This is a genomic window from Nonomuraea sp. NPDC049758 (assembly GCF_040674635.1).
Classification (GTDB): domain Bacteria; phylum Actinomycetota; class Actinomycetes; order Streptosporangiales; family Streptosporangiaceae; genus Nonomuraea.
The window spans coordinates 223,777-281,447 of sequence record NZ_JBFAMZ010000005.1 but is presented as its reverse complement, the minus strand read 5'-3'; the positions used below and the strand labels follow the sequence as shown (position 1 = coordinate 281,447).

The following is a 57,671-nucleotide window of genomic DNA, read 5'->3' as shown; positions in this document are numbered from 1 at the left end:
AACAAACGCCCCTCTTGTACCGGTGGCAACACTACTTCGTCATAGTTTGACGAGTGAAATCGAGCGTCAGGTCTCGCGGGTCAGAATCATGACCGGGCAGGTCGCGGCCTGGACGATCTTGATGGACGTGTCGCCCAGGAAGACCCGGCGCAGCGGCCCGGCGTCGCTGGAGGCGCACACGAGCAGCTCTCCCGGCAGCCACGTGGTCGTGCCGAGCGCCTGTGCCACGTTCCGGCCCTCCAGGAGCTCCACCTCGACCTGAAGCCTGCGCCGCTGCCCCCGCGCCGCCGCGCGCAGGTCCGCGGCGGCCTGGTCGCGCAGCCGTACGAGCATGTCCTCCTCGACCTGGACGCGGCGGCCGGTCCTGACCACCAGGGTGACCAGCCGCAGCGGGATGTCCAGGGTGACCGCGGCCTTGGCCGCGCCCCGGACGGCGGCGTCGGCGCCGGGCCCGCGGCGGTAGGCGACGGTGATGCGCTCGAACGCGGCCGGCGGGTCGTCGCCGTAGCCGCGCGGGGCCAGCAGCACGGGCACCGGCGAGGAGTGCAGGAGCTGGTCGGCGGTGCTGCCGACGGTGATGCGGGACCGGGTGCCGCCGGGCGCCGAGCCGATGACCACGACGTCGGCGCCGCGCCTGCGGGCCACCTCCACCAGGCCGCGCCCGCTGCCCTTGTTGGTGTGGCGCACGTACTCGGCCTGGTCGCCGGCCAGCTCGCGGGCCCGCGCCAGCGCGGTCTCGGCCTGCTCGCGCAGGTAGGAGCGCCAGGCGCCCTCGTCGGCGCGGGCGGGGCCCGGCGTGGTCGTCACGGGCGGCTGGACGGTCGCGACCGTCAGGCTGCCCCCGGTCTGCCGGGTCAGCACGACGGCCAGCGCGAGCCCGTCCCCGCCGCGCGGCTCGGCGATGTACCCGGCCAGCACCTTGTCGAACTTCATGTCACCGCACCTCGGCATTCAGCCGTGAATGCCCGTAGCCGTACAGGAAATAGCAGATCAGGCCGACCAGCATCCACAGGCCGAAGGCGGCCCAGGTGACGCCGGCCAGCCCGGCCATCACGATGACGCAGAAGACCGCGCCGAGCGCCGGGGTGAGGGGGAAGAGCGGCGTGCGGAAGCTGCGCGGCAGCTCCGGGCTGCGGTAGCGCAGGACCAGCACGCCGACGTTGACGATGAGGAAGGCGAACAGCGTGCCGATGCTGGTGGCCTCGGCGAGCTGGCCGAGCGGCACCAGCCCGGCCAGGACCGAGATGAACAGGGCCACGATCAGCGTGTTGGCGACCGGCACCTGGTGGCGCGGGTTCACCCGCTGGAAGATCCGGGGGATGAGCCCGTCGCGGGACATCGCGAACAGGATGCGGGTCTGGCCGTAGATGACCGTGAGCACGACGCTGGCGATGGCGATCACCGCGCCGAAGGAGACGATCACGCCCGGCCAGGTGGCGCCGGTGGCCTGGTCGACGATCCGCGACAGGCTCGCCTCGGTGCTCTCCGGGTCGAACTCGGTCCACGGCTTGGCCCCGATGGCGGCCACGGCGACCAGGACGTACACGGCGGTGACGATGAGCAGGGACAGCAGGATGGCCAGCGGCAGGTCGCGCTTGGGGTTCCTGGCCTCCTCGCCGGCGGTGGAGGCGGCGTCGAAGCCGATGTAGGAGAAGAACACCTGCGAGGCCGCCGCCGTGATCCCGGCCACCCCGAGTGGCGCGAACGGGGTGAAGTTCGCGGACTGGAACGCCGTGAACGCCACCACGCAGAAGAACACCAGCACCGCGATCTTGATCAGCACGAACACCGCGTTGGCCTTGGCCGACTCCGAGGCCCCGTAGAGCAGCAGCCAGGTGGCCAGGAGCACGATGAGGATCGCGGTGACGTTGACCACGCCGCCGTCCTGGCCGGGGGAGCGGGTGATCGCCTCGGGCAGCGTCCAGCCGAACAGGCTGCGCAGGAACGCGTTGAGGTACTCGCCCCAGCCCACGGCCACGGCGGCGACGGACACGGCGTACTCCAGCATGAGGCACCAGCCGCACACCCAGGCCACCAGCTCGCCCAGCGTCGCGTACGCGTAGGAGTAGGACGACCCGGACACCGGGATCGTCCCGGCCAGCTCGGCGTACGACAGGGCCGAGAACAACGCCGTAATGGCCGCCAGCACGAACGCCAGCACCACCGCCGGCCCCGCCTTGGGCACCGCCTGGCCGAGGATGACGAAGATGCCGGTGCCCAGCGTGGCGCCCACGCTGAACAGCGTCAGCTGCCACAACGTCATCGTGCGCCGCAGCTCGCCGCCCTCGCCCAGCCCGCCCTCGGCCACGATGCGCTCGGTCGGCTTGGTGCGCAGCAGCCGCGCGGCCAGTGTCACGTCGGTCTCCTAGCGGGTCGGTCTCCTAGAGGGTGCTGGTCAACGGCCACATCCCGTTGGGCGTGACAATCGTGCCCGCGGAACCGGCGAGTATGTCCTTCGCCTCGTCCAGCCTGCCGATGGCGGCCATGTCGCCGGTCGTCTCGACGAACCGGCACACCGCCTCGACCTTGGGGCCCATCGACCCGGCCGGGAAGCGCAGGCCGCGCAGCTCGTGCGGGGTGGTGCAGGCGATCTCGCTCTGGCCGGGGGCGCCGAAGTCGCGGTACACCCGCGGGACGTCGGTCAGGATGAGGAAGGCGTCGCACTCCAGCGCCTCGGCCAGCATCGAGGCGGTCAGGTCCTTGTCGATGACGGCCTCGACGCCCGCCAGCCGGCCGCGCGCGTCCCGCACGACCGGGATGCCGCCGCCGCCCGCGCAGACCACCACGACGCCCTCGCGGACCATCTTGCGGATCAGCCGGGTCTCCACGATGCGCTGCGGCGTGGGGGAGGGGACGACGCGGCGCCAGTGGTCGCCGTCGGGCTTGACCGTCCAGCCGTACTCGGCGGCCAGCTTGCGGGCCTCGTCCTCCTCGTAGATCTGGCCGACGAACTTGGTGGGGTCGTCGAAGGCCGGGTCGACGGCGCTGACCAGGGTCTGGGTGACCATGGCGAGCACCTGCCGGCCGGGCAGGGCGTTCTGCAGCGCCTGCTGCATCCAGTAGCCGAGCATGCCCTGCGTCTGCGCGCCGAGCGTGTCGAAGGGATAGGGCCGGCTCAGGTTCGGGTCCGCGGCGCTCTCCAGCGCCAGCATGCCGACCTGGGGGCCGTTCCCGTGGGTGATGACCAGCTCGTGCTCGCCGGCCAGCTGTGCCAGCGTCCTGACGGCGGTGGCGACGTTGTCCCTCTGCACGTCGGCGTCCGGCTTCTGGCCGCGCTTGAGCACCGCGTTGCCGCCGAGTGCGACGATGACCCGCATTCAGTCCCCCAGGGTTGCGACCATGACCGCTTTGATGGTGTGCAGCCGGTTCTCGGCCTCGTCGAAGACGATGGAGCGCGGCGACTCGAAGACCTCGTCGGTCACCTCCAGGGCCTCCAGGCCGGTCCTGGCGTGGATGTCGGCGCCGACGCCGGTCTCCCGGTTGTGGAAGGCGGGCAGGCAGTGCATGAACTTCACGTCCGGATTGCCGGTGGCCCGGACGACGTCGTCGTTCACCTGGTACGGCAGCAGCAGCTCGATCCGCTCGTCCCACACCTCCTTCGGCTCGCCCATCGAGACCCACACGTCGGTGTAGAGGAAGTCGGCGCCCCTGACGCCCTCGGCCACGTCCTCGGTGATGGTGATCCGGGCGCCGGTGGACCTGGCCAGCTCCTCGGCGGGCCGTACCGCGAGGTCCCGGTCGGGCCGCAGCGCGGCCGGGGTGACCAGCCGGATGTCCAGGCCGAGCAGCGCGCCGGTGACCAGCAGCGAATGGCCGGTGTTGTTGCGCGCGTCCCCCAGGTAGGCCAGGGACACCTCGCGCAGCGGCTTGTCGCTGTGCTCCTGGACGGTGAGCATGTCGGCCAGCATCTGCGTGGGGTGCCACTCGTCGGTCAGGCCGTTCCACACCGGCACGCCGGACAGCGCCGCCAGGTCCTCGACGTAGGACTGCTTGCTGCCCCGGTACTCGATGCCGTCGAACATGCGGCCCAGCACCCGGGCGGTGTCCCTGACCGACTCCTTGTGCCCGATGTGCGAGCCGGCCGGGTCGAGGTAGGTGACGTGCGCCCCCTGGTCGTGGGCGGCCACCTCGAACGCGCAGCGGGTGCGGGTGGAGGTCTTCTCGAAGATGAGCGCGATGTTCTTGCCCTTGAGCCGCTGCCGTTCGATCCCGGCGTACTTGGCGGCCTTCAGCTCCGCCGACAGGTGCAGCAGGAAGCCGAACTCCTCCGGCGTGAAGTCCAGTTCCTTGAGGAAACTGCGGTTGCGCAGGTTGAACGCCATGTCGCCCCTTCCCTGTGGCCGTCCGGGTGCCGGCCGGACGTCCGCTAGATGCCGTCGCGCTCCAGCGGGCAGCTCATGCACCGCGGGCCGCCGCGCCCTCTGCCGAGCTCGCTGCCCCGGATGGTGATGACCTCGATGCCGTTGTCGCGCAGGTGGTTGTTCGTGGTGGTGTTGCGCTCGTAGGCGATGACGACGCCGGGCTCGACGGCCAGGCCGTTGCAGCCGTCGTCCCACTGCTCGCGTTCGGCGGCGTACACGTCCTGGTGGGGGGTCAGGACGGTGATGTCGTCCATGTCGAGGGCGCGGGCGATGGCCTTGTGCATGTCCTGGGGCGGGTGGTCGGTGACCCTCAGCTCCTTGGAGGTCTCGCCCGGCTCGATCGTGTACGTCGGCAACATCCCGAGCCCGGCGTACTTGGTGAACACCCCGACGTCGAGCATGGTCATGACCGTGTCGAGATGCATGAACGCGCGCGCCTTCGGCATGTCCAGCGCCACGATCCGGGTCGCGGACCCGGCGGCGAACAGCCGCTGGGCCAGCATCTCGACCGCCTGCGGCTGGGTGCGCTCGCTCATCCCGACCAGCACCGCGCCGCGCCCGATGACCAGCACGTCGCCGCCCTCCAGGGTCGCCGGGGCCATCGCGTGACCGGGCAGCCAGCAGTGGAAGCCGCCCTCGTAGGGCCGGTCGAAGCCGGCGGCGAACATCGGATGGAACCGGTAGACGGCCTCCAGGTTGACCGTCTCGCGCATGCGGGCCTTCTTGCGCATCGCGTTGATCGACACGCCGTCGTAGATCCAGCAGGAGGTGTCGCGGGTGAACAGGTGGTTGGGCAGCGGCGGCAGGACGAAGTCGTCGTCGGCCGTGGTGTGGAAGGCCACCGACTTGGGGTCGCAGCCCATCGCGACCAGCTCGCGCTTGGTGATGCCGCCGGTCAGGTGCATCTGCAGGGTGCCGGCGTCCATGCCGTCGAGGGTGTTGCGGATGTCGTCGATGGCGGTCGGGCCGAGCCAGCGTTCGTCGATGACCGCGTCCAGGATGTGCTTGCGGGCCTCGGGGATGTCGACCACGTCGCGCAGGAGGTCGGCCAGCATGTGGACGACGATGCCGCGCCCGCGCAGCACCCGCTCGAACTCCTCGTGCTCCTCCACCGCGCGCTGCACCCACAGCACGTCGTCGAACAGGAAGGCGTCCTTGTTGCTGGGGGTCAGCCGCTTGAGGGCCAGCTCCGGCTTGTGCAGCAGGACCTGGCGCAGTCGGCCGACCTCTGAATCGACATGAAAGGTCATTTTTCAGATATCCCCTCAGCGCGCCGGACATCACGCGGGCCGTACTCGCCGTGCCTGGCCTTCAGCCAGATGTAGACGGGCACGCCGACCAACAACATCAGCGTCCCGCCGAGCACGGCGGGGGGCCCCGAGCCGTACGCCATCCAGAACGAGAACAGCAGCGCGAGCACCGCGACGGCCAGGTCGCGGGCCAGTCGCCCGCGGTCGATCCGCCGTTCCCGGGTGACCAGCCAGAACAGTTGCGCGGCGGCCGAGAAGAAGTAGGGGATGACCGTGGTGAAGGAGGCCAGCAGCACGATCGTGTCGAAGGCGTTGGCGGAGGCGTAGCCCACCAGCAGCATGAGCGAGGTCAGGACGGTCCCGGCCAGGATGCCCGTCAGGGGCGCGCCGCGCCGGGAGACCACGGAGAAGGCGGGCGGGAACAGGCCGTCCTTGGCGGCGGCCAGCGGCATCTCGGCGACCAGCAGGGTCCACCCGTTGAGCGCGCCGATGCCGGAGACGACGGCGCAGGCCGCCATGAGCAGCCCGCCGCCGGTGCCGCCGAACATGTGGTCCAGCGCCGCGGCGAAGGGCGCGGTGGACCCGACGAGCTCCTCCTGCGGCACGGTGCCCATCACGGCGACCGTGCTCAGGATGTACATGACGGCGCAGGCCAGCACGCCGATGACGCTGGCCCGGCCGATGGTGCGGACGGGGTCCTTGACCCGGTCGGCCGCGATGGCGGCGCTCTCCACGCCCGAGTAGATGAACAGCGTGACCGCCCCGGCCAGGGAGACGGCCGAGACCCAGCCGCCGCCGCTGGCGTTGAACGGCGGGTAGTTGTCCTGGTGCACGAAGAACAGGCCCACGATCGCCACGAACAGCAGCGGGGTGAACTTCAGGATCGTGGTGACCACCTGGAAGGCGGCCGCGTTGCGCACGCCGGCCAGGTTGACCACGGCCGGGATCCACAGCCCGGTCAGGCCGATGAGGATCGCGCCGAGGGTGCTGCCCCAGTTGAGCCCGAACAGCCCATGGGCCAGGTACTGGACGTAGCCCACCCAGGCCACGGCGATGGCCGCGTTGCCGATCCACGCGGTCAGCCAGAACGACCAGGCGATCCAGAACCCGGCGAACTCCCCGAACGCCTCGCGCGCGTAGGCGTAGGGGCCGCCCGCCGCCGGGATGCGCCCGCCCAGGCGGCCGAAGACGATCGCCATCGCGATGGCGCCCGCGGTGACCAGGACCATGGAGACCAGGCTCACCGTGCCGAACGCGGCCAGCGAGGCGGGCAGCAGGAAGATGCCGGTGCCCACGACGTTCCCCATGACCAGCGCGACGGCCGCGCCGAGGCCGAGGCCGCCGGCGGCCGCCGGGCGCCTGCCGCGCGCCGCCGTGGTCACGCCGTCGGAGGGCGGACGTGGTTCCCCCATGCGTGCCCCCCGCGCGAGTCCCCAGGAAGAGCCGCCGCCGAGCGCGTACGGCCCTCGGGGACGTGCCCTACGCGAAGGACGCCGACACGGGAGGTTGCGGGGTTTTACCTGATGACGGCGTGCGGCAGGGGGTCGGGTGAACCCGTCAGCAGCAGCACGACGGCGAACACCGCCAGGCACAGCGCCATCAGCGCCAGCGGCCAGGCCAGCGACGCGGGAGCGCCGTGCCGGGACATGGCCGCGAACAGCTCGGGGTCCTCGTCCCTGACCTGCCGGGCGATGGCCTTGAGCACCGACTGCTCGCGTGCCGACAGCGCCATGTGAAACCTCCCCCGAGAAGACTTAGAGCAGGTTTTATACCTGTATGTCGGTAATTGCCAAATTCGCCGGGCCGGCCGGGGCGAACGGCCGGCCGGGACGCCCGCCACACCCGGACGACAGGGCGGGGCGCTCACGTTGTACCAGGTAGCCCCTGGTACTGTGTGTCCCGACCAACACCCTTTTAAGACCCGTCCCGTGAGGCGGGAAAGGTGGTGAGATCCCTCCATGTCCGATTCCAGGGCCGTGCTCGAAGGCCCGGACATCCACCGGGCGCTGACCCGAATCGCGCACGAGATCCTCGAACGCACCAAGGGCGCCGGTGACGTAGTCCTCCTCGGCATCCCCACCCGCGGCGCCACGCTCGCCCGCCGGCTCGGCGACCGCGTCGAGCAGTTCGAAGGGCTCAAGATCCCCGTCGGCTCGATCGACATCACCATGTACCGCGACGACCTGCGCCGCGGCCCCGTCCGCCCGCTCGGTCGCACCGAGCTGCCGCCCGACGGCATCGACGGCAAGGTGGTCGTCCTCGTCGACGACGTGCTCTACTCCGGCCGCACCGTCCGCGCCGCGCTCGACGCGCTCAACGACCTCGGCCGCCCGACCGCCGTGCAGCTCGCCACGCTGGTCGACCGCGGCCATCGGGAGCTGCCCATCCGGGCCGACTACGTGGGCAAGAACCTGCCCACCGCCAAGAGCGAGAAGGTCAAGGTCTACCTCTCCGAGATCGACGACCGCGACGCCGTCCTGCTCATGAAGGAGGACGACAGGTGAACCGGCACCTCATCTCGGCGGGCGACCTGACCAAGGACGACGCGCTGCTCATCCTCGACACCGCCGAGGAGCTGGCCAGGGTCTCGGAACGATCCATCAAGAAGCTGCCCACGCTGCGCGGCCGCACGGTGGTCAACCTGTTCTTCGAGGACTCCACCCGCACCAGGATCTCCTTCGAGGCGGCGGCCAAGCGGCTCTCGGCCGACGTCATCAACTTCTCGGCCAAGGGGTCGAGCGTGTCCAAGGGCGAGTCGCTCAAGGACACCGCGCTCACCCTGGAGGCCATGGGCGCCGACGCCGTCGTCATCCGCCACGGTTCCTCCGGCGCGCCGCACCGGCTGGCCGGCTGGGTGCGCGGCAGCGTCGTCAACGCCGGCGACGGCACCCACGAGCACCCCACGCAGGCGCTGCTCGACGCCTTCTCGATGCGCCGCCGCCTCGGCGGGCTCGACGGCCGCCGGGTCACCATCGTCGGCGACGTGCTGCACAGCCGGGTCGCCCGCTCCAACGTGCTGCTGCTCAACACGCTCGGGGCCGAGGTCACCCTCGTCGCGCCGCCCACGCTGCTGCCCGTCTCGGTCGGCACCTGGCCGTGCGAGGTGTCCTACGACTTCGACGCCGTGCTGCCCAAGTCCGACGCGGTCATGATGCTGCGGGTGCAGAAGGAGCGGATGAACGCCGCCTACTTCCCCAGCGAGCGCGAGTACTCCCGCCGCTACGGCCTCGACCGCGACCGCTTCGCCAAGATGCCGGACGAGGCCATCGTCATGCACCCCGGGCCGATGAACCGGGGCATGGAGATCGCCGCCGAGGTGGCCGACTCACCGCGCTCCACCATCGTGGAGCAGGTCGCCAACGGCGTGACCATCCGCATGGCCGTCCTGTACCTGCTGCTCGGGGGAGAGATCCAGTGATCATCAAGAACGTGCGGATCCTCGGCGGGGAGCCGGTGGACCTCCGGATCGCCGACGGGCGCATCGCCGAGATCGGCGCCGGCCTCGACGCCGGCCCCGGCGGCGAGACCGTCGACGGCGGCGGCGCGATCGCGCTGCCCGGCCTGGTCGACCTGCACACCCACCTGCGCGAGCCCGGCCGCGAGGACGCCGAGACCGTCCAGACCGGCACCCAGTCCGCGGCCCGCGGCGGCTACACCGCCGTGCACGCCATGGCCAACACCTCGCCCGTCGCCGACACCGCCGGCGTGGTCGAGCAGGTGTGGCGGCTCGGCCGCGAGTTCGGCCACTGCGACGTGCAGCCGGTCGGCGCGGTGACCGTCGGCCTGGAGGGCAGGCAGCTCGCCGAGCTCGGCGCGATGGCCGACTCCGCGGCCCGGGTCCGGGTCTTCTCCGACGACGGCAAGTGCGTCAGCGACGCCGTGCTGATGCGCCGCGCCCTGGAGTACGTCAAGGCGTTCGACGGCGTCGTCGCCCAGCACGCCCAGGAGCCCAGGCTCACCGAGGGCGCCCAGATGAACGAGGGCGTCGTCTCCGGCCGGCTCGGCCTGACCGGCTGGCCGGCGGTGGCCGAGGAGGCGGTCATCGCCCGCGACTGCCTGCTGGCCGCGCACGTCGGCTCCCGCCTGCACGTCTGCCACGTCTCCACCGCCGGCTCGGTCGAGATCATCCGCTGGGCCAAGTCCAAGGGCTGGAACATCACCGCCGAGGTCACCCCTCACCACCTGCTCCTCACCGACGACCTCGTCGAGGAGTCCCCGGTCGGCGCCTACAACCCGATCTACAAGGTCAACCCGCCGCTGCGCACGCACGCCGACGTCCAGGCGCTGCGCGCCGCGCTGGCCGACGGCACGATCGACGTCGTCGCCACCGACCACGCCCCGCACCCGGTCGAGGACAAGGAGACCGAGTGGCCGGCCGCGGCCATGGGCATGATCGGCCTGGAGACCGCGCTGAGCGTCGTCCAGGAGGCCATGGTCGAGACCGGGCTGCTCGACTGGGCCGGGGTCGCCGAGCGTATGTCGATCACCCCCGCCCGCATCGGCCGCCTGTCCGGCCACGGCCGTCCGCTGGAGCCGGGCGAGCCGGCCAACATCACGCTGTACGACCCGTCGGCCCGCACCGAGGTGGACCCCTCCGCGTACGCCTCCAAGAGCAGGAACACCCCGTACGAGGGGATGACGTTGCCCGGCCGGGTGGTCGCCACGTTCCTGCGCGGCACGCCGACCGTTCTCGAAGGGAAGCTGGTTTGAACACCGCGGTGCTCGTCCTGGAAGACGGCCGCGTCTTCCACGGAACTTCTTACGGCGCCGAAGGCGAGACGTTCGGCGAGATGGTCTTCAACACCGGCATGACCGGCTACCAGGAGACCCTCACCGACCCCTCCTACCACCGGCAGATCGTCGCCATGACGGCCCCGCACATCGGCAACACCGGCGTCAACGACGAAGACCCCGAGTCGGGCCGCGTCTGGGTCGCCGGGTACGTCGTGCGCGAGCCGTCCAGGATCGTCTCCAACTGGCGGGCCGACCGCTCGCTCGACGACTACCTCAAGCAGCAGGGCGTCGTCGGCATCGCCATCACCGGCACCCGCGCCCTGACCCGCCACCTGCGCGAGCGCGGCGCGATGCGGGCCGGCATCTTCTCGGCCCCCTCCGCGACGGTGGAGGAGCTCGTCGAGCGGGTGCGGCGCGCGCCCGCCATGGAGGGCGCCGACCTGGCCGCCGAGGTGGCCACGGCCGAGCCCTACGTCGTGCCCGCCGTGGGCGACAGGCGCTTCACGGTCGCCGCCGTCGACCTCGGCATCAAGGGCATGACCCCGCACCGCATGGCCGAGCGCGGCTGCGAGGTGCACGTGCTGCCCGCCACGGCCACGTACGAGCAGATCATGGCGGTCGAGCCCGACGGCGTGTTCTTCTCCAACGGCCCCGGCGACCCCGCCACCGCCGACGTGTCGGCGCTGCGCAGCGTCCTGGCGGCCAGGGTGCCGTTCTTCGGCATCTGCTTCGGCAACCAGCTGTTCGGCCGGGCGCTCGGGCTGTCCACGTACAAGCTGCGCTACGGCCACCGCGGCGTCAACCAGCCGGTCCAGGACGTGCGCACCGGCAAGGTCGAGATCTCGGCCCACAACCACGGGTTCGCCGTCGAGGCGCCGATCGGCGAGCCGTTCGAGACGCCCTACGGCCCGGCCGAGGTCAGCCACGTCAACCTCAACGACCGGTGCGTGGAGGGCCTGCGCCTGCTCGACGGGCGCGCCTTCAGCGTCCAGTACCACCCCGAGGCCGCTGCGGGGCCGCACGACGCCGCTTATCTCTTCGACGAGTTCTGTGAGGTCATGAGCCGTGCCCAAGCGTGAGGACATCCGGTCGGTCCTGGTGATCGGCTCCGGCCCGATCGTGATCGGCCAGGCGTGCGAGTTCGACTACTCGGGCACGCAGGCCTGCCGCGTGCTGCGGGCCGAGGGCTTCCGCGTCATCCTGGTCAACAGCAACCCGGCCACGATCATGACGGACCCCGAGTTCGCCGACGCCACGTACGTCGAGCCGATCACCCCCGAGTACGTCGAGAAGATCATCGCCAAGGAGCGCCCCGACGCGCTGCTGCCCACCCTGGGCGGCCAGACCGCGCTGAACACCGCGGTCGCGCTGCACGAGTCGGGCGTGCTGGAGAAGTACGAGGTCGAGCTGATCGGCGCCGACTTCGACGCGATCCAGGCGGGCGAGAACCGCGAGAAGTTCAAGGAGATCGTCGCCAAGGTCGCCCGCGAGCACGGGCTGAACGCCGAGTCCGCCAAATCGGTCATCTGCCACACCATGGAGGACTGCCTGGCCGCCGCCGGCGAGCTGGGCTACCCGCTGGTCGTACGGCCCAGCTTCACCATGGGCGGCGTCGGCTCCGGCTTCGCCTACGGCGAGGACGACCTGCGCCGCATCGCCGGCGCCGGCCTCGACGCCTCGCCGACCACCGAGGTGCTCCTGGAGGAGTCCATCCTCGGCTGGAAGGAGTACGAGCTGGAGGTCATGCGTGACAAGGCGGACAACGTCGTCATCGTGTGCTCCATCGAGAACATCGACCCGATGGGCGTGCACACGGGCGACAGCGTCACCGTCGCGCCCGCGCTGACCCTGACCGACCGCGAGTACCAGAACATGCGCGACGTGGCCATCGCGGTCATCCGCGAGGTCGGCGTGGACACCGGCGGCTGCAACATCCAGTTCGCCGTCGACCCGCGCACCGGGCGCATGATCGTCATCGAGATGAACCCGCGCGTCTCCCGCTCCAGCGCCCTGGCCTCCAAGGCCACCGGCTTCCCGATCGCCAAGATCGCCGCCAAGCTGGCCATCGGCTACACCCTCGACGAGATCCCCAACGACATCACCAAGGAGACCCCGGCCTCCTTCGAGCCGACCCTCGACTACATCGTGGTCAAGGTGCCGCGCTTCGCCTTCGAGAAGTTCCGCGGGGCCGACCGCACGCTGACCACGCACATGAAGTCCGTCGGCGAGGCCATGGCCATCGGCCGCTCCTTCACCGAGGCGCTGCAGAAGGCGCTGCGCTCGCTGGAGAAGAAGGACTCCGCCTTCACCTGGGCGGGTCCCGTCCAGGACAAGGACGAGCTGCTGGCGGCCTGCCGCACCCCGCACGACGGGCGGCTGCGCACGATGCAGCAGGCCGTGCGCGCGGGCGCGACCGCGGCCGAGCTGTTCGAGGCCACCAGCGTCGACCCCTGGTTCCTCGACCAGCTCCTCCTGCTGGAGGAGGAGGCCCAGGAGATCGCCGCCGCGCCCGAGCTCACCGCCGCCGCGCTGACCCGCGCCAAGCACCACGGCTTCTCCGACGCGCAGATCGCCGAGATCCGCGGCGTGGAGGAGGCCCACGTGCGCGGCCTGCGCCACGCGCTCGGCGTGCGGCCGGTCTACAACACCGTCGACACCTGCGCCGCCGAGTTCGCCGCCAGGACGCCGTACCTGTACTCCACCTACGACGAGGAGACCGAGGTCCCCTCCGGCGAGCGGGAGAAGGTCATCATCCTCGGCTCCGGGCCCAACCGCATCGGGCAGGGCATCGAGTTCGACTACGCGTGCGTGCACGCCTCCTTCGAGCTGTCGCGGGCCGGGTTCGAGACCGTCATGGTCAACTGCAACCCCGAGACCGTCTCGACCGACTACGACACCTCCGACCGGCTCTACTTCGAGCCGCTCACGCTGGAGGACGTCCTGGAGGTCGTGCACGCCGAGCAGCAGACCGGCCCGGTCGTGGGCGTGATCGTGCAGCTCGGCGGCCAGACGCCGCTCGGCCTGGCGCAGGCGCTGAAGGACGCGGGCGTGCCCGTGGTCGGCACCTCGCCCGAGTCGATCCACCTGGCCGAGGAGCGCGGCGCGTTCGGGCGGGTGCTGGCCGAGGCCGGGCTGCCCGCGCCCAAGCACGGCACCGCGCTGACGGTGCCCGAGGCGCTGGAGATCGCCGGGGAGATCGGCTACCCGGTGCTCGTCCGGCCCTCGTACGTGCTCGGCGGGGCCGGCATGGCCATCGTCTACGACGACGAGACGCTGACGACGTACATGGCGGCCCAGGAGGGCGGCCACCCGGTCCTGGTGGACAAGTTCCTCGACGAGGCCATCGAGATCGACGTCGACGCGCTCTACGACGGCCAGGAGCTGTTCCTCGGCGGCGTCATGGAGCACATCGAGGAGGCCGGCATCCACTCCGGCGACTCGGCCTGCGCCCTGCCGCCGCTCACGCTCGGCAGCCACGACGTCAAGCGCATCCGCGCCGCCACCGAGGCCATCGCGGCCGGGGTGGGCGTGCGCGGGCTCCTGAACGTCCAGTACGCCATGTCGGCCGGCGTCCTGTACGTCCTGGAGGCCAACCCGCGGGCCAGCCGTACCGTGCCGTTCGTGTCCAAGGCGACGGCCACGCCGCTGGCCAAGGCGGCGGCCCGGGTGATGCTCGGCTCCTCGATCGCCTCGCTGCGCGCGGAGGGCATGCTGCCGGCCACCGGCGACGGCGGCACGCTGCCGCTGGAGGCGTCCATCGCGGTCAAGGAGGCCGTGCTGCCCTTCAACCGCTTCCGGGGCGTCGACACCGTGCTCGGGCCCGAGATGCGCTCCACGGGCGAGGTCATGGGCATCGACGCGTTCTTCGGCGTGGCGTTCGCCAAGTCCCAGGCCGGGGCCTACGGCGAACTTCCGACCAAGGGACGCGCGTTCGTGTCCGTGGCCAACAGGGACAAGCGTGCGATGATCTTCCCTGTGAAGGCACTGGCCGACCTCGGCTTCGAGATCCTCGCCACCGAGGGCACGGCCGAGGTGCTGCGCCGCAACGGTGTCCATGCCAAGATCGTGCGAAAGCACAGCGAGGGGACCGGGCCCGGAGGTGAGCCTACGAGCGTGCAGGCGATTCTCGACGGCGAGGTGGACCTGATCGTCAACACGCCGTTCGGCAGCCCCGGTCAGTCCGGGCCGCGCCTGGACGGCTACGAGATCCGCACCGCGGCGGTGCTGCGCGGCATCCCGTGCATCACCACCGTCGCGGGGCTGGCCGCGGCGGCGGCCGGGATCCAGGCGATCGTCCGCGGCGACGTCGGCGTGCGGTCACTCCAGGAGCACGCACAGGCACTACGCGGCTGACCCGCGCGGGAGGTGAAGACGACTGGCCGGCACACCTGTGCAGGTGACGGGCACGGTGCTGACGACGCGCCGGGTCGACGCCTACCATGCGCTGACGGTGGTGGCGCCCGGCATCGCCGAGCGTTACCGCCCCGGCCACTTCGTCTCCGTGGCGGTCGGCGGGGCCCACACGTCGATGGTGACGCGCCGCGCGCTGTCCATCCATGACGTCAAGTCCGATTACGGCGGCACGGTCGAGCTCGTCTTCACCGCCGCCGGGCCGGGCACGTCCTGGCTGGCCGAGCGGCGCGCCCGTGACACGCTCGACCTGGTCGGGCCGCTCGGCCGGCCCTTCCCGCTGCCGCGCGACCCGGTCAACTGCGTGCTGGTCGGCGCCGAGTACGGCTCGGCCGTGCTGTTCCCGCTGGCCGACGCGCTGCTGGCGCGCGGCTGCCGGGTCGACTTCGTGCTCGGCGGCGCCGGGGCCGACCGCGTCTTCGGCGCCATGCGGGCCCGCCGCATCGCCGAGACGACGACCCTGACCACCGAGGACGGCTCGCTCGGCCTGCGCGGCAAGGTCACCGACGCGCTGCCCTCGGTGATCGCCGACACCCGGGCCGACGCCGTCTACGCCTGCGCGCCCATGCCGGCGCTGCGGGCGGTCACGGCGGTGGCGATGGAGTTCGACATCCCCGTGCAGGTGGCCGTCGAGGAGCAGATGGCCTGCGGCATCGGGGTGTGCATGACGTGCGTCATCCCCGTCATCGGCGACGACGGCGTGACCAGGATGGTCCGCGCGTGCGCGGAGGGACCGGTGTTCCGGGGGGAGCGGGTGCGCTTCGAGGACGTGGGAACGATCCCGTTCGACGCGCTCGGCGCCCCCGGAGGCGGTGCACGACATGTCAGTTGATATGCGTACGTTTCTGGCGCACGTCGAGCTGGCGAACCCCGTCACCACGGCCGCCGGCTGCGCGGGCTCCGGACGCGAGCTCGCCCAGTTCTTCGACCTCCACCGGCTCGGCGCGCTGACCACCCGGTCCATCACCATGGCCCCCCGGGCGGGCCGGCCGACCCCGCGCATGGCCGAGACGCCCTCCGGCATGCTCAACGCCGTCGGGCTCCAGGGGCCGGGCATCGAGGCGTTCCTGGAGCGCGAGCTGCCCTGGCTGGCCCAGCGCGGCATCAAGACCATCGTCTCGATCGGCGGCGGCACCGTCGCCGAGTACTCCGAGCTGGCCCGCAGGCTCGCCGACGCGCCCGGGGTGACCGCGCTGGAGGTCAACCTTTCTTGCCCGAACATGGAGGACCGAGGGCGTGTCTTCGCGCGCGAGGGCAGCGCCGCGGCCGAGGTGATCGCCTCGGTGCGCTCCATCATGCGCTACGACGTCCCCGTGGTGGCCAAGCTCGCGCCCGACGTGGCGGACATCGTCTCGGTCGCGCGCGCCTGCGTGGACGCCGGGGCGGACGCCCTGTCCATGATCAACAACCCGCTCGGCATGGCCATCGACACCGAGGCGCTGCGCCCGTCGCTGGCCGCCGTCACCGGAGGGCTGTCTGGGCCCGCCATCCTGCCCCTGGCCGTCCGGTGCGTGTGGCAGGTGCACGCGGCCCTGCCCGGGGTGCCGCTGATCGGCATGGGCGGCGTGATGACCGGCAGGGACGCCTTCCAGCTCATCCTGGCGGGCGCCTGCCTGGTCGGGGTGGGCACCGCGCTGTTCCACGACCCCTACGCGTGCCTGCGCATCGAGCGCGAGCTGGAGGACCTGCTGCGGGCACGCGGCTTCCAACGCCTCGCCGACGCCGTCGGCCTGGCCCACCGGCCGCCGGGGAGCGCTCCCCGGCACCTTCTAGTCGACTCCGAGGAGAGCTCCCCTTGACGCCCGCACCCATCGCCGTCGCCCTCGACGCCCCCGACCTGGAGACCGCCGCCAGGTGGGCGAGCCTGGTGACGCCGCACGTCAGCACCATCAAGGTGGGCCTGGAGCTGTACCTGCGCTACGGCCCCGACGTGATCGCCTCCGTGCGCGGCGCCAGCGGCGTCCAGATCTTCCTCGACCTCAAGCTGCACGACATCCCCAACACCGTCGCGGGCGCCGCCAAGGCCGTCGCCCGCCTGCGTCCGGCCATCCTGACCGTGCACGCGGCCGGCGGGGCCGCCATGATCCGGGCCGCGGTCGAGGCCGCCCCGCAGACCAAGATCGCCGCTGTGACGATCCTCACCTCGCTGGACGAGTCCGACCTCGACCGCATGGGCCTGGCCGGACCGGCCGACGAGGCCGTGCGCCGCCTGGCCGCCCTGTCGGTCGAGGCCGGGGCCACGGCGCTGGTGTGCTCGCCCAACGAGGTCGCGGCGGTGCGGGCCGAGGTGGGGCCCGGCATCACCCTCATCACGCCGGGCGTGCGCCCCCAGGGGGCCGACGTCCAGGACCAGGTGCGCGTGGCGACGCCCGAGCAGGCGCTGGCCGACGGCGCCGACCTGCTGGTCATCGGGCGTCCGATCACGGGCGCGGCGGACCCGGGAGCGGCCGCCGCCGCCATCGCCGCCTCACTCCGCCGCACAACCGCCTCCTGAACCCCCGCCCGGGGCACCCGCCCCGGGCGCCAGCCTTCGGCCCGCCGTGCCGACTCCCGGCTCGCGCGGGTCCGGCCTCGGGCACCCGCCTCCGGCCCCCGCGTCGGCTTCCGGCTCGGGCGTGGCCGCGCGAGGCAGGGCAGGGCTCTCCGTGGCACGCGGAGGTGAGCCTCTCCGCGCAGGCGGGGACGCTGCCTTTGCGTGCGCGGAGGTGTGCTTGTCCGTGTGGGCGGAGGTGTGCTTCCGACGCGCGCGGTTCTCCGTGTGGGCGGAGGCGCGCTTGTGGCATGCCGCGAGGTGTGCTTGTCCGCAGGAGGCGGGGGCACGGTCTTCGCGTGCGCGGAGGGGTGTTCTCCGTGCGGGCGCGGGGCATGGCGGCAGGTGTCGCCGGACCGTTCGCGCAGCCCTCGCTTCACAAGATCGTAATGCATCCGCCGGGCGTTCGCGCACCCTTCCCGATTCTGGTTTCGGTCCTGGTCCGGCCCTGGTTTCGGACATCGGCCGGTGCTGCGCGGGCGATCTTCGCCCTGTTCCGGGACGCCGTCCGGAGCGGACGCGCGAAGCGGGAAGTGAGGGCGATTTGATCAGCAGTGTGTAATTTTACGCTCACGGACAGTGATGAAGTGGATTTTGTGAGGAGAGAAACCGCTCTTGACGTTGCTTAGGGGGCGATGACCAGCTAGTTTCCCTTCCCGTCCGAGTACATCGACAGAAATTCGAGGTGACCCGGCGTGGCTCTTCCTCCCCTGACCCCTGAGCAGCGCGCCGCAGCCCTTGAGAAGGCTGCCAAGGCCCGTAAAGAGCGTGCCGAGGTCAAGAACCGGCTCAAGCATGGCGCGGTTTCTCTGGCTGAGGTGCTCAAGGATGGGCAGACCGACGACGTCATCGGCAAGATGAAGGTGTCGGCCCTGTTGGAATCGCTCCCCGGCGTGGGCAAGGTCCGCGCCAAGCAGCTCATGGAGCGGCTTGCCATCGCCGAGTCCCGCCGCGTGCGGGGTCTCGGCGCGAACCAGAGGGCTTCCCTCGAGCGCGAGTTCGGTGGCAACGAGAGCTAATCTCTGTTCCACAAGAAAGCGCAGGTTCAACGGGGGGTAGGAAGTGACCGACAGGTCCTGGTCCGGCGAAGCAAGGGCCCACGAGGCAGTCGGATCGGGAGCGAAGGTCGGCTTCCTCCCCCTGAGCAGGAGGCGTCTGACGGTCCTGTCAGGGCCGTCGGGCGTCGGCAAGTCCACGGTCGTCGCCGAGCTCCGGCGGGCACACCCCGAGGTGTGGCTGTCGGTCTCGGTGACCACCAGGAGGCCCCGTCCCGGCGAGGTCAACGGGGTCCACTACTTCTTCGTCGACGGCGAGGAGTTCGACCGGCTCGTCGAGGCCGGCGAGCTGCTGGAGTGGGCCGAGTTCGCGGGCAACCGCTACGGCACCCCGCGCGAACCGGTGCTGGACAAGCTCGCCCAGGGCGTGCCGACCGTCCTGGAGATCGACCTGGAAGGCGCCAGGCAGGTGCGCACCACCATGCCCGACGCCCTGCTGGTCTTCCTGGCCCCCCCGACGTGGGAGGAGCTGGAGAAGCGGCTGCGCGGCCGCGGCACCGAGCCGGAGGACGTCATCGAGCGCCGGCTCAAGGCCGGGCGGGTCGAGATGGCGGCCGAATCGGAGTTCGACCTCACGCTGGTGAACACGAGTGTCCAAGAAGTGTGCCACCGGCTGATAGCCTTGATGACTGACCCTCAGGGGGTCACCACCACCATCAACCGAGAGGTCTGACAATCGTGGCAGGCACCACCCCGGCCGCGGAGGGCATCACCAACCCGCCGATCGACGCGCTGCTCGACATCGTCGACAGCAAGTACTCCCTGGTGATCATGGGCGCCAAGCGCGCCCGCCAGATCAACGCCTACTACTCCCAGCTCGGCGAGGGCCTGCTGGAATACGTCGGGCCGCTGGTCGAGACGCATGCTCAGGAGAAGCCGCTGTCCATCGCGCTGCGCGAGGTCTCCGAGGGCCTGCTCAACGCCGAGCCCATCGAAGGCGCGGTCTGACCCCTTCGATGAAGGTCGTCCTCGGCGTCAGCGGCGGCATCGCCGCGTACAAGGCATGTGAGCTGCTGCGGCTGTTCACCGAGTCAGGTCACGAGGTGCGGGTCGTGCCGACCCGCGAGGTCCTGCGTTTCGTGGGCGAGCCCACGTGGGCCGCCCTGTCGGGCAACCCCGTGACCGCCGACGTCTGGGACGACGTTCACGAGGTGCCCCACGTCCGCATCGGCCAGCGCGCCGATCTCGTCGTGGTGGCGCCGGCGACCGCCAACACCCTGGCCAAGGCGGCCCACGGGCTCGCCGACGACCTGCTGACCAACACGCTGCTGACGGCGCGCTGCCCGGTCGTGTTCGCCCCGGCCATGCACACCGAGATGTGGCAACATCCGGCCACCCGCGCCAACGTCGCGACCCTGCGCGAGCGCGGGGCCGTCGTCATCGACCCGGCCGTGGGGCGCCTCACCGGCGCCGACACCGGCCCCGGCCGCCTGCCCGACCCCGCCGAGATCTTCCAGGTCTGCCTGCGTGTGCTGCGCGGCAGGCCGCGCGACCTGGCCGGGCGCAAGGTGGTGATCTCCGCCGGAGGCACCCGCGAGGCGATCGACCCGGTCCGCTACATCGGCAACCGCTCGTCCGGCCTCCAGGGGTACGCCCTGGCCCGCACGGCGGTCGCGCGCGGCGCCGAGGTGACCCTAGTGGCGGCCAACGTCGCCCTCCCCGATCCCGCGGGGGCCGCCGTGGTGCGGGTGGGGTCCACGGCCGAGCTGCGCGAGGCGGTGCTGGCCGCCACCGAGAAGGCCGACGCCGTCGTCATGGCGGCCGCGGTGGCCGACTTCCGCCCGGCGTCCCGGCACGAGACGAAGATCAAGAAGACCGACGGCGAGCCCGACCCCATCCACCTGACGAAGAACCCCGACATCCTGGCCGAGCTGGGCCGGCTGCGGCGCGAGGGCGGCGCCGGTCCGCGGGTGATCGTCGGGTTCGCGGCCGAGACCGACGACGTGCTCGCCAACGGGCAGGCCAAGCTGGCCAGGAAGGGCTGCGACCTGCTGGTCGTCAACCAGGTGGGGGAGGGGCTGGCGTTCGGCACGCCCGACAACGCCGCCACCGTCCTCGTCGCCGGCGGCGAGCCGGTCGAGGTGCCGCGCGGCCCCAAGGACGACGTCGCCGACGCCGTCTGGGACCTGGTCGCCCCCCGTCTGTCCTGACGCGCGTTTTTCGCGCAAGAACGATTACCTGATCGCCAGTTGCGGCACCCCGGACGCCTACCGATACTTGGGGGCAAAGGGGGACGGAATGCCGGTGGGTTCCGCTGTCAGGGAACGTTGCAGGAGATTGCTGGAAGACCAGGGAGGTATCCGTTACGTCTTCCCCGCGTTGTCCGTGGGGCCGACGGGAACGGGCCACTTCCTCATCGTCGTCACCGATTCGTCCGTCTCGGTGCTCACCACCAGGACCCTCAGGAGCGACCGGCCGGTCGCGGTGTTCGCCACGTACCCGCGGCACACCAGGCTCGGCCCGATCCTGCCCGGCCCGTTCATCGAGCTCGGCAACACCGTGTTCGAGTTCGACGAGGAGTACGCGGCGGTGGTGTCCGCCGCCGACGCCGAGGTCTTCGCGCCCGAGACGCTGCCGCCGGATCCCCTTCCCGACCTGTGACCGGACACATGCCGGACACGTGACCGGACACGGACACGGGACGGTTTCGCGACCGGGCGCCGGGTGGGGCTAGACTTCGGCGAGGCCCTGGCGTGTTCTTCCGTCCCGGGCCCAACATCCGTCAGCAGCCGCTGCATGAGGAGCCACTGAGTTGTCACGTCGCCTGTTCACCTCCGAGTCGGTCACCGAAGGCCACCCGGACAAGATCGCCGACCAGATCAGTGACGCGATTCTCGACGCCATGCTCAAGGACGACCCCAAGAGCCGGGTCGCCGTCGAGACGCTGATCACTACCGGCCAGGTCCATGTCGCAGGCGAGGTCACGACCGAGACCTACGTCGACATCCCCGGCGTCATCCGGGAGAAGATCCTGGAGATCGGCTACGACGCTTCCCACAAGGGCTTCGACGGCGCCTCCTGCGGCGTGTCGGTGTCCATCGGCGCGCAGTCGCCCGACATCGCCCAGGGTGTCGACGACGCCTACGAGCACCGCGTGGGCGGCGACGCCGACGAGCTCGACCGCCAGGGCGCCGGCGACCAGGGCCTGATGTTCGGCTACGCCTGCCGCGAGACGCCGGAGCTCATGCCGCTGCCGATCACGCTCGCGCACCGGCTCGCCCAGCGCCTGTCCGAGGTCCGCAAGACCGGCAAGGTTCCCTACCTGCGCCCCGACGGCAAGACCCAGGTCACCATCGAGTACGACGGCGACAAGCCCGTCCGCCTCGACACCGTGGTCGTCTCCACCCAGCACGCGGCCGAGATCGACCTCAAGGAGATGCTCGCCCCCGACATCAAGGAGCACGTGGTCGACCCCGTGCTCGACGGTCTGGAGATCGAGACCGAGGGCTACCGGCTGCTGGTCAACCCGACCGGCCGCTTCGAGATCGGCGGCCCGATGGGCGACGCCGGCCTGACCGGCCGCAAGATCATCATCGACACCTACGGCGGCATGGCCCGCCACGGCGGTGGCGCGTTCTCGGGCAAGGACCCGTCCAAGGTCGACCGCTCGGCGGCTTACGCGATGCGCTGGGTGGCCAAGAACGTCGTCGCTGCCGGGCTGGCCGACCGGTGCGAGGTGCAGGTCGCGTACGCGATCGGCAAGGCGCAGCCGGTGGGTCTGTTCGTGGAGTGCTTCGGCACCGAGAAGCTGCCGGTGGAGCAGATCCAGGCCGCCGTGCTGCGCGTCTTCGACCTGCGTCCGGCCGCGATCATCCGCGACCTCGACCTGCTGCGCCCGATCTACTCCGAGACCGCCGCCTACGGGCACTTCGGCCGTGAGGGCTTCTCCTGGGAGTCCACCGACCGCGCCGAGGCCCTTCGGACGGCTGCCGGTCTCTGACCTACTCGGTTTCTGGTTTCGTGCAGGTGCCGCATTCGGCCCTTTGAGGGTTGGGTGCGGCACTTGTCGTCGGCTGGGGTGGTTCGGTGCGGGCGTTCGCCTGGTCTCTTGAGGGCGGCAGGCTGCTGATCTCTTGAGGGGTGGCAGGCTCGGTGGTGACTGCTGATCTCTTGGGGCTGCGGGCTCGCGGGTGACTGCTGGGCTGACGTTCTCTTCTGCCGCGTCTGCGGTTCGGTGACGATCTCGGGTTGGTTTCCTGGGCGTCGGCGGTCGGCGGTCGTTGAGCGTCGACGGCTCGTCGCCGTGCTCGTCGGCCGTGCTCGGTGTGGGGCGCGGTGAGGCGGCTTCTGGTGGCGGCCTCGTTGCTTTGGTGCGGGCGGGCTTGTCCGTCTTTGTGAGGCCGTTTCCGGTCGGGTCTGGCGGTGGGCGCGGGGCTGCGTGCTTGTCGCGTCCTGTGTGCTTCCCTTGTGCTGTTCGGGCTGGTGGGGGAGCGGGTGGCCGGCGAGGGCTGCGCCGGTGGTGTGGGGATGGCGGGGCGCGGGGTCTGGTAGACGTTAGTGCGTGACCCACTCCGACGACGCCCTCCTGCCGCTCGACGCCGTGCGGCCTCCTGCGTCGTCCAAGGACACCAAGGGGGCGGTGGTCCCGGCGCCCGAGCGGCCCGTCGCGCGGGTGGTCGTGGACAGTCCGCTGCCGCACCTCGACCGGCCCTTCGACTACCTGGTGCCCGCCGCCCTGCATGAGGCGGCCCAGCCGGGGGTGCGGGTGCGGGTGCGGTTCGCGGGCAAGCTGATCGACGCGTTCCTGCTGGAGCGGGTGGACGAGAGCGACCATGAGGGCAAGCTGACGCCGCTCGAACGGGTGGTCTCGCCCGAGCAGGTGCTCACGCCGGAGATCGCCGGTCTGGCCCGCGCGGTGGCCGACCGTTACGCGGGCACCCTCACCGACGTGCTGCGCCTGGCCGTTCCACCGCGCCACGCCAAGGCCGAGGCGGAGGTCCCGCCTGCCGCCGACCCGCCCCCCGCCGACCCGCCTCCCGCAGACCCGCCCCCCGCCGAATCGCCCGCCGCTGACCGGTCCGCCGCTGACCCGTCTCCCGCCGACTCGTCCGCCGCCTCCGCCGACCCGTCCCTCGCCGAGCCGTCCGCCGCCGATCTGGCCCCGGCGGACGCCTCCTCCGGCGAGGCGGCGCAGAGCGCTTCCCCCGCCGTGGCCCGAGCCGCCGCGAGCGCATCTCCCGTCGCGGCCCAGGCGGCTGGGCCTGGGGCTCCTGCCGCGGCCCGAGCTGCCGGGAGCGGGGTTCCCGACATCGTCCTGGCCACCGGGAGCGAATCTGCCGCCGTCGCGGTCGCACAGGTCGCCTCGGGTGCGCCTGCCGCGATCGGGGGAGCGCGAGACGTGGAGGGCTCGTCCTTCTCGGGACGGGGGCTGGCACCGGCGGCCGCGATGGACGGGCGGGCCGAACAGGACGGCGCCCCGCGCCGGGTCGCGGCCCGGCCTGCGGAGGCCCCCGCACGCGGACGGGCGGCGGCCCGTCCGGAGCACGTGAACGCGACGGACGCCCCCGAACGGCCGGCAGAGGGCCGCAAGAGCGCCTGGGACGCCTACCCGACCGGCCCCTCCTTCCTGGACGCCCTGCGCCACGGCCGCGCCCCCCGCGCCGTGTGGTCCGCGCTGCCCGGCGCCACGGGATGGGCCGGAGCCATGGCGGAGGCGGTGCTGGCCATCCTCGACGGCGGACGGGGAGCGGTCCTCGTGGTGCCCGACGGCAAGGACGTCGCGCTGGCGGACGCCGAGTTCGAGCGGCTGCTCGGCCCCGGCAGGCATGTGGCCCTCACGGCCGACCTCGGACCCGCAGAGCGGTACAGGCGATGGCTGAAGGTCCTCAGAGGCCAGGTGCGCGCCGTCGTGGGCACCAGGGCCGCCATGTTCGCCCCCGTCGCGGAGCTCGGCCTGGTGGCCATCTGGGACGACGGCGACGACCTGCACGCCGAACGCCTGGCCCCCTACCCCCACGCCAGGGAGGTCCTCGGCCTGCGCGCCCACCGGACGGGCGCGGCCATGCTGATCGGCGGCTACGCGCGTACGGCCGAGGCCACCCAGCTCATCGCCGCGCGCTGGGCCAGGCCGATCGTGGCCGCCCGCACCACGATCAGGAGCCTGGCCCCGCGGGTGCGTCCCGCCGGCGAGGACGCCGAGCTGGCCAAGGACCAGGCGGCCCGGCAGGCGAGGCTGCCCAGCCTGGCCTGGCGGGCGCTGCGCCAGGGGCTGGAGAGCGGGCCGGTGCTGGTCCAGGTGCCCAGGCGCGGTTACCTGCCGGCGCTGGCCTGCCGACACTGCCGCGCCCCGGCGCGCTGCGTCCTGCCGCCCACCAGGATCGCCCCGCACCTGGCCGCGCCGGTCCCCGGCGGCCGGCAGACGGCGGCTCTCGGCGAGGCGGAGCCGGACGCCGGAGCTCTGACCACCCTCACGGACGCGACGGGCGGGACGCCGGAAGGCCACGGGAGCGGCGAGTCGCTGTGCCACGGGCCGCTCGCGCTCAGGGCCGGGCACGCCGCCCCCTACTGCCGCTGGTGCGGCCGGGTGGACGCCGACTGGCGGTGCCCGTCCTGCGGCAGCCCGCGGTTGCGGGCGGTCGTCACCGGCGCCCGGCGCACCGCCGAAGAGCTGGGGCGGGCCTTCCCGTCGGTGCAGGTGCGCACCTCGGGTCGCGACGGCGTGCTGGCCGGCGTGCCCGCCGCGCGCGCCCTCGTGGTCGCCACGCCCGGCGCCGAGCCGGTGGCCGAGGGCGGCTACGCGGCCGCCGTGCTGCTCGACGGATGGGCGCTGCTCGGCCGGGCCGACCTGCGGGCGGGGGAGGAGACGCTGCGCCGGTGGATGAACGCCGCCGCGCTGCTGCGGCCGTCCGCCGAGCTGGTGGTGCTCGGGGACGCCGGGCTGCCGTCCGTGCAGGCGCTGCTGCGGTGGGACCCGATCACGCACGCCGAGCGCGAACTGGGCGACCGGGCCGAGCTCGGGTTCCCGCCCGCCGTGCGGATGGCGACGCTGACGGGTTCGGCGAGCGCCGTCCGGCAGATGCTCGACGAGGTGCGTCTCCCGCCGGACGCCCAGGTGCTGGGCCCGGTCCCGGTCGACGAGTCGGGCCTGGAACGGGCCATGATCCGGGTGCGGCGCGGCGGCGGGGCGGCGTTGTCGGCCGCGCTCAAGGGGGCCAGTGGGGTACGTGCGGCGCGTAAGACGCCAGATGTCGTGAGGGTGAGTGTCGACCCACTCGACCTGATTTAGACCGTTTCCCCGATTCGCTCATCTGTTGGTCAGCCGTTAGCGTGCCCCTGTGTCGATCGAATGGGTGAACCAGGCCATCGACGACCTGCGCGCATGGGGGCGCGCGCGGGAAGTCGAAGTGGACGCGGACGAGGTCCGCCTGCTCTGCGACTACGCCAGCGACTATCTCAACGTCAACGAACTGCGCGACTTCACGCCGGAGACCTTCGACGAGCTGCTGCTGTCCATCTACCCGCGCAAGGTCATCGCGCCGCCCGAGAGCGCGCCCGAGACCGTGGCGGCCGCCCGCACGCTGGTGGACTACCTCAGCGAGGCCGGCCACGCCAGCCCGGCCACCGTGGCCGGCATGCGGGCCCGGCTCGACGACATCGGCCCCCGCATGCCCGAGGCGCTGGCCGACCCGGCCAACTTCGGCATGGCCAAGAGCCTGTTCAGCTCGATCGGGCCCGAATCGCTCGAACAGGCGGTGCCGATCCCGTCCGGGGAGCTGCCCGACCTGGGCGAGGCGCCGTGCGACTGTCCGGGCTGCACGCCGCTGCCCGCCGTCCGGCTGGCCTCGGAGGAGGAGCTGACCGAGGCGCTGCGGACCGTTCCGAAGCTGGCCGGCGGCCCCCCACCGGGCGACGGCGAGCCGCTGGACGCCTGGGCCGAGACCGTATCCCGGCTCCTGGAGGACGACACCGGCGGCGAGATCACCGGCCACGCCGAGCTCGACGAGGGCCTCTACGACCTGTTCGACATGCTCTACCGACTCCAGGCGCCGGTGCCGCTCCAGGTCGTCGCCGACTACCTGGAGGAGGTCTCGGGCGAGGGCGGCATCGACGTGGCCGGGGCGCTCGACCGGCTGGCCGGGTGGGGCATGGTCCGCCTCGACGGCGCGGCGGCCGAGCTGACGCCCCTGGCGGTCTGGGGGCTGCGCGAGCACTACCTCTCGCTCGGCCTCGACGCCCCGGTCGCCCCCGACCTGGGCGAGGCCGACGCGCGCGGCCTCATCGAGGGGCTGCTCGAAGGGCTGCCCGCCGAGCTGGCCGAGCAGGACATCTCCCGCTGGCTGTCCGGCCGCGCGCCGGGCGAGGCCGCGGCCGAGCTGCTGACCGCCGCCTCCGGCGCGCCCGCCGTGGCCCGCGGCATCGCGATCACCATCGTCGACCGGCTGGGCGCCGAGGCCGAGCCACAGGTGCGCGACCACCTCGACGACCAGGAGTTGCGCCCGCACGTCATACACTGGCTGGCCGCACGTGGTCTGGGCGCGCCGCCGCTCACCCAGGACGAACTGCTCTGGGTCAGCGTCGACATGCTCGCTCTGGCGATGCCCGCCGCGCGGGAGGATCCGGAGATCTTCGCCGAGAACATGGCGGCGTCCGGTCCGCCGGCCCATCTGATCGAGGAGATGTGGCGGGTCGACCACCCCGACGTCGTCGAGGTTCTGGAGCTGCTCGGACGCTCCATCCCCGACGACACGGTGGCCAAGGCGGCGCGCAAGGCGGCGTTCAAGGCGCGCTCCCGGGCCATCCGTTGAGTACGTCCTTGTGACTGCTGTGCAGTAAGTTTCCTGGGTGGCAAACAATGTCTTCGACCTCGCCGAGCTGCGCAAGCTGATCGATGAGCAGGCCGCCGTGCCTCCACGGCCACCTGAGGAGACCTCCGTGGAGCACGAGGCGCTGACCTTCCCGCCGGTCCTGCTGGCGAGTGACGCCGAGCTGGCCCGCGCGGTGCCCGCGGTGCCGCTCGTCGCCGACGCCATCCGCCTGACCGCCTGGACGGGCAGCCGCGAGGTGGGCGCCGACGGCATGCTCGGCGAGTCCGATGCCAGGGCCGCCGCGGAAGAGCTGGGACTCCAGGAGTCCCGGCTGCGGCTCATCTGGATCGTCGCGGTCAACACCGGCCTGCTGCGCATCCTCGGCGGCCGGGCCTCCCGCGGCCCGCTGTCGATGCAGCTCACGGTCGAGGCCACGCTGGAGTTCTGGGACGGCGTGGTGATGGACGTCCTCGACCGCGCCGACGAGGGCCTGACCGGCTCCTCCGTGGTCGACGACCACCTGGCCGAGATGCTGGCCACGATCTACTCGGTGCGCTCCGGCGTCGCCGTGGGCAACCTGGCCAGGGGCATCCTGCAGTCGCACGAGGTCGCCTGCGCGCCCGGCCCGGTCGAGATGCGCAGGCTGGCCGCCGCGCTGCCGGCCGAGCTGCTGGAGGCGGTCTCGCTGCTGACGTACTGCGGCCTGGTGGAGCAGACCGAGGCCGGGCGCACGGCGCTCACCCCGCTCGGGGTCTGGGCCGTCCGGCGCGACCTGCTGCGCGAGGGCCACGACGCGCCCACCGCCGCCGAGGTGCAGGTCTTCGCCGACCTGTCGGCCGCCGAGCTGGTCGAGGCGCTGGTGAAGGGCACCGCCACGCAGAGCGCCGTGGCGGGCTGGCTGGAGCGGCGGCCCCCCGAGGCGGCCGCCCGCGAGCTGATCGAGATCGCCGCCTCCGGCACCGCCGGGCAGCGCGGCGCGGTCGGCGCGATCCTGGAGGAGCTGGGTCCCGAGGCCGAGCAGCCCGTGCGGCAGGCGCTCGACCACCCGCTCACCCGCCGCTACGCCGCCTCCTGGCTGCACATCCGCGACCTGGAGGCCCCGCCGCTCAGCCCCGAGGACCACACCTGGATCGCGGTCGACAACCTCGCCGCGCTCATGCACCTGTCCGGACCGGCCGCGGGCCGCCTCGACATGCCCGAGCCGGGCGAGGACCTGATCAAGCTCGTCGGCGAGATGCCCGCGGTCGGCCACCCCGACACGCTGGCCGTGCTCGACATGCTCGCCGGCTCCCACGACGACCGGGCGGTGGCCAAGGCGGCGCGCAAGGCCGCGATGAAGGCCCGCTCCCTGCGCCACGACCGGCCGCCGGCCCACCGCCGGTAAACTGGGCTGATCCACGTTCGAGAACAGGAGTGAGCCCCTTGGCGATCCAGTCGATCCGGCTGTTCGGAGATCCGGTGCTGCGCACCCCGGCGGCCCCGGTCGTCGACTTCGACAAGGAGCTCCGCAAGCTGGTCAAGGACCTCACCGACACGATGATGGACGCCCCGGGCGCGGGCCTGGCGGCCCCGCAGATCGGCGTCGGCCTGCGGGTGTTCACCTACTACGTCGACGACCAGCTCGGCCACCTCATCAACCCCGACCTCGACCTGTCGGCCGACCTCGACGAGGAGGGCGAGGAGGGCTGCCTGTCCTTCCCCGGCCTGTCCTACCCGACGCCGCGCGCCGTCCGCGCCGTGGCCAAGGGCTTCGACATGCACGGCGAGCCGGTCACGCTGGAGGGCACCGACCTGATGGCCCGCTGCTTCCAGCACGAGACCGACCACCTCGACGGCATCCTGTTCATCGACCGCATGGACCCCAAGCAGCGCAAGCAGGCCATGAAGGCGATCCGCGAGGCCGAGTGGAGCGGCCTGTCCGCCCCCGTGATCAAGATGTCGCCGCACGCCACCGGCGGAAGGGCGCTCTGACGATGCGGCTGGTCTTCGCGGGCACACCCGAGACGGCGCTGCCGTCGCTGCGCATGCTGATCGACTCGCCGCGGCACGAGGTCGTGGCCGTCATCACCCGTCCCGACGCCCAGTCAGGGCGGGGGCGCAAGGTCCACCCCTCGCCGGTGGCCGAGCTCGCGGAGGAGGCCGGCATCGAGGTGCTGCGCCCGGCCAAGGTCGGCGACCCCGCCTTCCTCGACACGCTGCGCGCGCTGGAGCCCGACTGCTGCCCGGTGGTGGCCTACGGCGCGCTGTTGCCGCAGTCGGCCCTCGACGTGCCCCGCCACGGCTGGATCAACCTGCACTTCTCGGTCCTGCCCGCCTGGCGCGGCGCGGCGCCCGTCCAGCACGCGGTGCTGCACGGCGACGAGATCACCGGCGCCACGACGTTCCAGATCGTCAAGGAGCTCGACGCGGGCCCGGTCTACGGGGTCGTCACCGAGGAGATCCTGACCCACGACACCAGCGGCTCCCTCCTCGAACGCCTGTCGGTCTCCGGCGCCGGCCTGCTGGCCGCCACGCTCGACGGCGTCGAGGACGGCGCGCTGGAGGCCCGTCCCCAGCCGCTCGACGGCGTGACGATCGCGCCCAAGATCAACGTCGCCGACGCGCGGGTCGACTGGTCCAAGCCCGCCATGCGGGTCGACCGCCTGATCCGCGCCTGCACCCCCGGCCCGGGGGCGTGGAGCGAGTTCAGGGGCCAGCGGGTGAAGCTCGGCCCGGCCAAGGTCGCCGTCCAGGCCGACCGGCTCGCGCCCGGCCGGATCCTGGCCACGAAGAGCCACGTGCTCGTCGGCACCGCCACCGACCCGGTCGAGCTGGGCGAGGTGCAGCCGCAGGGCAAGCGGGCGATGGGGGCGGTCGAGTGGGCGCGCGGCGTCCGGCTTGCGAGTGACGATGCCTTCGCGTGAACCCCGCCGGTCGCCGGCCGGCTCCACGGGCACCAAGCCCCGCGGAGGGAACCGTCCGCGCCGCCCCGCCCGCGACCACGCCCGTAACGCGGCCTTCGACCTCCTGCGGGCCGTCGACGAGCGCGACGCCTACGCCAACCTGCTCCTGCCGCGGCTGCTGCGCGAGCGCGACATCCGGGGGCGCGACGCGGCGCTGGCCACCGAGCTGGCCTACGGCACGCTGCGCGGCCTCGGCACCTACGACGCGATCATCGAGATGTGCAGCGACCGGGCGCCCGACCCGGCCGTGCGCGACGCCCTGCGGCTGGGGGCCCACCAGCTCCTGCGCATGCGCGTCCCGCCGCACGCCGCCGTCGGCACCACCGTCGATCTCGTACGCCTGCGCATCGGCCAGGGCGCGGCCAAGTTCGTCAACGCGGTGCTGCGCAAGATCGGGTCGCGCGAGCTGGAGGACTGGATCCCCATCGTCGCGCCCGACTCCGACCAGGACCCGGTCGGCCATCTGGCCGTCGCCTACGGGCATCCCCGATGGATCGTCTCGGCCTTCCGCGACGCGCTGGGCGGCGGCGGGGAGCTGGCCGACCTGCTCGACGCCGACAACGTCCGGCCGCTGGTGACGCTGGTCGCCCGGCCCGGGCGCAGCTCGGTGGCCGAGCTGGCCGAGTCCGGCGCTGATCCCGGCCGTTACTCGCCGTACGCGGCCTACCTGCGCGAGGGCGACCCCGGACAGATCGAGGCCGTGGCCGAGACCCGCGCGGCCGTCCAGGACGAAGCCAGCCAGCTTGTGGCGCTCGCCCTGACCCGCGTGCCGCTCGACGGCGAGGACGAGCTCTGGCTCGACATGTGCGCCGGGCCGGGCGGCAAGGCGGGCCTGCTCGACGCCGTCGCCACGTACGGCGACCTCGCGGGCCTCGACGGCGAGCGCCGTCCGGGCGACGGCGGTGCGGCGGGCGGTGGCGGTGCGGTGAGCGGCAGCCCTGTGGCGTTCCCCGGTGGGGCGCGGGTGCTGGCCGCCGACGTGCAGTACCACCGGGCGCGGCTGGTCTGGCAGACCACCAGGACCGCCTCGGTCGTCACCGCCGACGGCACCGAACCCGCCTGGCGGCCCGGGGTGTTCGACCGGGTCATGCTCGACGCCCCCTGCACGGGGCTGGGCGCGTTGCGGCGGCGTCCGGAGGCCCGGTGGCGGCGCGACCCGGCCAGCATCGCCGAGCTGGGCGCGTTGCAGCGGCGGCTGCTCGGCACCGCCCTCGACGCTGTGCGCCCGGGTGGGGTGGTGGCGTACGTGACCTGCTCGCCGCACCTGGCCGAGACGCGCGTCGTGGTCGGCGACGTCATGGGCCGCAGGGGTGACGTGGAGCAGCTCGACGCGCGCGACTACCTGCCGGAGGTCGACGGGCTCGGTGACGGCCCGCACGCCCAGTTCTGGCCCCACCGCCATGGCACCGACGCCATGTTCCTGGCCCTCCTCCGCAAACGCCCCTGACCCCGCCCGCCCCTCGCCTGCTGGCTGGGCGTCTGCGGTGAGCGTTTGCGTGCCGGGCGCGCGCGTGCTGGACTCCCGCGTGCCGGGCGTCCACGCGTTGGGCGCCCGGCAGCTCCTCTCCCGTCCCTTGCCCGCGTGGTGGCCGGGTTGGCGTGATGGGAGGGGGCGTCGAGGGGGAGCGGGCGGTTCAATAGACTGGCGCATCATGGCCGTACAGATCTCGCCCAGCATCCTCGCCGCCGACTTCGCGCGGCTGGCCGACGAGGCCGCCGCCGTGCCGAACGCCGACTGGCTGCACGTGGATGTCATGGACTACCACTTCGTGCCCAATCTCACCCTCGGGCTGCCCGTGGTGGAGTCCCTGCGCAAAGCCACCCAGACGCCCCTCGACTGCCACCTCATGATCGCCGACCCCGACCGCTGGGCCCCCCAGTACGCCGAGGCCGGGGCGGGCAGCGTGACCATCCACGCGGAGGCGTCCAAGGCGCCGGTGCGGACGTTGCGCGAGATCCGGTCGCTCGGCGCCAGGGCGGGGCTCGCGCTCAACCCGGCCACGGCGGTGGAGCCGTTCGAGGGGCTGTTCGGTGAGATCGACATGCTGCTGCTGATGACGGTCGAGCCCGGGTTCGGGGGGCAGAAGTTCCTCGACATGGTGCTGCCGAAGGTGCGGGCGGCGCGGGCGATGATCGAGCGGCACGGCGGGTCGGTCTGGCTGCAGGTCGACGGGGGTGTGACGGCCGAGACGATCGAGCGCTGCGCGGAGGCGGGCGCCGACGTGTTCGTGGCCGGCAGCGCCGTCTACGGGGCCGCCGACCCGGTGGCCGCCATCGACGCCCTCCGCGCCGCCGCCACCCGCTGACCGTCCTCCGGCACTCGCCTGACGTTCCCCGGCACTCGCCTGACGTTCCCCGGCACTCGCCTGACGTTCCCGGGTACTCGCCGACCGTTCCCGCCACCCGCTGACCCTTCCCCGTTCACCACTGCCCTTTCCGCCACGGGCGTGCCCCGCGCGCTCCCGTGGCCCCTCCGCCCCTCAGCGAGGTGGGGTCGGCGGTCGGCGGCAGGGGTGTGTGGCTCCTTCGTCTCACCACGAGGCGTGCGCCGCACTGTGGGGAACCCCGCGAGGCCCGCCAGGCACTCCCGCGGCCTTTCCTCAAGGCGCGCACCACAGTTCTGCCGCCACGCCTCAGTCCGCTGGGGTGCGGATCCACTGGGGGACGCGCCCATTTGGTACGGGCTTGCTGAAGGTTTCGGGCCAGGGGAGTTGCATGCTCACTGGGGTGCAGGTTCACCAGGGGCGCAGACTCACCTGGGGGTGTAGGTGCGCTCGGTGCGAGCCCATCCGAGGTGCGGGGCTCCCTGAGGGGTCTGGGCCTGCTGGAGGTGGGCCGCTGGGGACGGGTGGCGGGGCGGGGCCGTCTTGGGCGGAGGGACGGCGGGGCGGAAGCCGGGGTGGTGAGCGGAGCGTGAGCGTGAAGAGATCGTCCCGGGGACGCCTTCGGGGCGGGCGGCAGCGTGCCCTCGGACCGACCCGTCTCGGGCACCCGCCTGAGATCAAAAGCCGCTACATCGCGAAATATCAATCCCCAGCCTATTGATCAGTATGACGTGCGTCACTTCGGGATTGGGTTATTTTTTGTCAGGATTCTGTGACATACGCCGATCCGATAGCGCCGGTTACCGATCTTGGTAACGCACGTTTCCCCAGCTCAACCCCCCTGTAGCGCGGTGATCGACGACGGGCCGCCACCGTGCTTAGTGACCTTACCGTTATGTCGAACTATTGCTGACTGTGATGTTTGGCTAGATATCCTGCGTTTTGATCGCCGTTCCGCGTCATGACTTTTCGCGGCGTAAGACGGTCTTTTTCCATTGCGGGGGTCTTCTCCTACCGGGGTTTCCGGGCCCTCGTTCAGTGCGAACGGAGGGTAATGGGCAAGTACCTGCTCCGCAGGTTGGCGATCAATCTGATCTTGGTCGCGATCGCGGCCAGCTTGGCTTACATGCTCGCCGCGACGACCATGAACCCCCGCGGCGCGTATGAAGGCCGCCAGCCTCCCGTCGCCGAGGAAGTCATCGACGCCACCCTCGACAGCTACAACCTCAACGACAAGACGCCCGTCCTGGAGCGCTACGCGACCTGGGCCAAGGGCGTCGTCACGGGTGACTTCGGCAAGACCTGGAACGGCGGTTCGGTCAACGACGAGATGGGCCGGCGGATCTTCGTCAGCCTCCGGCTGCTGCTGGTGGGCACGATCCTCGGGTTCGTCTTCGGAGTGGCGCTCGGCGCCCTGTCGGCGATCAAGCAATATCGGGTGACCGACCGGGTGATCGGCGTCGGCTCGTTCGTGATCATGGCGATTCCGGTGTTCGTGCTGGCCACGCTGCTGGCGATCAGCGCCTACAACCTCAACCGCGGGCTCGGCTTCACGCTGATCGAGTTCACCGGCGAGTACAACCCCAAGCTGTCCGGCTGGGACCAGTTCACCAACCGGCTGAACCACCTGATCCTGCCGACCATCTCGCTCAGCCTGGGCTCGATCGCCTTCTACAGCCGCATCCAGCGCAACATGATGCTGGACGTGCTCGGCCAGGACTTCGTCCGCACCGCGATGGCCAAGGGCCTGCGGCGCAGGACCGCCCTGATCAAGCACGCGCTGCGCACCGCGCTGATCCCCGCGGCCACGTACTTCGCCTTCGCCTTCGGCACGATGCTCACCGGCGCCACCTTCACCGAGAAGATCTTCGCCTGGAACGGCATGGGCGCCTGGCTGGTCGACTCGATCAACCAGAACGACGTGAACTCGGTGGCCGCGGTCAGCATGTTCGCCTCCGTCTGCGTCCTGTTCGCCGGCTTCCTGTCGGACCTGCTGGTGGCGGCCCTCGACCCTCGAGTGCGGGTGAGCTAAGTGCGTTCCAAGGTTGTTCTCGGGCGGATGCTGCGCAACCGGCAGGCCCGCTACGGCTTCATCGCCCTCGTGCTGCTGGTGGCGCTGGCCTACATCGGCCCCCTGTTCGGCGCCTACGACTGGACGGACAAGGACTTCCTCGCCTTCCTGTCGGCCCCGTCGTCCGACCACTGGTGGGGAACCACCACGATCGGCCAGGACATGTACGCCGTCACCCTGCGCGGCATGCAGAAGTCGATCATCATCGGCCTGCTCGTGGCGCTCATCTCGACCGGCCTGGCCGCCGTGGTCGGCGCCTTCGCCGGGTACTTCGGCGGCTGGGTGGACCGCGTCCTCATGTGGGGCGTGGACCTGCTCCTCGTCCTGCCCAGCTTCCTGATCATCGCGATCGCCTCGCCGCGCCTGCGCGGCGCCTCCTGGCTCTGGTTCGTGGTCCTGCTGGCGGCATTCGCCTGGATGATCACCTCCAGGGTGGTGCGCAGCATGACGCTCTCGCTCCGTGAGCGCGAGTACGTGCAGGCGGCCGTCTACATGGGCATCCCCCGCTGGAAGATCATTTTCCGGCACATCGTGCCGAACCTGTCCTCCTTGCTGATCATCGACGCCACCCTCAACGTGAGTGGCGCGGTCATCGGCGAGGCCGCGCTGTCCTTCTTCGGCTTCGGCATCCAGCCGCCCGACGTCTCGCTCGGCACGCTGATCGCCGAGGGCTCCCGCAACGCCACCGGCTACCCCTGGCTGTTCGCCTTCCCCGCCGGGCTCCTGGTGCTGCTGGTCCTGAGCATCAACCTCATCGGAGACGGCCTGCGCGACGCACTCGACCCGGGGAGCAACTCATGAGCATCCTGGAGGTTAAAGACCTCACCGTGACGTTCCCCGGCGGCATCGAGGCCGTGCGCGGCGTCAGCTACGAGGTCGCCCGCGGCGAGGTCCTGGGCATCGTGGGCGAGTCCGGTTCGGGCAAGTCCGTCACGTCCCTGGCGATCATGGGCCTGCTGCCGCGCGCCGCCCAGATCAGCGGCTCGGTCAAGCTCCACGGCCAGGAGCTGATCGGGATGAAGGAAGAGGACCTGGTCAAGGTCCGCGGCAAGTCGATGAGCATGATCTTCCAGGATCCGCTGTCGGCCTTCACGCCCGTCTACACGATCGGCGACCAGATCTCCGAGGCGCTGCGCGTCCACCAGAAGCTGGGCAAGGACAAGGCCGCCAAGCGCGCCGTCGAACTGCTCGACCTGGTCGGCATCCCGCACCCGGACGTGCGGGCCAAGGCGTTCCCGCACGAGTTCTCCGGCGGCATGCGCCAGCGCGCGATGATCGCCATGGCCATCGCCAACGACCCCGACCTGCTGATCTGCGACGAGCCCACCACCGCGCTCGACGTGACCATCCAGGCCCAGGTGCTGGAGGTGCTCAAGACCGCCCAGCGCGAGACGGGCGCCGGCATCGTCATGATCACGCACGACCTGGGCGTCGTCGCGGGCATGGCCGACCGGGTGCTGGTCATGTACGCCGGCAAGCCGGTCGAGCAGGGCAACGTCGACGACATCTACTACCGGCCGCGGATGCCGTACACGATGGGACTGCTCGCCTCGATCCCCAGGATCGACGGCGAGGAGGGGCCGCTGGTGCCGATCGAGGGCAACCCGCCCTCCCCGGCGGCGCTGCCGCCGGGCTGCCCGTTCGCGCCGCGTTGCCCGATGAAGATCGACTCGTGCGACGACGAGGAGCCCCCGCTCACCGACGTCGGCGGCGGCAGGCACGTCGCCTGCATCCGCTCCCGCGAGATCGAGTACAAGGGCCTGACCGGCACGGACGTGTTCCCGGTCCCGGTCATCCCGGTCAGCGAGGTGGTCCGCGTGCCGCGCGAGCAGCGCGCGACCGTGCTGGAGCTGGACAACCTCATCCGGCACTACCCGCTGATGAAGGGCGCGGTGTTCAAGCGCCGCGTCGGCACCGTGCACGCCGTGGACGGCATCAGCTTCGACATCGCCGAGGGCGAGACGCTGGCCCTGGTCGGCGAGTCGGGCTGCGGCAAGACCACGACCCTGCAGCAGATCATGCAGCTCGCCCCGCCGCAGAGCGGCCGGATCGTCGTGCTCGGCCAGGACAGCGCCAAGCTCGGCCCGTCCGGGCGCAAGGCGCTCAGGGGCGACCTGCAGATCGTCTTCCAGGACCCGATGGCGGCGCTCGACCCGCGCATGCCGGTCGGCGACATCATCGCCGAGCCGCTGCGCGCCCACGGGCGCAAGAACGTCAAGCAGCGGGTCGCCGAGCTGCTCGAACTGGTGGGGCTGGCGCCCGAGTACGCCGAGCGCTACCCGCAGAGCTTCTCCGGCGGCCAGCGCCAGCGCATCGGCATCGCCCGCGCCCTGGCACTGGAGCCCAAGCTGCTCGTCCTGGACGAGCCGGTCTCGGCACTGGACGTGTCCATCCAGGCCGGCGTGATCAACCTGCTGGACGAGCTGAAGAACACCCTGGGGCTGTCGTACCTGTTCGTGGCGCACGACCTGGCCGTGGTCCGGCATCTGGCCGACCGCGTCGCGGTCATGTACCTCGGCAGGATCGCCGAGATCGGCACGGTCGAGGAGGTCTACGACCGCCCCGCGCATCCCTACACGCAGGCGCTGCTGTCAGCGATCCCGCTGCCCGACCCCGAGATGGAGCGCACGCGCAAGCGGATCCTGCTCGAAGGCGACCTGCCCAGCCCGGCCGACCCGCCATCGGGTTGCCGGTTCCGCACGCGCTGCCCCAAGTTCGCCCTCCTCACCGAGGCCGAACGCCGGCGCTGCGTGGACGAAGAGCCCTCGGTTGCCCGGCTCGCGACCGCCGTGGACCACGGCGCCGCCTGCCACTACGCGGAGGAAGTCGAGGTCATCACGGCCTCGGACGATCAGGAGGAAAAGTGAAGGTTCGTTACCGGGCGGCGGCGGGAATCGCCGTCCTCGCCATGGCCGCGGCGGCTTGTGGCGGTGGTGGCGGCGAGGCCAAGAAGCCGAGCGCCGAGCAGTCGCAGCAGGCTCAGCAGCAGATGTCGCAGACCCCTGGCATCGCGATCAACCCCGTCCCGTACGAGCAGGTCAAGGACGGCGGCACGCTCACCCTCTCGGTCGGCCAGTGGCCGAGCCAGTGGAACGGCAACCACATCGACGGCAACCAGCGCGACACGGCGGACATGCTGGACTCGCTGATGCCGCAGCTGATGATCGCCGACGCCGAGGCCAACTTCAAGGCGAACCCCGACTACCTCACCGACGTCAAGATGGACCTGTCGTCGGGCAAGCAGGTCGTCACCTACACGCTGAACGAGAAGGCCCAGTGGTCGGACGGCACGCCGATCACCTGGAAGGACCTCGAGGCGGCGTGGAAGGCCAACAGCGGCAAGGACAAGAAGTTCAAGCCGGCCTCCACCGACGGCTGGGACCGCATCGAGTCGGTCACCAAGGGTGACAGCGACAAGGTCGCCGTCGTGACGTACGGCAAGAACTACCCCGAGTGGATGGGGCAGTTCTCTCGCTCGCCGCACCTGTACCCGGCCTCCCACATGGAGACCCCGGAGAAGTACGAGAAGGACTACCTGCAGAAGATCCCGGTCACCGCCGGGCCCTTCAAGGTCGAGAGCATCAACGAGGGCACCAAGACCCTGACCGTGGTGCGCGACGACAAGTGGTGGGGCCGCAAGGCCAAGCTCGACAAGGTCATCTACCGGACCATCGAGACCCCCGCCGCGCAGGTCAACGCCTTCGCCAACGGTGAGCTCGACGCGGTGGAGATCCCGCCGGGCAGCCCGGCCGACCTCAAGCGGGCCAAGGAGGTCCCGAACGTCGACGTCCGCAAGGCGCTCAGCCCGAACTGGCGGCACATCACCGTCAACAACCAGAGCGAGTTCCTGAAGGACAAGTCGGTCCGCCAGGCCGTCGCGTACGCGATCAACCGTGACGTGATCACGCAGTCCGACCTCAAGGACATGGACTGGCCGCTGCAGACGCTGGGCAACCACGTCTTCATGAACAACCACAAGGCGTACGTCGACAACTCCGGAGAGCTGGGCAAGTACAACCTGCCCAAGGCCAAGGAGCTGCTCGACGCGGCCGGCTGGAAGCAGGAGGGCGACGTCCGCAAGAAGGACGGCAAGGAGTTCTCGCTGAACTTCGTCGTCCCGGCGGGCCTGCCGTACGCCAAGACCGAGGGCGAGCTCACCCAGGCCATGCTCAAGGAGGCCGGGATCAAGCTGACGATCCGCCCGGTCCCCGATGACAAGTTCTTCACCGACTACATCATCAAGGGCGACTTCGACCTGGTGCCGTTCTCCTGGATCGGCACGCCGCTGCCCCTCGGCGGCCTGCCGCAGATCTACAAGACCGGCTCCGAGTCGAACTTCCCCAAGGGCAGCGACCCGGCGCTGGACGCCGCGATCGACGCCGCGGTCAGCGAGATGGACCCGACCAAGGCCTACGAGCTGGCCAACGCGGCCGACAAGCTGATCTGGGACCAGGTGCACACCATCCCGCTGTACCAGCGTCCTGACATCCAGGCCACCAAGAAGACGCTGGCCAACTACGGCGCCTTCGGCTACCAGGCCCGTGACTACACGGCGATCGGCTTCACCGGCTGATCTCCGTAGCCTCGACGAAAGCCCCCGGCCGGTTCCCGGCCGGGGGTTTTCGGCATGCTTCACCACCTATTGGGGTAACTGTTCACTTATGGACGACGACTATGGGATCTTCGGCCCCGAGTCGGTGACCTGGCGGGTGATGGGGGAGCCGATCCAGCTCGTCGGCGGCTTCCGTGCGCTGCTGATGCAGGGGCTGCACCCCAGGGCGATGCGCGGCGTGCTGCAGAACTCGGCGCTGCTCGACCCGGCCGAGGCGTGGTCGCGCTTCCTGCGGACCAGCGAGTTCGTCCGGGTGCGCACGTACGGCACGCGCGCGGAGGTGGAGCGGGCCGGCCGCCGGGTGCGCAAGATCCACGCCACGCTGACCGCCCGCGACCCCGACACCGGCGAGACCTACCACCTCGACGACCCCGAAGCGCTGCGCTGGGTGCACGTCGGCGAGGTCGACTCCTACCTGACGGTGGCCCGCCGCGCCGGCGTGCGGCTGTCCGACGCCGACGCCGACCGGTTCGTCGCCGAGTGGCGGCGCGCAGCCGAGGTCGTGGGCCTGGACGGGGACGACGTGCCGGGCTCGGTGGCCGAGCTGCGCGCCTACATCGACGGCCGGCGTCCGGGGCTGCGGCTGGTGCCCGAGGCGTCCCATCCGCTGCGGCTGTCGCTGCACACGCCGCTGCCCGGCGCGCTGTCCGCGCTGCGGCCCGCCGTGCCCGCGCTGACCGTGCTGGCGCTGGCCACGCTGCCGCGCTGGGCCCGCCGCCTGTACGGCCTGCCCGCCACGCCCGTCGGCGACCTGTGGGCCTCGGCCACGCTGCGCGCCCTGCACACCGGCATCGGCCTGGTCCCCGAGCAGGTCCGCTACGCGCCCTCGGCCCGCCGGGCGCGCAAGCTGATGGCTGCCTGAGCGAGCGCTTGTTCAAATAGCACGGGGGCGGTCGCGCTTTCCGTAATCGGCATGGCAAACTGGTACAAGAAGAGAGCTAGCGTGCTCCGGGGTCGGTGAAAGTCCGAACCGGCGGTTACAGTCCGCGACCCGGCCGATGCCATCGGCCGGTTGACCTGGTGAAATTCCAGGACCGACGGTTAAAGTCCGGATGGGAGGAAGCGCGCGAGGTGTCCGGCGTCCCAGCCGGGCTCCTGACGTGGTGCCGTGCCGGCACCCCGAAAACCCCCCGGGGCCCGCCGTGGCTTGAAGCTACTGGCGAGTAGGAGACCCGGGTGGACATCTCAGCCGCCGACGCCGCGCACATGGCGCGCGCCGTCGAGCTGGCCGCGCGCGGACACGGCGGCACCAGCCCCAACCCCGTCGTCGGCTGCGTCGTGCTGTCGGCCGCCGGGCAGGTCGTCGGCGAGGGCTTCCACGCCTATGCGGGCGGGCCGCACGCCGAGGTCGTGGCGCTGGCGCAGGCGGGCGAGCAGGCGCGGGGCGGCACGGCGTACGTGACGCTGGAGCCCTGCGACCACACCGGCCGCACCGGGCCGTGCAGCCGGGCGCTGCTGGCCGCGGGCGTGGCCCGCGTGGTCGTCGCCGTCGCCGACCCCAACCCGCAGGCCGCCGGCGGCGCGGCGCGGCTGCGCGCGGCCGGGGTGAGCGTGACGCAGGGGGTGCTGGCCGAGGCGGCCGAGCGGGTCAACGAGGAATGGCTCACCTACGCCCGGCTCAGCAGGCCGCACGTGACCTGGAAGTTCGCCGCGACCCTCGACGGCAGGTCGGCCGCCGCCGACGGCACCAGCCAGTGGATCACCTCGCCGCAGGCGCGGGCCGACGTGCACCGGCTGCGCGCCGCCTCCGACGCGATCGTGGCCGGGATCGGCACCGTGCTGGCCGACGACCCCCACCTCACCGTCCGCCTCCCCGAGAACGCCGGGGCGGACGCGGGGGAGGGCGACGCGGGGGCGCTGCTGGCCGGCGGCCCGCCGCTGGCCGGCCGGCCCCTCGGCGCCCGCCCGCCGCTGCGGGTCGTCGTGGACACCGAGGGCAGGACGCCGCCCGCGGCCCGCGTCCTCGACGACGAGGCCCCCACGCTGGTCGCCGTCGCCGACGACGCCGTGACGGAGCTCAAGGCCGGCCTGCTGCGCCTGCCCCGGCACGCCGAGAGCGGCCTCGACCTGCACGCCCTCCTGCGCGAGCTGGCCGCCCGCGAGGTGGTCGCCGTGTTCCTGGAAGGCGGCCCCACCCTCGCCGGCGCGTTCCTGCGGCAGGGCCTCATCGACCGCGTGTACGCCTACCTCGCCCCCGCCCTCCTCGGCGAGGGCAGGGCCGCGCTCGGCCCGGCGGGCGTCGCCACGATCAGCGGCGCCCACCGCCTCACCTTCGACGAGTTTTCCCCCATCGGGCCGGATCTGCGGCTGACCGCGCGGCCCGCTCCGCATCAAGGCAGGGAGAAGTGATGTTCACCGGAATCATCGAGGAGAAGGGCGAAGTCGTCGCCATCGAGCCGGCGGGCGGCGGCGCCCGGCTGTCCGTACGCGGCCCGCTCGTCACCTCCGACGCCGCCCACGGGGACTCGATCGCCGTCAACGGCGTCTGCCTGACGGTCGTCGAGGCCAAGGACGGCGTGTTCACCGTCGACGTCATCAGGGAGTCGCTGGACCGCAGCTCGCTCGGCGGCCTCACCGCTGGCTCGGCGGTCAACCTCGAACGGTCCGTACGCGCCGACCAGCGCCTGGGCGGCCACATCGTCCAGGGCCACGTCGACGGCACCGCCCGCCTGCTGTCCCGCGCCCCCGGCGAGAACTGGGACGACCTGCGCTTCTCCCTGCCCGGCCCGCTCAGCCGGTACGTGGCCGAGAAGGGCTCGATCGCCATCGACGGAATCAGCCTGACCGTCACGACGGTTGACGACGACAGCTTCGGCGTGAGCCTCATCCCGACCACGCTGAAGCTGACCACCATGGGCGACCGCCAGGTGGGCGACGTGGTGAACCTTGAGGTCGACGTGATCGCCAAGTATGTGGAGAGGCTGGTGGGCACCCGATGAGCTGGGTGGACGCATCGATTGACATCTTCGGCCGGCCGGTGAAGTGGACCGACCTGGTGGGCAACGTGTTCGCCCTGGCCACGGTGGCGTTCGCGATGCGCAAGTCCATGTGGACCTGGCCGGTGCAGTTCACCGGCTCGGTGCTGCTGTTCCTCGCCTCGATCAGCGCGCACGTCACCGGCAACGCGCTCAAGCAGGCCCTGTTCGCCGTGCTGGCCGTCTACGGGTGGTGGAAGTGGCGGCAGGGCACCCAGGAGCACGCCCTGTCCGTCCGGCCCGCCACGGGCGGCGAGCGGTGGCGGATGCTGGCGGCGCTGGCGGTGGGCACCGCGGTGGTGACCGTCCTGTTCAAGACGTTCGACCTGTCGTGGTACCCGGGCGCGCCGGTGGCCGTCGTGGCCTCCGACGCCTACATCTTCGTCGGCGGCGCGGTCGCCACCTGGGCGCAGGGCCGCGCGCTGGTCGACTTCTGGATCATCTGGGTGCTGGTCGACCTGGTGGGCGTGCCGGTGGCCTTCAAGTCCGAGCTCTACGTCTCCGGCGCCGTCTACGGCGTGTTCTTCGTCATGGTCCTCACGGGCTTCGCCAAGTGGCTGCGCGAGTACCGCGCCGCCGCCCGTCCGGAAGTGGTGGCAGCGGCATGAGCGAGTTCAAGCTCGACCCGATCGAGCGGGCCGTCGAGGACATCCGCAACGGCCGTCCCGTCGTGGTCGTGGACGACGAGAACCGCGAGAACGAGGGCGACCTGATCTTCGCCGCCCAGAAGGCCACGCCGGAGCTGTGCACGTTCCTGATCCGGCACACCAGCGGCATGATCTGCGTGGCCATGGACGGCAAGGAGCTCGACCGGCTCGGGCTGCCGCTCATGGTGTCCCAGAACCGCGAGCGCATGCGCACGGCGTACACGATCACCGTCGACGCCCGCGACGGCGTCACCACCGGCATCTCCGCCGCCGACCGCGCCAGGACCATCCGCACCCTCGCCGACTCGGCCACCGAGCCCAACGAGCTGGTCCGGCCCGGCCACATCTTCCCGCTGCGCTACCGCGAGGGCGGCGTGCTGGCCCGGCGCGGCCACACCGAGGCGGCCGTCGACCTGGCCAGGCTCGCCGGGCTGTCGGCCGCCGGGGCGCTGGCCGAGGTGGTCAACGACGACGGCACCATGGCCCGGCTGCCCCAGCTGCGCCGCTTCGCCGACGAGCACGACCTGGCGCTGGTCTCCATCGAGCAGCTCGTGGACCACCGCCGCCGCGCCGAGAGCATGGTCACCAGGGTCGCCGAGACCCGGCTGCCCAACGCGTACGGCATGTGGCGGGCCTACGGCTACTCCAGCGCCCTCGACGGCGGCGAGCACGTCGCGCTCGTCTACGGAGACCTCGGCGGCGGCGAGAACATCCTGGTCAGGGCCCATTCCGAGTGCCTGACCGGCGACGTGTTCGGCTCGTTGCGCTGCGACTGCGGCGTGCAGCTCGACCACGCCATGGGCGCCATCGCGCAGGAGGGCCGCGGCGTCGTCGTCTACCTGCGCGGCCACGAGGGCCGGGGCATCGGCCTGCTGGCCAAGCTCAGGGCCTACAGCCTCCAGGACAACGGCAGCGACACCGTCGACGCGAACGTCGAGCTGGGGCTGCCGGTGGACGCCCGCGAGTTCTCCAACGCCGGGCAGATCCTGGCCGACCTCGGCGTGCGCTCGGTGCGGCTGCTCACCAACAACCCGGCCAAGCTCAAGGGCATGGACGGCTACGGCATCAAGGTGCTCGGCCGCGAGCCCATGCCCGTGGCCCTGAACCCGCACAACGAGCGGTACCTGGAGGCCAAGCGAGACCGGCTCGGCCATGACATCTCCTCCAGTGTCCCGCACGAGATCTCGGAGGCGTCATGAGTGGCGAAGGCCGTCCCGGAGTGGCCGTGGTGGACGCGGCGGGCCTGGTCGTGGGCGTGGTGGCGGCGAGCTGGCACGCCGAGATCACCGACCAGCTCGTGGCGCGGGCCGTGCAGGCGTGCGACGACAGCGGCGCCACCGCGACCGTGGTCCGCGTGCCCGGCTCGCTGGAGATCCCCGTCGTGGCCCAGGCCCTGGCCCGGCGTTGTGACGCGGTGGTCGCCCTCGGCGCGGTCATCAAGGGCGAGACCGCCCATTTCGACTACGTCTGCGACTCGGTCACCAGCGGTCTGACCCGCGTCTCGCTCGACGAGGAGACGCCCGTCGGCAACGGCGTGCTCACCTGCGAGACGATGGACCAGGCGCTCGACCGCTCCGGGCTGCCCGGCAGCAAGGAGGACAAGGGTTACGAGTCGGCCCTGGCCGCCCTGGAGACCGCCCTCCTCCTGAGGGACCTCCACTGACCTGCGGTAGGTTTCCCTCGTGCCCGAGCCCGTGACCCCGCCGCCCCTGCCCGTGACCTGGCGTCCCCGCCGGGGCCGGATCGTGCCCTACGCCTTCGCCCTGGTGGTGGTGGCGGGGGCGGTCCTGATGGCGATCTTCATCGCCGACCCGTTCAAGCTGCCCGACCGGGTGGCGATCGTGGGCTTCGGCCTGGCGGTGGCGTACGTGCTCCACCTGCTGGGCCGGGTCCGGGTGGAGGCCGACGAGAAGGGGCTGACCGTCGTCAACGCCCTGCGCGTCCACCGTTACACCTGGCCCGAGGTCATCGACGTGACCCTCCTGGTGGGCGACCCGTGGCCGAAGATCGACTTCTCCGACGGCCGGACCATCGGCGCCATGGGCATCCAGGGCTCGGAGAAGGCCCGCGCCCGGCGGGCCACGGCCGAGCTGGCCGCGCTGATCCGCGAGCGCGGCGAGGCGTCCGAGTCCGGCGACTGAAACGCGATGATGAGGGCGAGCCGATATCGCAGGGCCGGGGTCGCGACGTAGCCTGAAGGCGTGCTGCGGCGGACAATCAGGGCAATGGACATCGAGTCGCCGGACAAGCTCATCGAGCTGCTCGACCGGCACGACTACCTGGCCGACCGGGGGCTGGCCACGGCCGCCTTCCTGGCGCTGCGGATGGGGCGGCCGCTGTTCCTGGAGGGGGAGGCGGGCGTCGGCAAGACCGAGCTGGCCAAGACCCTCGCGACGCTGCTCAAGGCCCCGCTGATCCGGCTGCAGTGCTACGAGGGCCTCGACGCGTCCCAGGCCCTGTACGACTGGGACTTCGCCCGTCAGCTCCTCCACCTCAAGGCCGCCGAGGCCGCCGGGATCACCGACGCCGCCCGGCTGGAGGGGGAGATCTACGACCGCCGCTTCCTGATCGCCCGCCCCCTGCTGAAGGCCGTGGAGACCCAGCCGAGCGTGCTGCTGGTGGACGAGATCGACCGGGCCGACGACGAGTTCGAGGCGTTCCTGCTCGAAGTGCTCTCCGACTTCACCGTCTCCATCCCCGAGCTGGGCACGATCAGGGCCGCGACGCCGCCGGTCGTCGTGGTGACCTCCAACCGCACCCGCGAGGTGCACGACGCGCTCAAGCGGCGCTGCCTCTACCACTGGCTGGAGCACCCGAGCTTCGACCGCGAGGTCGCGATCCTGCTGCGCCGCCTGCCCGGCTGCACCGAGGAGCTGGCCCTGCAGGTGGCGCGGGCGGCCGAGCGGCTGCGCCGGGCCGACCTGGTCAAGCCGCCGGGCGTGGCCGAGACCCTCGACTGGACCGAGGCGCTGCTGACGCTCGGCGCCAGGGACCTCGACCCCGACCTGGCCGCGGCCACCCTGGGCGCCGCGCTGAAGTACCGCGAGGACGTCGCCGCCGTCCTGGGCGACGGGCTGCTGTCCGGTGGATGAGCTGGTCCGGACCGTGACGGGCTTCGTCAGGACGTTGCGCGCGGCGGGCGTGGACGCCGACCACGAGCGGACGCGGAGCCTGCTGCAGGCCCTCGGCCACCTCGACGCCGGGGACCGGGAGGCGTTCTACTGGGCCGGCCGGCTCACCCTGTGCGCCACGCCCGACGACCTGCCCCGCTACGACCGCTGCTTCACCGCCTACTTCGGCGGGCGGCGGGCGGCGGCGGCCCGTGCCGGGACGACCAGCGTCACCCGGCACCTGGCGGCCGGCGACGGCGAGGAGGCGGGCGCGGGCGAGGACGCCGCCGCCCCGGCCACGGCCAGCCGCGCCGAGGTGCTGCGGCACCGGGACGTCGCCCGGCTCACCGAGGCCGAACGCGCCGAGGTGCACCGCATGCTGGCCCTGCTCGGCCGCGGCCGGGCCGCGCGCCGCTCCCGCCGTTTCGAGCGGGCCCACCGGGGCAGGCTGGACCAGCGCCGCACCGTGCGCGAGGCGCTGCGCAACGGCGAGGTGGCCCGGCTCCGCCGCCGCCGGCACACGACCAGGCCCCGGCAGGTGGTGCTGTTCGTGGACGTCAGCGGGTCGATGGCCCCCTACGCCGAGACCCTGCTGCGCTTCGCCCACGCGCTGGTCAGGAGCGAGCCGCGGGCCACGAGGGTCTACTCCGTCGGCACCCGGCTCACCGAGGTCACCGCCGAGCTGCGCCACCGCGACCCCGGTACGGCGCTGAACGCGGCGTCGGCGGCCATCCCCGACTGGAGCGGCGGGACCCGGCTCGGAGAGGAGTTCAAGGAGTACCTGACCCGGCACAGCGCCCGGGGGGCGATCGTGGTCATCGCCTCCGACGGCTGGGAACGCGGCGACCCTGCGCTCCTGGGCGCCCAGCTCGCCAGGCTGGCCCGGCAGGCGTACCGGCTCATCTGGGTCAATCCACACAAGGGATACGAGGATTACCAGCCGCTGACCGGAGGCATGCGGGCCGCCCTGCCGCATCTGGACGATCTGGTGGCCGGGCACAGCCTGGCCGCCTACGAGGAACTCAGCGAAAGGCTCGCCCATGCGTGACGTGCTCCCGGAGATCATGCGGTGGTGGAGGTCGGGGCTCAGGTTCGGGCTGGCGACCGTGGTGAGCACGTTCAGCAGCGCGCCACGCCCGCCGGGCGCGGCGATGGCGGTGCGCGGCGACGAGGTGGTGGGCAGCGTCTCGGGCGGATGCGTCGAGGGGGCGGTCTTCGAGCTGGCCTCCGAGGCCGACGCGCCCGTCCTGCAGCGGTACGGCGTCAGCGACGACGACGCCTTCGCCGTCGGGCTGACCTGCGGCGGCATCATCGACATCCTGGTCGAGCCGGTCTCCATCGAGACCTTCCCGGAGCTGGGCGAGATCTTCGCCTCGGTCGAGGCGCACCAGCCGGTCGCGGTCGCCACCATCGTCGCCGGCCCCGGCCCGATCGGCGCCCGCCGGATCGTCTGGCCCGGCCGCTCGTCGGGCACCCTGGGCCTCGACCGCCTCGACGAGGCCGTGGACGACGACGCCCGCGGCATGCTCGCCCAGGGCCTGACCGGCATCCGGCACTACGGCGGGCACGGCGAGCGGCGGCTGGACGACCTGTCGGTGTTCGTCCAGTCGTTCGCGCCGCCGCCGCGCATGCTGGTCTTCGGCGCGATCGACTTCGCCGCGGCCGTCGCCAAGGTGGGCAAGTTCCTCGGCTACCACGTCACCGTCTGCGACGCCCGGCCGGTCTTCGCCACCGCCAAGCGCTTCCCCGAGGCCGACGAGGTGGTGGTCAAGTGGCCGCACGACTACCTGGCCTCGGTGCAGGTGGACGAGCGCACGGTGATCTGCGTGCTGACCCACGACCCCAAGTTCGACGTGCCGCTGCTGGAGGTGGCGCTGCGGACCGAGGCGGGCTACATCGGGGCCATGGGCTCGCGCCGCACGCACGAGGACCGGCTGGCCCGCCTGCGCGAGTCCGGGCTCACCGAGGCCGAGCTGGCCCGGCTGAGATCGCCCATCGGCCTCGACCTGGGCGCCCGCACGCCGGAGGAGACGGCCGTGTCGATCGCCGCCGAGCTGATCCAGCTGCGGTGGGGCGGCTCGGGCCGGCCGCTGTCGCAGACGGGCGGGCGCATCCACGGGGAGCCGGCGTGATCGCCGGGCTGCTGCTCGCCGCGGGGGAGGGCGCCCGGCTGGGCACGCCCAAGGCGCTCGTGGAGTTCGGCGGCGAACGGCTGGTCGACCGCGGGGTGCGCCTGCTGGCGGAGGGCGGCTGCCGTCCGGTGGTGGTCGTGCTGGGCGCGGCGACCGTGCAGGTGCGCGGGGCGGTCAGCGTGCGCAACCCGGACTGGCGCACCGGCATGGGCTCCTCGCTGCGGGCCGGGCTGGCCGCGCTGCCGCCGGAGGCGACGGCCGTGGTCGTCGCGCTGGTGGACCAGCCCCTCGTCCGGGCGGGCGCGGTGCGGGCGCTGGCCGCGTCGGGGGCCGGGCTGGCGGTGGCCACGTACGGCGGACGGCGGGCGAACCCGGTGCTGATCGCGCGCGAGCACTTCGCCGGGGTGGCGGAGCTGGCGGTGGGCGACGTGGGGGCGCGGGCGTTCATGAAGGCGCACCCCGGGCTGGTCACCGAGGTCGCCTGCGACGAGCACGGCGACCCGGCCGACATCGACACGCCGCAGGACCTGGAGCTGCTGGAAGGCCGCTAGAAGCGCAGCGAGGCGATCGCCGCGCGGTGGTCGCTGCCGGTCGCCGGGGCCACCCCCGCCTTGGTCGCCGTCATGCCCCTGAACAGGATGTGGTCGGGCCGGGTGATCGGGAACTCGGCCGGCCAGGTAAACCCGAACCCGTCGCCGGCCACGCTCTGGGCGTCGGTCAGCGGCGGCGTCAGGCCGCGCATGCCGCGGTCGGTGGTGGCGGTGTTGAGGTCGCCGAGCAGCAGGACGCGCTTGCTGGGGTCGGCGTCGACGAGCCGGCGGGCGTGCGCCAGGGAGGCGTCGCGGGAGGACGTGTGGCCGGGCCTGGCCGAGGCCAGGTGCATGACGTAGACGGTGACCTTGCCCTTGGGGGTGCTCACCACCGCGCGCAGCGCACGCGGCCAGCCCATGCCGACGTCGAGCGGGCTGGTCTCGCTGATCGGGTAGCGGCTCCACAGGCCGACCGTGCTGACCGGGTAGCGGTAGCGGAACATCTTGTTGAGCTGCTTGGCCGCGGGCCCGCCGGGGGTCAGCTCCTGGGCGGCCAGCAGGTCGAGCCCCTCGGCGATGGCCTTGACCGCCTCGCCGGAGGCGCTGTTGCGCACGCCGACGTTGACCGTGCCGACGGCCAGGTCGCTGGGGCCGCCGGGCGGCGCGGCCAGCAGCGTGGAGCCGAACATCGCCGCCCACACCAGGCCGGGCGCCAGCGCCGCGAGCGCGGCCGCCCTGGACCGCGCCAGCAGGGCGAGGAGCAGCAGCAGCGGCACCGCCACCCCCATCCAGGGGAGCAGGCTCTCCAGGACCGGCGTGAATCCGCCGAGCGACGGGATCAGCGAATGACCCGCCAGGGCCAGGGCGACCACTGCGGAGGCGACGACGACGACCCGGCTCAGCACCCGAACCAGGCTAGTGCTTCGCCGCGCGACACGCCGACACGCTAACCTGTTGACGTCGCAACGGAACAACATTCGGTTCATCGGGAGCCCGGCATGCGCATCGGTATGGCACTCAACTACTCGGGCGGTTTCAAGGAGACGGTCGCCGAGCTGGCCGACTACGAGAAGGCGGGCCTCGACATCGTCTTCGTGGCCGAGGCGTACAGCTTCGACGCCGTCAGCCAGATGGGGTACATCGCGGCCAAGACCGAGCGGGTGCAGATCGCCTCGGGCATCCTGCCGATCTACTCCCGCACGCCGACGTTGCTGGCCATGACCGCCGCGGGCATGGACTTCGTCTCCGACGGGCGCTTCACGCTGGGCATCGGCACGTCGGGACCGCAGGTCATCGAGGGCTTCCACGGGGTGCCGTACACCGCGCCGATCGGGCGCACCCGGGAGGTCATCGAGATCTGCCGCAAGGTGTGGCGGCGCGAGCGGCTGGAGCACGCGGGCCGCAACTACCAGGTGCCGCTGCCTGCCGGGGAGGGCACCGGCCTGGGCAAGCCGCTGAAGATCATCAACCACCCGGTGCGCCCGCGCATCCCGATCGTGGTCGCCGCCATCGGCCCCAAGAACGTGGAGATGACCGCCGAGCTGGCCGAGGGCTGGGAGCCGATCTTCTACTACCCGGAGAAGGCCGCCGACGTGTGGGGCCCGTCGCTGGCCGCCGGCCGGGCGAAGCGCGACCCCGAGCTGGGCGAGCTCGACGTGATCGCCCAGGCGGCGCTGGCCATCGGCGACGACGTGGCCGGGCTGCGCGAGTTCGGCCGGGCGATGGCCGCGCTGTACATCGGCGGCATGGGCGCCAAGGGCAAGAACTTCTACAACGACCTGGCCCGGCGCTACGGCTACGAGAAGGAGGCCGAGCAGATCCAGGACCTCTACCTGGAGGGCAAGAAGGACGAGGCCGCCGCGCTGGTGCCTGCCGAGCTGCTGGAGAACATGTCGCTGATCGGCAGCGAGGGCTTCGTCCGCGACCGGATCGCGGCGCTGAAGGAGTCGGGGGTGACGACGCTCAACGTCGCGCCGCTCGGCCGTACCCACGAGGAGCGCGTCCGCCTGCTGGAGAAGGTCAAGGAGCTGGCCGCCTGATCGGACGGGCTCCGGAAGGGGTGTGACGCACGTCACAATGCCGAGCGGGAATATGCCCCGTTTCGCATGGTGTTGTACGTCCTCGTGAGGTTCTCTGTGGTCATCGTGCGGCTCGTCGAGCGTCTGCACGTGGATCTGTGCCGTCTGCACGGATCCCTCTGTCGCTGATCGGCGCGTCCCCCAGACTCCCCCCTTCCTCACCCGCATGCCCCCTTCGCTGTGGCATGCCTGACTTCCGGAGCCTTCCTCCCGTGAAGAGATTCACCTTCTCCCTTCAGCTTCTGCTCGGCCTGGCCGCCGGCGTCGCCCTGGGGTTCGTCGCCAAGATCTGGGACGTGGCCTGGCTGGCCGAGACGCTGACCCAGGTCGGCAAGATCTTCGTCCAGCTCCTCAAGCTCGCCGTGCCGCCGCTGGTGTTCACCGCCGTGCTGGTCAGCGTGGCCAACCTGCGCAACGTCAACGGCGCCGCCCGTCTGGCCTCCAAGACCCTGCTGTGGTTCCTGATCACCGCGTTCGTCTCGGTGGCCTTCGCGATCGCGCTCGGCCTGATCATCAACCCGGGCCAGGGCGTCACCCTCGACACCGGCGCGGCCAAGGCCATCGACACCGAGGGCGCCGGCACCTGGCTCGACTTCGTCACCGGCATCCTGCCCACCAACATCGTCACGGCCTTCACCGAGGTGAACGTCCTCCAGATCGTCTTCCTGGGTGTCGTCCTCGGCGCGGCGGCCCTGGCGGTGGGCGAGAAGGCCGAGCCGTTCCTCAACCTCAGCCGTTCGGTGCTCGAACTGGTGCAGAAGGCCCTGTGGTGGGTCATCCGCCTGGCCCCGATCGGCACCGCCGGCCTCATCGGCAAGGCCGTCTCCACGTACGGCTGGGACCTGCTGGCCCCGCTGGCCAAGTTCAGCGTCGGCGTGTACGTCGGCTGCTTCATCGTCCTGCTGGCCGTCTACCCGACGCTGCTCGCGGTCTGGGGCAAGGTCAACCCGATCACGTTCTTCCGCAACGCCTGGCCCGCCATCGAGCTGGCCTTCGTCTCCCGTTCCTCGGTCGGCACGCTGCCGCTGACCCAGCGCGTCACCGTCGAGCGCAACGGCGTGGACCGTGACTACGCCTCCTTCGCGGTGCCCTTCGGCGCCACCACCAAGATGGACGGCTGCGCCTCGGTCTACCCGGCGCTCGCCGCGATCTTCGTGGCCCAGGTGTTCGGCGTGCACCTCGGCGTGGGGGACTACCTGCTGATCGCGTTCGTCTCGGTCGTCGGCTCGGCCGCCACCGCCGGTCTGACCGGCGCGATCGTCATGCTGACGCTCACGCTGAGCACGCTGGGCCTGCCGCTCGAAGGCGTCGGCCTGCTGCTGGCGATCGACCCGATCCTCGACATGATCCGCACCGCGACCAACGTGGCCGGCCAGATGGTCGTCCCGGTCCTGGTGGCCCGCTCGGAGGGCCGTCTGGACGAGGCGGTCTTCAACGCGCCGCCGCAGCCGCTCGACGACGCCCCGGCGTCGGCCGCCCGCACGCCGCGCGCGCCGGAGCCCGCGACGGCCTGACCGGAGTTCGACTGAGGGCGGGCGGCCGTGCGGCCGCCCGCCCTCAGTCGTAGGTGAGCAGATCACCGGGCTGACAGCCCAGGGCCTCGCACAGCCGGGTCAGATCGGGGCCTCGACCTCGTCGAGCAGGGCCACGCCCCGGCGGACGATCTCCGATACCCCGAGCGCGCACAGGCCGGCCACGAGGCCCGCGAGCGGCACGCCCGGCGCCGGCACGAACGCCGGACCGGTCGTCAGCAGCATGCCGGACAGTATGGCCCGCGCCGCCGCGCCGAGCCCGGCCGACACGAGCGAACCGGCGATCAGGATCCGGCCCAGCCGCCGCAGGTGCCCAGCCGTCACGCCGGAGACGGGCAGCGGGACGCCGATGCCGCCGGCCGTGCCGAACACGGCGATCAGGACGGTGGCCCCCAGGGCGGTGAGCGCGCCGAGGCAGCCGGCGTGACGGGGGTGCGAAGTGTGGATCATGGGGCGGGGAGGGGCTGGGGGGCCCTATGGTGGGTCGGAAATAACCCACTTTTCGAGTTTTTGGCGGGGATATGTCCGACGCTACGCCTTCGATGGTCGCCGACCGGTACCGGCTTGACGAGCTCATCGGCAGCGGTCCGATGGGTGAGGTGTGGCGGGCCTACGACACCCGCGCCGACTGGGTCGTGGCCGTGAAGATCCTGGGGGCGGGCGCGGCCGGCGAGGCCGGCGAGGCCGCCAGGGAGGCGCTGAAGCAGCACGCGCAGGCGGTGGCCAGGGTGATCCACCCCAATGTGGCCATGGTCCTCGACGTGGGCGATCAGGAGGGCGCCCCCTTCCTGGTGACCGAGTTCCTCACCGGGACCAGCGTGGGGGAGGACCTGGCGGCCGAGGGGCCCCTGCCGATCGTCGAGGTGTGCGACCTGGTCGGCCAGGCGGCCGCCGGGCTGGACGCCGCGCACCGCGCCGGGGTGTTCCACGGGCAGATCGACTCCGGCAGCTTCCGGCGGGCTGCCAGCGGCGTGCTGAAGGTCGTCGGGTTCGGGCTGCCGGACGAGGAGCCGTCCCAGGCCGAGCGCCGCTACCTGGCCCCTGAGCGGGCCTCCGGCCGTCCCGCCACGGCCGCCGCCGACCTGTACGCCCTCGGCGCCGTCTGCTACGAGCTCCTCTGCGGCCGCCCGCCCGCCGCCGCCCCCGACCTGCCGGTGACCGGCACGCGCGCCACCCCGCCGTCCCCACCCCCCACCCCCGGAACCCCGGCACCCGAAGCTTCGACCCCCGGCGCTGCGGCTCCCGGGAGTGCCGGGCAGGGGGTCGTCCCGCCCAGTGCGATCCGGCCCGAGATCCCCGCCGAGCTGGACCGGCTCGTCCTCGCGATGCTCGCGTCCGACCCCGCCAGGCGGCCCTCGGGCGGCGAGCCCGTCCGCCGGGCCCTGGCCGCCATCGCCCGGCCCGGCGCGGCCCCGGGAGCGGCCCCGGCGGCCCCGAGCCCCGCCGGAGCCCCGGCGGGCCGGCCGGGCGACACCCAGGTCTACGACTTCAACGGCGTCCCGCGGGCCGGTGACACCGCCGTCTACGAGTCCGCCGAGCTGGACCCGGCGCCGTCGCGTACCGGGAACAAGCTGCTGCTCCAGATGGGGATCGCCGTCGCGGTCATCGCCGTGGTGGCCGTCGCCATGGTGATGTGGGCGGGCTCGCGCGAGGAGACCCCGGTGGCCGAGCCGAGCGCGAGCACGCCCCCCACGCCCGTCCTGACGCCGGAGGTCGCGCTGCCCACCCGCCCGACCTCCGAGCCGCCCCGAGCCAGCCCCACCGACCTCACCCCGGGCGACACCGCCACCAGCCTGGTCCAGACCGTCGGCCCCAAGACGACCCTGAGCTCCGGGCAGACCCCGGCGGGCGGCTGGGACCACTGGCTGGTGAAGTTCGACGAGGCGGTGACGGCCCAGGAGGACATCGGCGACATCGACCCCCATGTCGCCGAGAAGGTCCACGACAAGCTCAGGAAGGCCGCCAAGAAGCTCCAGGACGGCCATTTCGAGCCCGCCCGCGGCCAGATCGCCGACGTCTACCGGGACCTGCGCAAGGCCCAGGTGAAGGGCGAGGTCCCCCTGTCGGGCCCGCTCGCCTCCTTCCTGGACGACTTCGCCCTCTCCTGACGGGCAAGGGCCGGGGCGCGCGTACATTGGCGGGATGACCATCGACCACGCGGCGCGCCGGGCACGCCTGGCCGCCGCGCTGCCCGCCCACGAGGTCCCCGCGCTCCTCGTCACCTCCCCCGTCAACGTCCGCTACCTCACCGGGCTGGTCAGCTCGAACGCGGCAGTCCTGGTCAGGGCGGACGGCTCGGCGCTGCTGGCGACCGACAACCGCTACATCGACAAGACCCGCGCCCTTGACGTGCCCGCGGTCGAGGCGCCCGACGTGGCCGGCCGGCTGGCCGCGCCGGGCGTGGGCATCGAGGCCGCCGCCATGACCGTGGCGACCTTCCGCCGCCTGGAGGCGGGTCTGGAAGAGAGCGGGGGCGGGCGCCTGGTGCCGCTCGGCCCGCTGGTCGAGGAGCTGCGCGCGGTCAAGGACGAGGCGGAGCTGGAGCTCATCCGGACCGCCTGCGCCCTGACCGACCAGGCCTTCGCCGACGTGCTCCCGCTGATCGCGCCGGGCCTCACCGAGCGCGCCCTGGCCCGCCTCCTTGACAACCGCATGACCGAGCTGGGCGCCGACAAGCCGGCGTTCGACACGATCGTCGCGGCCGGCGAGAACGGCGCGATCCCGCACCACGCCCCCACCGACCGCGAGCTGCGCGCCGGCGACCTGGTCACGATGGACTTCGGCGCCCGCTACCACGGCTACCACGCCGACATGACCAGGACGGTCTGCCTGGGCGCGCCCGCCGCCTGGCAGCGCGACCTGTACGACCTGGTCAGGCGCGCCCAGCGGGCCGGCCGGCACGCCCTGACCCCGGGAGCCCAGGCCAAGGACGTCGACGCCGCCGCCCGCGGCCTGATCGAGGCGGCGGGCCACGGCGAGCACTTCCGGCACGGCCTGGGCCACGGCGTCGGCCTGGAGATCCACGAGGACCCGTTCCTGGGCCCCTCCAGGACCGGTAGACTAGAGGATCGAGTTCCGATCACCGTCGAGCCTGGGATCTACCTCCCCGAGCGGGGCGGGGTTCGCATCGAGGACACCCTCGTGACCCGTGAGGGCGGGCCGGAACTTTTCACCAAGACCACCAAGGAGCTGCTCGTCCTTTAGAGCGGCCACACGCGGGAGAGAACGAGTGGCGACGACCAACGACCTCAAGAACGGCATGGTGCTGAAGCTCGAGGGCGGTGAGCTCTGGAGCGTTGTCGAGTTCCAGCACGTCAAGCCGGGCAAGGGCGGCGCGTTCGTGCGCACCAAGCTCAAGAACGTCCTCTCCGGCAAGGTCGTCGACAAGACCTTCAACGCCGGCGTGAAGGTCGACGTGGCCAACGTCGACAAGCGCGAGATGCAGTACTCCTACAAGGACGGCGACGACTTCGTCTTCATGGACACCGAGACCTACGACATGGTCAACGTGCCCGCCCGCACCGTCGGCACCGCCGCCAACTACATGCTGGAGAACACCCTCGCCACGATCGCCTTCAACGAGGGCTCGGCGCTCTACGTCGACCTGCCCGCCGCCGTCGAGCTGCTGATCTCCAACACCGAGCCCGGCCTGCAGGGCGACCGCTCCACCGGCGGCACCAAGCCCGCCACGCTGGAGACCGGCGCCGAGATCAAGGTGCCGCTGTTCATCACCACCGGCGAGAAGGTCAAGGTCGACACCCGCAGCGGCGAATACCTCGGCCGGGCCTGAGGTGTCTGCACGCGGCAAAGCACGCAGGCGCGCCCTTGACATCCTCTTCGAGGCCGAGCTGCGCTCGGAGGATCCGCTGAAGATCCTCGCCGAGCGCGTCGAGCGGCAGGAGCCGCCGGTCAACGAGTACACCTCGGCCATTGTCGAGGGCGTCGCCCGCCACCATGCCCGCATCGACGAGCTGATCACCACCTACTCCGAGGGCTGGACACTCGACCGCATGCCCGCGGTCGACCGCAACCTGCTGCGCGGCGGCACGTACGAGCTGCTGTGGATGCCCGACGTGCCGGAGGGCGTGGTCATCAGCGAGTGGGTGCACCTGGCGGCCGAGCTGTCGACCGACGAGTCGCCGCAGTTCATCAACGGCCTGCTGGCCCGGTTCAAGCAACTCAAGCCAAGCCTCACCCTTTAGACAAAGGCCGCGAAGGCCGTTTCGGGGTACGTTCCACTCAGACGGTCCGTACGGCTCGCGAAGAGGCGGCGGAAGGCGCGCCGGCGCGCGGTCTTCCGGTGCGGTCCCCGGCCTGGCCGCGGGGCCGTGAGCCGGTCCGGGGAAGTGGCGCGTCACCAGCCGCGACGCGCCCTTTTCCGGTCTTGTCCGGCTTTCTGTGTGAGCATCGGTCCCATGGTGACCGAAGACGAGGTGCGCGCCCTCGCCCTGGCGCTCCCCGAGACCGCCGAGAAGCCCATGTACGGCACGCCCGCCTTCTACGTGCGCGGCAGGTGGTTCGCCCGGATCACGCAGGAGGACGGCGTGCTCGCCGTGCCGGTGGGCGGCGTGGAGCTCAAGCACGAGCTGATCGCCGCCGTCCCCGGCACGTTCTTCTCCACGCCCCACTACGACGGGCACGCCGTGGTGCTGGTGCGCCTGGCGACCGTGGCGGCCGGCGAGCTGGCCGAGCTGCTGACCGACGCCTGGCGGCTGCGCGCGCCGAAGAGGATCGCGGCGGCCTTCGACGGTTAGGGTCCGGCCTGCGGGCGACGGCGCGTACGGCGTAGGCTGGGCGCGTCCGCACAGGGCGAGGGCCGCCCGCGGAGGAGAGAGAGGCGAGCCGACGTTGCGAGCAGAAGGCGTCACCACGAAGACCCCGGCGGTGCGCACCGCCGTCGTGTGGGGCGCGTTGCGGTCGGTGCTGGCCGAGCGTGCCGAGGCCGTCGGCCGGGCCACGCTCGACATCGTCGACGCCGGCGGGGGCACCGGCGGGTTCGCCGTGCCGCTGGCCGAGCTCGGCCACACCGTCACCGTCGTCGACCCCAGCCCCGACTCGCTGGCCGCGCTGGAGCGCCGGGCCAAGGAGAAGGGCGTGGGCGTGCGCGGCCTGCAGGGCGACACCGCCGACCTCGGCGACCTGCTCGACCGCGACAGCGCCGACCTGGTCCTGTGCCACAGCGTCCTGGAGTACGTCGACGACCCCACCGGCGCGCTGGCCGCCGTCGCCGGGCTGCTGCGCCCGGGTGGCGCCGTCAGCGTGCTGGCCGCCAACCCCGTGGCCAGCGCGATCCACCGGGCGCTGGCCGGGCAGTTCGACGAGGCCAGGGCCGTGCTGGCCGACCCGCGCGGCACGTGGGGCGACCGCGACCCCACGCCGCGGCGTTTCACCGCCGAGACCCTGGCGCAGCTGCTGACCGCCACGGGCTTCACCGTCGGCGCGGTCCACGGCGTGCGGGTCTTCGCCGACCTGGTGCCCAGCCGGCTCGTCGACGGCGAGCCCGGCGCGGCCGACGCGCTCGTGGCGCTGGAGCAGGCCGCCGCCGTCCACCCCGTGCTGCGGGACGTCGCCACCCAGGTGCACGTCCTCGGCCACCGCCCCTAGTCTGGAACGTCTGTTCGGATAGACTCGCAG

General features: G+C 72.1%; 54 protein-coding genes and 1 riboswitch. Of the genes, 44 read left to right on the top strand and 10 right to left on the bottom strand.

What is annotated here, in order from left to right; all coding sequences use genetic code 11:
- Nucleotides 1-66 precede the first annotated feature (66 nt).
- The 7 genes from AB0J46_RS15575 to AB0J46_RS15545 all read right to left on the bottom strand — a co-directional run bounded on the left by AB0J46_RS15575 (nt 67) and on the right by AB0J46_RS15545 (nt 7,343).
- A complete protein-coding gene (locus AB0J46_RS15575) occupies nt 67-933 on the bottom strand; it encodes a universal stress protein (protein WP_358294021.1) in 867 nt (288 codons plus the stop codon).
- 1 nt (nt 934) lies between these two features.
- Complete coding sequence (locus AB0J46_RS15570; RefSeq protein WP_364331559.1) at nt 935-2,356, bottom strand: amino acid permease; 1,422 nt, start codon at nt 2,354-2,356, stop codon at nt 935-937.
- Between the two features lie 25 nt (nt 2,357-2,381).
- Nucleotides 2,382-3,317: a carbamate kinase gene (arcC, locus tag AB0J46_RS15565; RefSeq protein WP_364331556.1), complete on the bottom strand. Its 936-nt coding sequence runs from the start codon at nt 3,315-3,317 to the stop codon at nt 2,382-2,384.
- The gene (gene argF / locus AB0J46_RS15560) at nt 3,318-4,322 is read right to left on the bottom strand and encodes an ornithine carbamoyltransferase (protein ID WP_364331553.1); all 1,005 of its coding nucleotides are present in this window, start codon (nt 4,320-4,322) and stop codon (nt 3,318-3,320) included.
- Between the two features lie 44 nt (nt 4,323-4,366).
- Nucleotides 4,367-5,611 carry an arginine deiminase gene (locus tag AB0J46_RS15555; RefSeq protein ID WP_364331550.1) on the bottom strand — a complete coding sequence of 415 codons (1,245 nt, stop codon included), beginning with the start codon at nt 5,609-5,611 and terminating at the stop codon, nt 4,367-4,369.
- On the bottom strand, nt 5,608-7,023 hold the full coding sequence (locus AB0J46_RS15550) for an amino acid permease (RefSeq protein WP_364331547.1): 1,416 nt from the start codon (nt 7,021-7,023) through the stop codon (nt 5,608-5,610). The genes AB0J46_RS15555 and AB0J46_RS15550 overlap by 4 nt, the downstream gene beginning before the upstream one ends.
- A gap of 104 nt (nt 7,024-7,127) precedes the next feature.
- Complete coding sequence (locus AB0J46_RS15545) at nt 7,128-7,343, bottom strand: DUF3040 domain-containing protein (RefSeq protein ID WP_358294011.1); 216 nt, start codon at nt 7,341-7,343, stop codon at nt 7,128-7,130.
- 226 nt (nt 7,344-7,569) lie between these two features.
- On the opposite strand from AB0J46_RS15545, the gene pyrR reads away from it, so the two are divergent.
- From pyrR to AB0J46_RS15365, 36 genes are all read left to right on the top strand, one after another.
- The gene (gene pyrR, locus AB0J46_RS15540) at nt 7,570-8,115 is read left to right on the top strand and encodes a bifunctional pyr operon transcriptional regulator/uracil phosphoribosyltransferase PyrR (protein WP_364331544.1); all 546 of its coding nucleotides are present in this window, start codon (nt 7,570-7,572) and stop codon (nt 8,113-8,115) included.
- Nucleotides 8,112-9,029, top strand: coding sequence for an aspartate carbamoyltransferase catalytic subunit (locus tag AB0J46_RS15535; protein ID WP_352353188.1), 918 nt, complete (start codon nt 8,112-8,114; stop codon nt 9,027-9,029). Before pyrR ends, AB0J46_RS15535 begins: the two co-directional genes overlap by 4 nt.
- Nucleotides 9,026-10,321 carry a dihydroorotase gene (locus AB0J46_RS15530; protein ID WP_364331541.1) on the top strand — a complete coding sequence of 432 codons (1,296 nt, stop codon included), beginning with the start codon at nt 9,026-9,028 and terminating at the stop codon, nt 10,319-10,321. The genes AB0J46_RS15535 and AB0J46_RS15530 overlap by 4 nt, the downstream gene beginning before the upstream one ends.
- The gene (gene carA, locus AB0J46_RS15525; RefSeq protein WP_364331538.1) at nt 10,318-11,424 is read left to right on the top strand and encodes a glutamine-hydrolyzing carbamoyl-phosphate synthase small subunit; all 1,107 of its coding nucleotides are present in this window, start codon (nt 10,318-10,320) and stop codon (nt 11,422-11,424) included. Before AB0J46_RS15530 ends, carA begins: the two co-directional genes overlap by 4 nt.
- On the top strand, nt 11,411-14,698 hold the full coding sequence (gene carB, locus AB0J46_RS15520) for a carbamoyl-phosphate synthase large subunit (protein ID WP_352322597.1): 3,288 nt from the start codon (nt 11,411-11,413) through the stop codon (nt 14,696-14,698). The genes carA and carB overlap by 14 nt, the downstream gene beginning before the upstream one ends.
- A 37-nt stretch (nt 14,699-14,735) precedes the next feature.
- Nucleotides 14,736-15,587: a dihydroorotate dehydrogenase electron transfer subunit gene (locus AB0J46_RS15515; RefSeq protein WP_364331534.1), complete on the top strand. Its 852-nt coding sequence runs from the start codon at nt 14,736-14,738 to the stop codon at nt 15,585-15,587.
- The gene (locus tag AB0J46_RS15510; protein WP_352353184.1) at nt 15,577-16,554 is read left to right on the top strand and encodes a dihydroorotate dehydrogenase; all 978 of its coding nucleotides are present in this window, start codon (nt 15,577-15,579) and stop codon (nt 16,552-16,554) included. Before AB0J46_RS15515 ends, AB0J46_RS15510 begins: the two co-directional genes overlap by 11 nt.
- A complete protein-coding gene (gene pyrF / locus AB0J46_RS15505) occupies nt 16,551-17,249 on the top strand; it encodes an orotidine-5'-phosphate decarboxylase (RefSeq protein WP_358294005.1) in 699 nt (232 codons plus the stop codon). The genes AB0J46_RS15510 and pyrF overlap by 4 nt, the downstream gene beginning before the upstream one ends.
- A gap of 731 nt (nt 17,250-17,980) precedes the next feature.
- Complete coding sequence (mihF, locus tag AB0J46_RS15500; RefSeq protein WP_020541698.1) at nt 17,981-18,304, top strand: integration host factor, actinobacterial type; 324 nt, start codon at nt 17,981-17,983, stop codon at nt 18,302-18,304.
- 121 nt (nt 18,305-18,425) lie between these two features.
- On the top strand, nt 18,426-19,013 hold the full coding sequence (gene gmk / locus AB0J46_RS15495; protein ID WP_358294299.1) for a guanylate kinase: 588 nt from the start codon (nt 18,426-18,428) through the stop codon (nt 19,011-19,013).
- A 5-nt stretch (nt 19,014-19,018) separates the two neighbouring features.
- A complete protein-coding gene (rpoZ, locus tag AB0J46_RS15490) occupies nt 19,019-19,288 on the top strand; it encodes a DNA-directed RNA polymerase subunit omega (protein WP_043638590.1) in 270 nt (89 codons plus the stop codon).
- Between the two features lie 8 nt (nt 19,289-19,296).
- Entirely contained in the window at nt 19,297-20,490 is a 1,194-nt protein-coding gene (gene coaBC, locus AB0J46_RS15485; RefSeq protein WP_352353182.1) for a bifunctional phosphopantothenoylcysteine decarboxylase/phosphopantothenate--cysteine ligase CoaBC, read from the top strand.
- Between the two features lie 127 nt (nt 20,491-20,617).
- Complete coding sequence (locus tag AB0J46_RS15480; RefSeq protein WP_352322592.1) at nt 20,618-20,941, top strand: hypothetical protein; 324 nt, start codon at nt 20,618-20,620, stop codon at nt 20,939-20,941.
- Between the two features lie 151 nt (nt 20,942-21,092).
- Entirely contained in the window at nt 21,093-22,280 is a 1,188-nt protein-coding gene (gene metK / locus AB0J46_RS15475) for a methionine adenosyltransferase (RefSeq protein ID WP_352322591.1), read from the top strand.
- Nucleotides 22,281-22,841: 561 nt separating this feature from the next.
- Entirely contained in the window at nt 22,842-25,565 is a 2,724-nt protein-coding gene (locus AB0J46_RS15470; RefSeq protein WP_364331528.1) for a primosomal protein N', read from the top strand.
- A gap of 49 nt (nt 25,566-25,614) precedes the next feature.
- Nucleotides 25,615-27,084, top strand: a complete 1,470-nt coding sequence (locus AB0J46_RS15465; RefSeq protein WP_364331525.1) for a hypothetical protein — start codon at nt 25,615-25,617, stop codon at nt 27,082-27,084.
- 37 nt (nt 27,085-27,121) lie between these two features.
- On the top strand, nt 27,122-28,468 hold the full coding sequence (locus AB0J46_RS15460) for a hypothetical protein (RefSeq protein ID WP_364331522.1): 1,347 nt from the start codon (nt 27,122-27,124) through the stop codon (nt 28,466-28,468).
- A gap of 38 nt (nt 28,469-28,506) precedes the next feature.
- Nucleotides 28,507-29,055 carry a peptide deformylase gene (def, locus tag AB0J46_RS15455; protein ID WP_364331519.1) on the top strand — a complete coding sequence of 183 codons (549 nt, stop codon included), beginning with the start codon at nt 28,507-28,509 and terminating at the stop codon, nt 29,053-29,055.
- Nucleotides 29,056-29,057: 2 nt separating this feature from the next.
- Entirely contained in the window at nt 29,058-29,987 is a 930-nt protein-coding gene (fmt, locus tag AB0J46_RS15450; protein ID WP_358293993.1) for a methionyl-tRNA formyltransferase, read from the top strand.
- Nucleotides 29,974-31,473 (top strand): transcription antitermination factor NusB, encoded by a 1,500-nt coding sequence (locus tag AB0J46_RS15445; RefSeq protein ID WP_364331515.1) that lies wholly within the window; start codon nt 29,974-29,976, stop codon nt 31,471-31,473. Before fmt ends, AB0J46_RS15445 begins: the two co-directional genes overlap by 14 nt.
- Nucleotides 31,474-31,678: 205 nt before the next feature.
- Complete coding sequence (gene rpe, locus AB0J46_RS15440; protein WP_352353174.1) at nt 31,679-32,332, top strand: ribulose-phosphate 3-epimerase; 654 nt, start codon at nt 31,679-31,681, stop codon at nt 32,330-32,332.
- Between the two features lie 1,072 nt (nt 32,333-33,404).
- The gene (locus AB0J46_RS15435; RefSeq protein ID WP_358293989.1) at nt 33,405-34,382 is read left to right on the top strand and encodes an ABC transporter permease; all 978 of its coding nucleotides are present in this window, start codon (nt 33,405-33,407) and stop codon (nt 34,380-34,382) included.
- A complete protein-coding gene (locus AB0J46_RS15430) occupies nt 34,383-35,222 on the top strand; it encodes an ABC transporter permease (protein WP_364331511.1) in 840 nt (279 codons plus the stop codon).
- On the top strand, nt 35,219-37,288 hold the full coding sequence (locus tag AB0J46_RS15425; RefSeq protein WP_364331508.1) for an ABC transporter ATP-binding protein: 2,070 nt from the start codon (nt 35,219-35,221) through the stop codon (nt 37,286-37,288). The genes AB0J46_RS15430 and AB0J46_RS15425 overlap by 4 nt, the downstream gene beginning before the upstream one ends.
- Entirely contained in the window at nt 37,285-38,994 is a 1,710-nt protein-coding gene (locus tag AB0J46_RS15420; protein ID WP_364331505.1) for an ABC transporter family substrate-binding protein, read from the top strand. The genes AB0J46_RS15425 and AB0J46_RS15420 overlap by 4 nt, the downstream gene beginning before the upstream one ends.
- Before the next feature lie 88 nt (nt 38,995-39,082).
- The gene (locus tag AB0J46_RS15415; protein ID WP_364331502.1) at nt 39,083-39,895 is read left to right on the top strand and encodes an oxygenase MpaB family protein; all 813 of its coding nucleotides are present in this window, start codon (nt 39,083-39,085) and stop codon (nt 39,893-39,895) included.
- A 77-nt stretch (nt 39,896-39,972) separates the two neighbouring features.
- A riboswitch (FMN riboswitch) is annotated at nt 39,973-40,103 on the top strand.
- Between the two features lie 106 nt (nt 40,104-40,209).
- The gene (ribD, locus tag AB0J46_RS15410) at nt 40,210-41,382 is read left to right on the top strand and encodes a bifunctional diaminohydroxyphosphoribosylaminopyrimidine deaminase/5-amino-6-(5-phosphoribosylamino)uracil reductase RibD (RefSeq protein WP_364331499.1); all 1,173 of its coding nucleotides are present in this window, start codon (nt 40,210-40,212) and stop codon (nt 41,380-41,382) included.
- Nucleotides 41,382-41,972, top strand: a complete 591-nt coding sequence (locus tag AB0J46_RS15405; protein WP_364331496.1) for a riboflavin synthase — start codon at nt 41,382-41,384, stop codon at nt 41,970-41,972. Before ribD ends, AB0J46_RS15405 begins: the two co-directional genes overlap by 1 nt.
- The gene (locus AB0J46_RS15400) at nt 41,969-42,616 is read left to right on the top strand and encodes a nicotinamide mononucleotide transporter family protein (RefSeq protein ID WP_364331493.1); all 648 of its coding nucleotides are present in this window, start codon (nt 41,969-41,971) and stop codon (nt 42,614-42,616) included. The genes AB0J46_RS15405 and AB0J46_RS15400 overlap by 4 nt, the downstream gene beginning before the upstream one ends.
- Nucleotides 42,613-43,854 (top strand): bifunctional 3,4-dihydroxy-2-butanone-4-phosphate synthase/GTP cyclohydrolase II, encoded by a 1,242-nt coding sequence (locus AB0J46_RS15395; protein WP_364331490.1) that lies wholly within the window; start codon nt 42,613-42,615, stop codon nt 43,852-43,854. Before AB0J46_RS15400 ends, AB0J46_RS15395 begins: the two co-directional genes overlap by 4 nt.
- Nucleotides 43,851-44,318 carry a 6,7-dimethyl-8-ribityllumazine synthase gene (ribH, locus tag AB0J46_RS15390; RefSeq protein ID WP_364331487.1) on the top strand — a complete coding sequence of 156 codons (468 nt, stop codon included), beginning with the start codon at nt 43,851-43,853 and terminating at the stop codon, nt 44,316-44,318. Before AB0J46_RS15395 ends, ribH begins: the two co-directional genes overlap by 4 nt.
- Before the next feature lie 19 nt (nt 44,319-44,337).
- Entirely contained in the window at nt 44,338-44,796 is a 459-nt protein-coding gene (locus AB0J46_RS15385; protein ID WP_364331484.1) for a PH domain-containing protein, read from the top strand.
- An 84-nt stretch (nt 44,797-44,880) separates the two neighbouring features.
- A complete protein-coding gene (locus tag AB0J46_RS15380) occupies nt 44,881-45,747 on the top strand; it encodes a MoxR family ATPase (RefSeq protein WP_364331481.1) in 867 nt (288 codons plus the stop codon).
- The gene (locus tag AB0J46_RS15375) at nt 45,740-46,813 is read left to right on the top strand and encodes a VWA domain-containing protein (protein ID WP_364331478.1); all 1,074 of its coding nucleotides are present in this window, start codon (nt 45,740-45,742) and stop codon (nt 46,811-46,813) included. The genes AB0J46_RS15380 and AB0J46_RS15375 overlap by 8 nt, the downstream gene beginning before the upstream one ends.
- Nucleotides 46,806-47,897 carry an XdhC/CoxI family protein gene (locus AB0J46_RS15370; protein WP_364331475.1) on the top strand — a complete coding sequence of 364 codons (1,092 nt, stop codon included), beginning with the start codon at nt 46,806-46,808 and terminating at the stop codon, nt 47,895-47,897. Before AB0J46_RS15375 ends, AB0J46_RS15370 begins: the two co-directional genes overlap by 8 nt.
- Entirely contained in the window at nt 47,897-48,448 is a 552-nt protein-coding gene (locus tag AB0J46_RS15365) for a nucleotidyltransferase family protein (protein ID WP_352353663.1), read from the top strand. Before AB0J46_RS15370 ends, AB0J46_RS15365 begins: the two co-directional genes overlap by 1 nt.
- Here AB0J46_RS15365 and AB0J46_RS15360 read toward each other — a convergent pair.
- On the bottom strand, nt 48,445-49,332 hold the full coding sequence (locus AB0J46_RS15360; protein WP_364331472.1) for an endonuclease/exonuclease/phosphatase family protein: 888 nt from the start codon (nt 49,330-49,332) through the stop codon (nt 48,445-48,447). The two genes, AB0J46_RS15365 and AB0J46_RS15360, sit on opposite strands and share 4 nt — an antisense overlap.
- A 93-nt stretch (nt 49,333-49,425) precedes the next feature.
- On the opposite strand from AB0J46_RS15360, the gene AB0J46_RS15355 reads away from it, so the two are divergent.
- Entirely contained in the window at nt 49,426-50,466 is a 1,041-nt protein-coding gene (locus tag AB0J46_RS15355; protein WP_364331469.1) for an LLM class F420-dependent oxidoreductase, read from the top strand.
- A 251-nt stretch (nt 50,467-50,717) separates the two neighbouring features.
- Complete coding sequence (locus AB0J46_RS15350; RefSeq protein WP_364331466.1) at nt 50,718-52,019, top strand: dicarboxylate/amino acid:cation symporter; 1,302 nt, start codon at nt 50,718-50,720, stop codon at nt 52,017-52,019.
- Between the two features lie 43 nt (nt 52,020-52,062).
- Here AB0J46_RS15350 and AB0J46_RS15345 read toward each other — a convergent pair whose 3' ends face one another.
- Both AB0J46_RS15345 and AB0J46_RS15340 read right to left on the bottom strand, forming a co-directional pair.
- Entirely contained in the window at nt 52,063-52,113 is a 51-nt protein-coding gene (locus AB0J46_RS15345; protein WP_364332244.1) for a helix-turn-helix domain-containing protein, read from the bottom strand.
- A gap of 5 nt (nt 52,114-52,118) precedes the next feature.
- A complete protein-coding gene (locus AB0J46_RS15340) occupies nt 52,119-52,487 on the bottom strand; it encodes a hypothetical protein (protein ID WP_364331464.1) in 369 nt (122 codons plus the stop codon).
- 92 nt (nt 52,488-52,579) lie between these two features.
- Between AB0J46_RS15340 and AB0J46_RS15335 the strand changes: the two genes are divergently transcribed.
- The 6 genes from AB0J46_RS15335 (at nt 52,580) to AB0J46_RS15310 (ending at nt 57,641) form a co-directional block, all read left to right on the top strand.
- Nucleotides 52,580-54,145, top strand: coding sequence for a serine/threonine-protein kinase (locus AB0J46_RS15335; protein WP_364331462.1), 1,566 nt, complete (start codon nt 52,580-52,582; stop codon nt 54,143-54,145).
- Nucleotides 54,146-54,179: 34 nt separating this feature from the next.
- Nucleotides 54,180-55,241, top strand: a complete 1,062-nt coding sequence (locus tag AB0J46_RS15330; protein WP_364331460.1) for an aminopeptidase P family protein — start codon at nt 54,180-54,182, stop codon at nt 55,239-55,241.
- Nucleotides 55,242-55,266: 25 nt separating this feature from the next.
- Nucleotides 55,267-55,827, top strand: a complete 561-nt coding sequence (efp, locus tag AB0J46_RS15325; protein WP_352326968.1) for an elongation factor P — start codon at nt 55,267-55,269, stop codon at nt 55,825-55,827.
- Nucleotide 55,828: 1 nt separating this feature from the next.
- Nucleotides 55,829-56,239: a transcription antitermination factor NusB gene (nusB, locus tag AB0J46_RS15320; protein ID WP_364331458.1), complete on the top strand. Its 411-nt coding sequence runs from the start codon at nt 55,829-55,831 to the stop codon at nt 56,237-56,239.
- Between the two features lie 213 nt (nt 56,240-56,452).
- The gene (locus tag AB0J46_RS15315) at nt 56,453-56,791 is read left to right on the top strand and encodes an MmcQ/YjbR family DNA-binding protein (RefSeq protein WP_364331455.1); all 339 of its coding nucleotides are present in this window, start codon (nt 56,453-56,455) and stop codon (nt 56,789-56,791) included.
- Nucleotides 56,792-56,885: 94 nt separating this feature from the next.
- The gene (locus AB0J46_RS15310; RefSeq protein WP_364331452.1) at nt 56,886-57,641 is read left to right on the top strand and encodes a methyltransferase domain-containing protein; all 756 of its coding nucleotides are present in this window, start codon (nt 56,886-56,888) and stop codon (nt 57,639-57,641) included.
- Nucleotides 57,642-57,671: the final 30 nt, after the last annotated feature.

Coding starts and splice junctions, on each gene's coding strand:
- AB0J46_RS15405 (WP_364331496.1), top strand. CDS start 41,382: ATGTTCACCGGAATCATCGAGGAGAAGGGCGAAGTCGTCGCCATCGAG.
- AB0J46_RS15395 (WP_364331490.1), top strand. CDS start 42,613: ATGAGCGAGTTCAAGCTCGACCCGATCGAGCGGGCCGTCGAGGACATC.
- AB0J46_RS15545 (WP_358294011.1), bottom strand. CDS start 7,343: ATGGCGCTGTCGGCACGCGAGCAGTCGGTGCTCAAGGCCATCGCCCGG.
- ribH (WP_364331487.1), top strand. CDS start 43,851: ATGAGTGGCGAAGGCCGTCCCGGAGTGGCCGTGGTGGACGCGGCGGGC.
- AB0J46_RS15415 (WP_364331502.1), top strand. CDS start 39,083: ATGGACGACGACTATGGGATCTTCGGCCCCGAGTCGGTGACCTGGCGG.
- coaBC (WP_352353182.1), top strand. CDS start 19,297: ATGAAGGTCGTCCTCGGCGTCAGCGGCGGCATCGCCGCGTACAAGGCA.
- AB0J46_RS15340 (WP_364331464.1), bottom strand. CDS start 52,487: ATGATCCACACTTCGCACCCCCGTCACGCCGGCTGCCTCGGCGCGCTC.
- AB0J46_RS15425 (WP_364331508.1), top strand. CDS start 35,219: ATGAGCATCCTGGAGGTTAAAGACCTCACCGTGACGTTCCCCGGCGGC.
- AB0J46_RS15400 (WP_364331493.1), top strand. CDS start 41,969: ATGAGCTGGGTGGACGCATCGATTGACATCTTCGGCCGGCCGGTGAAG.
- AB0J46_RS15555 (WP_364331550.1), bottom strand. CDS start 5,611: ATGACCTTTCATGTCGATTCAGAGGTCGGCCGACTGCGCCAGGTCCTG.
- AB0J46_RS15550 (WP_364331547.1), bottom strand. CDS start 7,023: ATGGGGGAACCACGTCCGCCCTCCGACGGCGTGACCACGGCGGCGCGC.
- AB0J46_RS15435 (WP_358293989.1), top strand. CDS start 33,405: ATGGGCAAGTACCTGCTCCGCAGGTTGGCGATCAATCTGATCTTGGTC.
- AB0J46_RS15335 (WP_364331462.1), top strand. CDS start 52,580: ATGGTCGCCGACCGGTACCGGCTTGACGAGCTCATCGGCAGCGGTCCG.
- AB0J46_RS15315 (WP_364331455.1), top strand. CDS start 56,453: ATGGTGACCGAAGACGAGGTGCGCGCCCTCGCCCTGGCGCTCCCCGAG.
- pyrR (WP_364331544.1), top strand. CDS start 7,570: ATGTCCGATTCCAGGGCCGTGCTCGAAGGCCCGGACATCCACCGGGCG.
- fmt (WP_358293993.1), top strand. CDS start 29,058: ATGCGGCTGGTCTTCGCGGGCACACCCGAGACGGCGCTGCCGTCGCTG.
- argF (WP_364331553.1), bottom strand. CDS start 4,322: ATGGCGTTCAACCTGCGCAACCGCAGTTTCCTCAAGGAACTGGACTTC.
- AB0J46_RS15370 (WP_364331475.1), top strand. CDS start 46,806: ATGCGTGACGTGCTCCCGGAGATCATGCGGTGGTGGAGGTCGGGGCTC.
- rpe (WP_352353174.1), top strand. CDS start 31,679: ATGGCCGTACAGATCTCGCCCAGCATCCTCGCCGCCGACTTCGCGCGG.
- AB0J46_RS15330 (WP_364331460.1), top strand. CDS start 54,180: ATGACCATCGACCACGCGGCGCGCCGGGCACGCCTGGCCGCCGCGCTG.
- AB0J46_RS15355 (WP_364331469.1), top strand. CDS start 49,426: ATGCGCATCGGTATGGCACTCAACTACTCGGGCGGTTTCAAGGAGACG.
- arcC (WP_364331556.1), bottom strand. CDS start 3,317: ATGCGGGTCATCGTCGCACTCGGCGGCAACGCGGTGCTCAAGCGCGGC.
- AB0J46_RS15380 (WP_364331481.1), top strand. CDS start 44,881: ATGGACATCGAGTCGCCGGACAAGCTCATCGAGCTGCTCGACCGGCAC.
- AB0J46_RS15575 (WP_358294021.1), bottom strand. CDS start 933: ATGAAGTTCGACAAGGTGCTGGCCGGGTACATCGCCGAGCCGCGCGGC.
- AB0J46_RS15510 (WP_352353184.1), top strand. CDS start 15,577: ATGTCAGTTGATATGCGTACGTTTCTGGCGCACGTCGAGCTGGCGAAC.
- AB0J46_RS15445 (WP_364331515.1), top strand. CDS start 29,974: ATGCCTTCGCGTGAACCCCGCCGGTCGCCGGCCGGCTCCACGGGCACC.